General features: G+C 57.8%; 37 protein-coding genes and 1 pseudogene. 9 read left to right on the top strand and 29 right to left on the bottom strand.

Annotated features, from left to right (window positions below; all coding sequences use genetic code 11):
• From WFM46_RS11440 to phoB, 6 genes and pseudogenes are all read right to left on the bottom strand, one after another.
• Positions 1-287 (bottom strand): annotated as a pseudogene (locus WFM46_RS11440) (DUF2339 domain-containing protein); the annotation flags it as partial.
• 91 nt (positions 288-378) lie between these two features.
• Positions 379-2,196, bottom strand: a complete 1,818-nt coding sequence (gene malZ / locus WFM46_RS11435; RefSeq protein WP_336997653.1) for a maltodextrin glucosidase — start codon at positions 2,194-2,196, stop codon at positions 379-381.
• 131 nt (positions 2,197-2,327) lie between these two features.
• A complete protein-coding gene (gene proY / locus WFM46_RS11430; protein WP_103178448.1) occupies positions 2,328-3,701 on the bottom strand; it encodes a proline-specific permease ProY in 1,374 nt (457 codons plus the stop codon).
• A gap of 78 nt (positions 3,702-3,779) precedes the next feature.
• Positions 3,780-5,099 (bottom strand): branched-chain amino acid transporter carrier protein BrnQ, encoded by a 1,320-nt coding sequence (gene brnQ / locus WFM46_RS11425; protein WP_103178447.1) that lies wholly within the window; start codon positions 5,097-5,099, stop codon positions 3,780-3,782.
• Between the two features lie 409 nt (positions 5,100-5,508).
• A complete protein-coding gene (gene phoR / locus WFM46_RS11420) occupies positions 5,509-6,804 on the bottom strand; it encodes a phosphate regulon sensor histidine kinase PhoR (RefSeq protein WP_103178446.1) in 1,296 nt (431 codons plus the stop codon).
• Positions 6,805-6,825: 21 nt separating this feature from the next.
• Positions 6,826-7,515, bottom strand: a complete 690-nt coding sequence (gene phoB / locus WFM46_RS11415; RefSeq protein ID WP_039031479.1) for a phosphate response regulator transcription factor PhoB — start codon at positions 7,513-7,515, stop codon at positions 6,826-6,828.
• 194 nt (positions 7,516-7,709) lie between these two features.
• Here phoB and sbcD point away from each other — a divergent pair, with 194 nt between their 5' ends.
• Together sbcD and sbcC are read left to right on the top strand one after the other, a co-directional pair.
• Positions 7,710-8,915, top strand: coding sequence for an exonuclease subunit SbcD (sbcD, locus tag WFM46_RS11410; protein ID WP_156653984.1), 1,206 nt, complete (start codon positions 7,710-7,712; stop codon positions 8,913-8,915).
• Positions 8,912-12,043, top strand: a complete 3,132-nt coding sequence (gene sbcC, locus WFM46_RS11405) for an exonuclease subunit SbcC (protein ID WP_336997652.1) — start codon at positions 8,912-8,914, stop codon at positions 12,041-12,043. The genes sbcD and sbcC overlap by 4 nt, the downstream gene beginning before the upstream one ends.
• A gap of 36 nt (positions 12,044-12,079) precedes the next feature.
• On the opposite strand, the gene mak is transcribed toward sbcC, so the two are convergent.
• Positions 12,080-12,985, bottom strand: a complete 906-nt coding sequence (gene mak, locus WFM46_RS11400; protein ID WP_168192002.1) for a fructokinase — start codon at positions 12,983-12,985, stop codon at positions 12,080-12,082.
• A gap of 124 nt (positions 12,986-13,109) precedes the next feature.
• On the opposite strand from mak, the gene rdgC reads away from it, so the two are divergent.
• Complete coding sequence (gene rdgC, locus WFM46_RS11395; protein ID WP_336997651.1) at positions 13,110-14,021, top strand: recombination-associated protein RdgC; 912 nt, start codon at positions 13,110-13,112, stop codon at positions 14,019-14,021.
• Positions 14,022-14,065: 44 nt separating this feature from the next.
• On the opposite strand, the gene ppnP is transcribed toward rdgC, so the two are convergent.
• The 5 genes from ppnP to WFM46_RS11370 all read right to left on the bottom strand — a co-directional run bounded on the left by ppnP (position 14,066) and on the right by WFM46_RS11370 (position 16,826).
• Entirely contained in the window at positions 14,066-14,350 is a 285-nt protein-coding gene (ppnP, locus tag WFM46_RS11390) for a pyrimidine/purine nucleoside phosphorylase (RefSeq protein WP_103178442.1), read from the bottom strand.
• 72 nt (positions 14,351-14,422) lie between these two features.
• Positions 14,423-15,100, bottom strand: a complete 678-nt coding sequence (locus WFM46_RS11385; RefSeq protein ID WP_336997650.1) for an AroM family protein — start codon at positions 15,098-15,100, stop codon at positions 14,423-14,425.
• A 226-nt stretch (positions 15,101-15,326) separates the two neighbouring features.
• A complete protein-coding gene (gene yaiA / locus WFM46_RS11380; RefSeq protein ID WP_103178440.1) occupies positions 15,327-15,518 on the bottom strand; it encodes a protein YaiA in 192 nt (63 codons plus the stop codon).
• A gap of 51 nt (positions 15,519-15,569) precedes the next feature.
• The gene (gene aroL, locus WFM46_RS11375) at positions 15,570-16,094 is read right to left on the bottom strand and encodes a shikimate kinase AroL (protein WP_336997649.1); all 525 of its coding nucleotides are present in this window, start codon (positions 16,092-16,094) and stop codon (positions 15,570-15,572) included.
• 273 nt (positions 16,095-16,367) lie between these two features.
• Positions 16,368-16,826, bottom strand: a complete 459-nt coding sequence (locus tag WFM46_RS11370) for a YaiI/YqxD family protein (RefSeq protein ID WP_336997648.1) — start codon at positions 16,824-16,826, stop codon at positions 16,368-16,370.
• A gap of 86 nt (positions 16,827-16,912) precedes the next feature.
• Here WFM46_RS11370 and proC point away from each other — a divergent pair, with 86 nt between their 5' ends.
• Positions 16,913-17,722, top strand: coding sequence for a pyrroline-5-carboxylate reductase (proC, locus tag WFM46_RS11365; RefSeq protein ID WP_103178437.1), 810 nt, complete (start codon positions 16,913-16,915; stop codon positions 17,720-17,722).
• Positions 17,723-17,736: 14 nt separating this feature from the next.
• Here the strand turns inward: proC and adrA are convergent, their stop codons facing one another.
• From adrA to WFM46_RS11335, 5 genes are all read right to left on the bottom strand, one after another.
• Positions 17,737-18,852: a diguanylate cyclase AdrA gene (adrA, locus tag WFM46_RS11360; protein ID WP_290554741.1), complete on the bottom strand. Its 1,116-nt coding sequence runs from the start codon at positions 18,850-18,852 to the stop codon at positions 17,737-17,739.
• Between the two features lie 90 nt (positions 18,853-18,942).
• Positions 18,943-19,263, bottom strand: coding sequence for a phosphate starvation-inducible protein PsiF (gene psiF, locus WFM46_RS11355; RefSeq protein ID WP_103178436.1), 321 nt, complete (start codon positions 19,261-19,263; stop codon positions 18,943-18,945).
• 347 nt (positions 19,264-19,610) lie between these two features.
• Positions 19,611-19,871 carry an anti-adapter protein IraP gene (iraP, locus tag WFM46_RS11345; RefSeq protein ID WP_103178435.1) on the bottom strand — a complete coding sequence of 87 codons (261 nt, stop codon included), beginning with the start codon at positions 19,869-19,871 and terminating at the stop codon, positions 19,611-19,613.
• A gap of 243 nt (positions 19,872-20,114) precedes the next feature.
• Positions 20,115-21,323: a multidrug efflux MFS transporter gene (locus WFM46_RS11340; protein ID WP_336997647.1), complete on the bottom strand. Its 1,209-nt coding sequence runs from the start codon at positions 21,321-21,323 to the stop codon at positions 20,115-20,117.
• A gap of 133 nt (positions 21,324-21,456) precedes the next feature.
• A complete protein-coding gene (locus WFM46_RS11335; RefSeq protein ID WP_336997646.1) occupies positions 21,457-22,176 on the bottom strand; it encodes an extensin-like domain-containing protein in 720 nt (239 codons plus the stop codon).
• A gap of 106 nt (positions 22,177-22,282) precedes the next feature.
• Here WFM46_RS11335 and ddlA point away from each other — a divergent pair, with 106 nt between their 5' ends.
• Positions 22,283-23,383, top strand: coding sequence for a D-alanine--D-alanine ligase (gene ddlA / locus WFM46_RS11330; RefSeq protein ID WP_156655435.1), 1,101 nt, complete (start codon positions 22,283-22,285; stop codon positions 23,381-23,383).
• Here the strand turns inward: ddlA and WFM46_RS11325 are convergent.
• Positions 23,380-23,598, bottom strand: coding sequence for a DUF2754 domain-containing protein (locus WFM46_RS11325; RefSeq protein WP_039031465.1), 219 nt, complete (start codon positions 23,596-23,598; stop codon positions 23,380-23,382). The genes ddlA and WFM46_RS11325 overlap by 4 nt on opposite strands.
• A 246-nt stretch (positions 23,599-23,844) precedes the next feature.
• Between WFM46_RS11325 and WFM46_RS11320 the strand changes: the two genes are divergently transcribed.
• Positions 23,845-24,147 (top strand): DUF2755 family protein, encoded by a 303-nt coding sequence (locus WFM46_RS11320; RefSeq protein ID WP_103824002.1) that lies wholly within the window; start codon positions 23,845-23,847, stop codon positions 24,145-24,147.
• On the opposite strand, the gene WFM46_RS11315 is transcribed toward WFM46_RS11320, so the two are convergent.
• A complete protein-coding gene (locus WFM46_RS11315) occupies positions 24,144-25,244 on the bottom strand; it encodes a DUF1615 domain-containing protein (RefSeq protein ID WP_103178430.1) in 1,101 nt (366 codons plus the stop codon). The genes WFM46_RS11320 and WFM46_RS11315 overlap by 4 nt on opposite strands.
• Before the next feature lie 14 nt (positions 25,245-25,258).
• Positions 25,259-26,479, bottom strand: coding sequence for a peptide antibiotic transporter SbmA (gene sbmA, locus WFM46_RS11310; RefSeq protein ID WP_103178429.1), 1,221 nt, complete (start codon positions 26,477-26,479; stop codon positions 25,259-25,261).
• Positions 26,480-26,765: 286 nt separating this feature from the next.
• Here sbmA and ampH point away from each other — a divergent pair, with 286 nt between their 5' ends.
• Positions 26,766-27,923 carry a D-alanyl-D-alanine-carboxypeptidase/endopeptidase AmpH gene (gene ampH, locus WFM46_RS11305; RefSeq protein WP_336997645.1) on the top strand — a complete coding sequence of 386 codons (1,158 nt, stop codon included), beginning with the start codon at positions 26,766-26,768 and terminating at the stop codon, positions 27,921-27,923.
• A gap of 2 nt (positions 27,924-27,925) precedes the next feature.
• Here ampH and WFM46_RS11300 read toward each other — a convergent pair whose 3' ends face one another.
• Both WFM46_RS11300 and WFM46_RS11295 read right to left on the bottom strand, forming a co-directional pair.
• The gene (locus WFM46_RS11300; RefSeq protein WP_336997644.1) at positions 27,926-28,552 is read right to left on the bottom strand and encodes a helix-turn-helix domain-containing protein; all 627 of its coding nucleotides are present in this window, start codon (positions 28,550-28,552) and stop codon (positions 27,926-27,928) included.
• Between the two features lie 67 nt (positions 28,553-28,619).
• A complete protein-coding gene (locus WFM46_RS11295; protein WP_336997643.1) occupies positions 28,620-31,394 on the bottom strand; it encodes an autotransporter outer membrane beta-barrel domain-containing protein in 2,775 nt (924 codons plus the stop codon).
• A gap of 525 nt (positions 31,395-31,919) precedes the next feature.
• On the opposite strand from WFM46_RS11295, the gene hemB reads away from it, so the two are divergent.
• The gene (hemB, locus tag WFM46_RS11290) at positions 31,920-32,894 is read left to right on the top strand and encodes a porphobilinogen synthase (protein WP_103178425.1); all 975 of its coding nucleotides are present in this window, start codon (positions 31,920-31,922) and stop codon (positions 32,892-32,894) included.
• Positions 32,895-33,022: 128 nt separating this feature from the next.
• Complete coding sequence (locus WFM46_RS11285) at positions 33,023-34,711, top strand: lysophospholipid acyltransferase family protein (protein WP_336997642.1); 1,689 nt, start codon at positions 33,023-33,025, stop codon at positions 34,709-34,711.
• Between the two features lie 44 nt (positions 34,712-34,755).
• Here the strand turns inward: WFM46_RS11285 and tauD are convergent, their stop codons facing one another.
• From tauD to WFM46_RS11250, 7 genes are all read right to left on the bottom strand, one after another.
• Positions 34,756-35,607, bottom strand: coding sequence for a taurine dioxygenase (tauD, locus tag WFM46_RS11280; protein ID WP_336997641.1), 852 nt, complete (start codon positions 35,605-35,607; stop codon positions 34,756-34,758).
• Positions 35,604-36,431, bottom strand: coding sequence for a taurine ABC transporter permease TauC (gene tauC / locus WFM46_RS11275; protein ID WP_103178422.1), 828 nt, complete (start codon positions 36,429-36,431; stop codon positions 35,604-35,606). Before tauC ends, tauD begins: the two co-directional genes overlap by 4 nt.
• Entirely contained in the window at positions 36,428-37,195 is a 768-nt protein-coding gene (gene tauB / locus WFM46_RS11270) for a taurine ABC transporter ATP-binding subunit (RefSeq protein WP_159339696.1), read from the bottom strand. The genes tauC and tauB overlap by 4 nt, the downstream gene beginning before the upstream one ends.
• A gap of 10 nt (positions 37,196-37,205) precedes the next feature.
• Entirely contained in the window at positions 37,206-38,168 is a 963-nt protein-coding gene (gene tauA / locus WFM46_RS11265; RefSeq protein WP_336997640.1) for a taurine ABC transporter substrate-binding protein, read from the bottom strand.
• Positions 38,169-38,299: 131 nt separating this feature from the next.
• Positions 38,300-39,019 (bottom strand): cytochrome c-type biogenesis protein CcmH, encoded by a 720-nt coding sequence (locus WFM46_RS11260; RefSeq protein ID WP_180210287.1) that lies wholly within the window; start codon positions 39,017-39,019, stop codon positions 38,300-38,302.
• Complete coding sequence (locus tag WFM46_RS11255; protein WP_180210303.1) at positions 39,016-39,573, bottom strand: DsbE family thiol:disulfide interchange protein; 558 nt, start codon at positions 39,571-39,573, stop codon at positions 39,016-39,018. Before WFM46_RS11255 ends, WFM46_RS11260 begins: the two co-directional genes overlap by 4 nt.
• Positions 39,570-41,271 (bottom strand): heme lyase CcmF/NrfE family subunit (locus WFM46_RS11250; protein WP_336997639.1); only part of this gene is annotated, 1,702 nt, incomplete at its 5' end. The genes WFM46_RS11255 and WFM46_RS11250, both read right to left, overlap by 4 nt.

Here is a 41,271-nt window from a genome sequence, read left to right as displayed (position 1 = left end):
GTTGCGGGTTCTGCCGCGGCAGCGGGAATATCCGGGCGCCAGGGGTCGACAGGCGCGGGCGCGTCATCAACCACCGGCTCAGCCACGACCACCGGCGCAGCGGCCTGTTCAGGCTCCGGCGCTTTCTCCGCCACGCCGCGCTGCTCAAGTGCCTCAATGCGCTGGCGAAGCCTGGCGATCTCCTGTTTCGCCGCCGTGCTTCGATTAAAGCCGATAACCGCAAGCACGGGCGCAACCACCAGCGCAAAAATCAGGAATATACAGCCAAAGATGTAAAGCTCGTCCATGTTTCCACCTTCACCGTTAACGATCCGTTAAGATTGACACAAATCGTTGCATTTACGCCATCTTAAAAGGTGGAAACCGTCCCGCCCGACATTAACTGCCGAACCAGACCGAGGCGGAGATCGCCGGTAGCGACAGTACGCCCTCCTGCGCCACCCCTTTCCCCTCTTTCAGCTGCCACTGTTTGACGTTGAGCAGCGGCGAGTCATCTATCACCACTTCGCAGGCATCGCCCCGGTTAATCGCCACCAGCACCCGCTGCTGGTTGTAGACGCGCATAAACACCACCACGTTGTCGTGGGCGTAGACCACCTGACAGCCGCCGTAGCGCAGGGCCTGGCTCTGCTTGCGCAGCTTAATCAGCCGCTGATAGAGCGCCAGTAGCGTCTGGTCCTGCTTTTCAGCCTCCCACGGGAAGGTCTTACGGCAGAAGGGGTCATTGTTGCCGTCGAGCCCCACCTCATCGCCGTAATAGATACAGGGCACTCCAGGCCAGGTAAACAGCCAGGTGACCGCCAGCGGCAGGCGGGCGACATCCTTACCGAGCAGCGACTTAAAGCGGGCGGTGTCATGGCTGTCGAGCTGGTTAAACATGCGTAGCTGCTGCTGATGCGACAGACTGGCGCGGTAGTTATCCATCCATTTTACGCAGGTTTCAGCGTCGATGTGCTGCGGATCGTAGGAGATGTCGGTGTTGGCAAGGAAGCCCCACAGCGGGAAGGTGAAGCCGCGGTAGTTCATCGCCGAATCTTCCGCGTCGGCCTGCAACCACTGGCGAGCGTCGCCAAAATGCTCGCCAAAGACGAAGGCCTCCGGATTGGCCAGCTTCGCCGAACGGGTGATCCCGGTGACATGCTGTAGATTATGGCGCGCCCCACCCTCTTCCCCGAGCATATGCACCACATCCAGCCGCCAGCCGTCCATACTCCACGGCGCTTTCAGCCAGTGACGAACAATACTCTCCTCGCCGCCGTAGATCTCGTTCACCACCCCTGACGACTGATAATCGAGCTTCGGCAGGCTGGCATAGCCCAGCCAGTCGAGGGCGCGGCCCTCGTCGTCAAAGCTGTACCAGTCGCGGTGGGGCGAGTCCGGGTTATGGCAGGCGCCGCCGGTTCCGCGGTTGTGGCGATCAAACCAGGCGTGGGAGTCCCCGCTGTGGTTAAACACCCCGTCCAGAATCAGGCGCATCCCCTCCCGTTGGGTATTTTCCCGCAGGCGTAACAGCGCCTCGTCGCCGCCAAACCGCTCATCCACGTGGCGGTAATCTTCGGTGTCGTATTTATGCACGCTGGGGGCGACAAACACCGGATTGAGATAGAGTGCCGTGATGCCGAGTTTTTTCAGCCAGGGCAGCTTTTCGCTAATGCCGTCGAGATCCCCGCCGTAAAAGGTGGAGCCCCCCGCCTGGGCGGTGACCGGTTCGTCCCACGCGCGGAAAATCGTCTCATGGCCTGCGGCATGGTGATAATACGTTTTGTCCAGCTCAGGGTTGCGCCGCTGGCTGCGGGCAAAGCGGTCCGGGAAGATCTGATAGAAGACCTGCTCCACCACCCACTGCGGCCCGGCATCCGGGTAATCAATGGCGAACTGCTCCAGCCGGGCGGGAGGAAAGCGGCTGAAGCCCTGCGGGGTGAACCACAGCTGGCGGTTATGCCAGAGCATTTTGAAGCTGTAGCGGTGCCGCGGCTGCCCTTTCGTCGTGTCAATGGTCGCCCGCCAGGCCGTCACGCCGGGCTGCGGCTGGCTGCGCTGCTTATGCATCGGCAGCGAGGTCTCTTCGTTATCGAATTCAGCGCGTAGCGTCACCCGCTCAGGCAGGTTTTCCCCTGTCAGCCACAGGGTAATGACAAGTTTGTCGTTGTTTTGTTTAACAAATGGGGCAACCGGCAGGTGCCATGCATTCAACATCTTTTATCCCCTTTCCCAGAAATGAGGCCACCTTGCCACAGGGTAGTTGATGTTCCCTCCTCATGGAGAGATTTATTGGGGGAGGAGAAAGGGGGAGGAGAAAAATGCCCGGCGTTTGCCGGGCATTTCGGTTACTGAGCTTCTGCTAACTGGCGCTCGCGGCGGCGTTTAAAGACCCACCCCACCAGCAACAGCGCAATCCACGCAAAGCCGACATACAACGAGATGCGGGTTTCCGGGTGGTAACCAATCAGGCCGATAATAAAGACCAGGAAGATCAGGCCAGCAACGGTAGTTGCCACGCCGCCCGGCACTTTAAACTTCAGCGCTTTTACCTCTTCAGGCGACAGACGGCGACGGAAGCCAATCTGCGACATCAGAATCATCATCCAGACCCAGACGGTGGCAAAGGTCGCCAGCGACGCGATCACCAGGAAGACATTCTCCGGCATGATGTAGTTGAGATAGACCGACAGCAGCAGCGCCACGGTCATCACCAGCACCGTCACCCACGGCGTGCCGCGGCTGGAGGTTTTGGCGAAGGCCTTCGGCGCACTGCCCTGCTCGGCCATACCATGCAGCATACGCCCCACGCCGAACACGTCGGCATTGATAGCGGAGAGCGATGCGGTGAGCACCACGAAGTTCAGAATACTGGCGGCGAAGGTGATCCCCAGATGCTGGAAGGTCAGCACAAACGGGCTACCGTTCGTGCCCACCTGGTTCCACGGATAGATGGACATGATCACAAACAGCGTGCCCACGTAGAAGACCAGGATACGCATCGGTACCGAATTAATGGCGCGCGGAATAGACTTCTCCGGATCTTTCGCTTCCCCGGCGGTGATACCGATAATTTCGATCCCGCCGTAGGCAAACATCACCATCTGCAGCGACATCACCATGCCTATCCAGCCGTTACTGAAGAAGCCGCCGTTACTCCACAGGTTATGGATGCCGGTTGGTTCGCCGCCGTTGCCGATACCCCAGATAATGATGCCAATACCGGCGGCAATCATGATGATGATGGTGGCCACTTTAAAGAAGGAGAACCAGAACTCCAGTTCGCCAAACACCTTCACGCTCATCAGGTTGATGGCGCAGATGATCAGCACCACGCTGAGCACCCAGATCCAGTGCGGGACCGCCGGGAACCAGACGCCCATATAGATGCCGAAGGCCGTTACGTCGGCAATGGCGACAATCAGGATTTCGAAGCAGTAGGTCCAGCCGGTGATATAGCCCGCCAGTGGGCCTAAGTTGTCTTGCGCATAGCGGGAGAAGGAGCTGGCTGAGGGGTTATGAACGGACATCTCCCCCAGCGCGCGCATGATGATGTAAGCGGCAACACCGCCGATAAGATACGCCAGCAAAACGCTGGGACCGGCCATTTTGATGGCATCTGCCGAGCCATAAAAAAGACCAGTACCGATCGCAGAACCCAGCGCCATAAAGCGGATGTGGCGGGCGGTAAGGCCCCGCTTCAGTTTGTTAGAGCTTTCCATTTACGTCTTGCCATTCAACACAAAAAAAACAAAAAACCACGGGGCCATAAGCCCCGTGGTTGAACATTTATCCGTTGATTAGTGCGCGTTCGACGTTACCCGACGCCCCGCAGCACGATCCCAGATTACGGCCAGAACCAGTGCAACAACGGTAGGCATCAACCAGGCCAGGCCCTGTTCGGACAGCGGCAGACGCTGTGTCCAGGCAGGGAGCGTATCGCCAATAGCCGATGCTTTGATGCCGTCAAGGATACCAAAAAGCAGGCTAATAAACATGGCCGGGGCAATAATTCGGGAAGAATTATTCCACCAACCGCGGGTGAAGCTCAGCACCACCAGCACGATACACGGCGGGTAGATGGCCGTCAGCACCGGAATGGAGACCTGGATCAGGTGGCTCAGACCGAGGTTAGAGACCGCCATGGAGAAGATACCGAGGATGAACACCAGCGTACGGTAAGAGAGCGGCAGATACTGGGCAAAGAACTCGGCGCAGGCGCAGGTCAGGCCCACCGCCGTCACCAGACAGGCCAGGAAGATCAGGATCGCCAGCAGGAAGCTCCCCGAACCGCCGAAGGTGTTCTGAACATAGGCATGCAGGATAGCCGCGCCGTTTGCGCTCTGGTCTACCAGGGCCGCGCTGTCAGAACCCAGACGGAACAACGCCAGATAGAGCAATGTCAGGCCTACGCCCGCAATCAGACCCGCCCAGATGGTGTAGCGGGTCAGCAGACGCGCTTCGGTCACGCCGCGGGAACGGGCGGCGTTCACAATGACGATACCAAACACCATCGCGCCCAGGGTATCCATGGTCAGGTAGCCGTTCACAAAGCCGTTAGAGAACGCGGCATTTTTGTAGGCGTCCATTGCATCGCTGATCGGGCCGGCAGGCCAGATAACGGCAGCCACGGCCAGCACAATCAGGGCCACGATTTTCAGCGGCGCGAGGAAGTTACCCACGGTATCCAGCAGCTTGCCCGGATAGAGGGAGACCAGAATCACCAGAGCAAAGTAGATGAGGCTATAGATCAACAGCGGCATAGCGCCGTCGCCGGTCAGCGGAGCGATACCCACTTCAAAGGAGACGGTCGCGGTACGCGGGGTGGCAAACAGCGGGCCGACGGCCAGATAGCAGACGGTTGCCAGCAGAATACCTGCGACTTTCCCGATAGGGGTGCTCAGGCTATCCACGCCGCCGCCAACTTTCGCCAGCGCAACGACGGTCAGCACCGGCAGGCCAACCGCGGTAATTAAAAAGCCAATCGCAGCGGTCCAGACGTGTTCACCCGCCTGTAAGCCAACCATTGGAGGAAAGATGATGTTGCCAGCGCCAACGAACAGCGCAAATGTCATAAAGCCCAGCGCGATGATGTCGCGCGATTTCAATTGATGGGTCATAAAACCTTACTGCCTGTGGATGTGGTGTTGAAAACGTTGAATTTTTCGCTATCCGTTGCGGAACAAAACAGCGGAAAAAATGTGCAACCTCAGCGGGAAATGCTTCCCTACCGGCGTGGAGAAGAATAGTTTTTCGATTTACCACGCAAATACAGTCTGTCCGACGATATCAGGGTGGCAATTTAAACGCTTATAACGTTTAAAGGCAATATGGGATCTCAAAACCAGAACAATATGCCAACTCGAAAGTTAGAAGTGGGATAATAAACCATTTATAAGAAAAACTCATGGCTAATCATGCGAACAAAAAAGCAACAGGCGTATAATATTTATTCGCGCTTCGCTGAACTGCAAAGCAAACAGGCCAGCATTGGCTGGCCTGTGGCAATTTCTGATTACAGTGACGCCGTCAGGCGCTGTTACTGGCAATCAAACGTTCCGGGATCACAAAGCTAAAACGCGTACTTTTCCCCGGCGTACTGACGATATCCAGGCGGCTGTCGTGGTGATTAATGGCGTGTTTAACAATCGCCAGCCCCAGGCCACTGCCCCCCGTCTGCCGGGAGCGCGCCTTATCCACCCGGTAAAAACGCTCGGTAAGACGCGGAATATGCTCCGGGCCGATACCGGGACCATCGTCTTCCACGCTGAACTCCGCTCCCGTTGGCGCATGCTGCCAGCGCACGGTGATGTGGGTGCCGGGCGGGGTATGATTCACCGCGTTATAGACCAGGTTAGAGATGGCGCTTCGCAGCTCGTCGGTACTGCCGCGTACTTTGAGGCTGTTATCCACCTCGAAGGTAAGCTGGTGCTGCTGCTGGCTTAAGGTCTGCGCTTCGCGCTCCAGCATCCGCAGCATCATCGGCACGTCGATGGTTTCATTCAGCGCCAGGGTTGGCGCCGCCTCAATGCGGGAGAGGGTCAGCAGCTGCTTCACCAGCCCTTCCATGCGCTGCGTCTGCTCGCGCATGGTGTGCAGCGCTTTTTCCCGCGGCGCGCCTTCCAGCGTCTGCTCCTGCATCATCTCCAGATAGCCCTGCAATACCGTCAGCGGGGTGCGCAGCTCGTGGCTGACGTTGGCGAAGAAATTGCGCCGCGCCCCTTCAAGCTGGTGCATTTGCGTCACATCCCGCGCCACCATCAGCCACTGCTGGTCGCTGTAGGGCATCACGCGGATCTCCAGATGGCGGCCGTTGTTCATGACCAGATTGTGCGGGCGAGTAAAATCGCGTTTTTTCAGATACTGGGCGAACTCCGGATAACGCAGGAGGTTGAGGATATTCTGCCCGTTATCATCCGGCCAGCGCAGGCCCAGCAACTGCTGCGCCAGTCCGTTACACCAGAACATCGCGCCCTCTTCGGTGGTCAATACCACCGCATCCGGCAGCGATTCGGCGCCGCTGCGAAAGCGTTTGATCAGGCTGCCCAGCTCGCGTCGGCGTTTTTTATTACGCATCTGCATCTGGTGCAGGCCATACAGGAGGGGTTCCCAGCTGCCGCTTCCTGGCGGCGGGGTCATACTTCTGTCAACCCATAGCCACCATGAGAGGCGGAGCAGATTCCAGAAGTGCCAGATCAGCAATCCCGTGACTGCCGCCAGCAAAAACCAGGGTAAATAACCGATTACGGCCCCGAGGATCAGGGCCGGAATACAGCAGAGTATCAGTTCAAAACAGAGCCTTTTCCATGACAGCCGTTCCAGCACGCGTCACACTCCTGTCATTGTTCAGAAACGGGTTGAGAAACGATAACCCGTGCCGCGGACGGTCTGCACCATGCGATCGTGACCGCTGGTTTCAAGTGCCTTGCGCAAACGGCGGATATGAACATCAACCGTGCGATCTTCCACATAGACGTTAGTGCCCCAGACATTGTTGAGCAACTGCTCGCGGCTATAGACGCGTTCCGGGTGGGTCATGAAAAAGTGCAACAGTTTGAATTCCGTTGGTCCCATATCGAGGGGATTTTCACCGGTCATCACGCGGTGCGAGGTAGGGTCCAGACTCAGCCCCTGCATCTCAATCACCTCTTCCACCGCCATCGGTGAAATACGGCGCATTACGGCTTTAATGCGCGCCACCAGCTCTTTCGGGGAAAACGGTTTGGTAATGTAGTCATCCGCGCCGGTCTCCAGACCGCGAACGCGATCTTCCTCTTCGCCGCGGGCCGTTAACATCATCACCGGAATATCGCGGGTTAACGCTTCACGTTTAATATGTTTGATGAATTGCAGGCCAGAGCCGCCAGGCAGCATCCAGTCGAGCAGGATCAGATCGGGCCAGGGTTCGTTGAGCTGGTTCACCGCGCTGTCGTAATCTTCGGCCTCTATCGGTTGAAAGCCATTTTGTTCGAGCACGAAACAGACCATTTCGCGAATGGGTGCTTCATCTTCTACGACCAGAATACGTCTCGCCATACTTAGCCCTGTCTTATTAAGGTTACATGTTTGTAATACGGCGTCATTATGCGTCAGATTTATGACAGATTTATGAAAAACGCGCCCGCTCATAAAGGCAAGCCGTTGTTTTATGGCAGCCCCGATTGTAGCGGTTATCTTCCTCCCCCTGAAAGTTTATAATCCCGCTAACCATTTTTTGCCACGGATCTGTTATGCGCATACTTCACACCTCGGACTGGCACCTGGGACAAAATTTTTACAGTAAAAGCCGCGCCGCCGAACATGAAGCGTTTCTCAACTGGCTGCTTGAGATGGCGCAATCGCATGACGTGGATGCCATCCTCGTGGCCGGGGATATTTTTGATACCGGCTCGCCGCCCAGCTACGCGCGCGAGCTCTATAACCGTTTCGTGGTCAATCTGCAAAAAACCGGCTGCCATCTGGTGATTGTGGCCGGCAACCATGATTCCGTCGCCACGCTGAACGAATCCCGTGAGATTCTGGCGTTTCTCAACACCACAGTGGTCGCCAGCGCCGGACATGGGCCGCAAATTCTGACCCGACGCGACGGCACCCCCGGCGCGGTACTCTGCCCGATCCCGTTTTTACGCCCCCGGGACGTGGTGCGAAGCCAGGCGGGCCTCTCCGGGCTTGAGAAACAGCAGCAGCTGTTGCAGGCCATTACCCACTATTATGCCGAGCAATATACCCAGGCCTGCGCGCTTCGCGGCGACAGCGTACTGCCGATTATCGCCACCGGGCATCTCACCACCGTCGGCGCCAGTAAAAGTGACGCGGTACGTGACATCTATATCGGTACGCTGGATGCGTTTCCCGCCCAGCATTTCCCGGCCGCTGACTATATAGCGCTGGGTCATATCCACCGGGCGCAGATGATTGGCGGTTGCGAACATATCCGCTACTGCGGCTCCCCTATCCCCCTCAGCTTTGATGAAACCGGCAAAAGCAAATGCGTTCATCTGGTGAGTTTCGACCAGGGCAAGCTCAGCAGCGTCGAATCGCTTGAGGTACCCATTACCCAGCCGCTGGCGGTGCTGAAGGGCGATCTGGCGGCGATCACCGCCCAGCTTGAGCAGTGGCGCGGCGTGGAGCAGACGCCTCCCGTCTGGCTGGATATCGAGCTCACCACCGAGGAGTACCTGCACGATATGCAGCGTAAGATCCAGCAGCTGACGGACGATCTGCCGGTAGAGGTCCTGCTGGTGCGGCGCAGTCGCGAGCAGCGCGAGAGAAGCCTTGCCAGCAACCTGCGTGAAACCCTCAGCGAGCTGCGGGTTGAGGAGGTTTTTGAGCGCCGACTCGCCCAGGAAACCCTGGATGATACCCAGCGGGCCCGGCTAAACGAGCTGTTCAGCCACACGATCCACGCCCTCAGCAATGAAGAGGATGAGGCATGAAAATTCTCAGCCTGCGCCTGAAAAACCTTAACTCGCTCAAGGGCGAATGGAAAATCGACTTTACCGCCGAACCCTTCCTCAGCAATGGCCTGTTTGCTATCACCGGCCCAACCGGCGCCGGGAAAACCACCCTGCTGGATGCCATCTGCCTGGCGCTTTACCACGAGACGCCGCGCCTGAATACGGTCTCGCAATCGCAAAACGATCTGATGACCCGCGACACCGCCGAGTGCCTCGCCGAGGTCGAGTTTGAAGTCAAAGGGGTAGCTTATCGTGCATTCTGGAGCCAGAACCGGGCGCGCAACCAGCCGGACGGCAACCTGCAGGTGCCCCGCGTGGAGCTCGCCCAGTGCAAGGACGGTAAGATCCTCGCAGATAAAGTGAAGGACAAGCTGGAGCTGGTTGCCTCTCTGACCGGGCTGGACTATGACCGCTTTACCCGCTCGATGCTCTTATCCCAGGGGCAATTCGCCGCCTTTCTGAACGCCAAACCGAAAGAGCGCGCCGAACTGCTCGAGGAGCTGACCGGCACGGAAATCTACGGCCAGATCTCCGCCATGGTGTTTGAAAAACATAAGGCGGCACGCAGCGAGCTGGAGAAGCGCCAGGCCCAGGCGGCCGGCGTGGTGTTGCTCAGCGAAGAGCAGCTACAGCAGCTTCAGCAAGGTTTGCAGGTACTTACTGACGAAGAAGCGCAACTGCTGGCGCAGCAGCAGGGAATCCAGAAGGATTATCAATGGCTTACCCGCCACGATGAGCTGGTGCGGGAGCAACAGCGATCGAAGGCCGCGCAGCAGCAGGCGCAGCAGGCCCTGACGGACGCCACGCCGGAGCTGGAAAAACTGCATCTCGCCCAGCCTGCGGCCCTGCTGCGCCCGCACTGGGAGCGGCAGCAGGAGCAGCTTGCCCAGCTTTCGCAGACGGAACAGCAGATGCTGGATGTGAATACTCGCTTACAGTCCAGTACGGCGCTGCGTTCAGGTATTCGTAACGGGGCGCTGCGCACGCACGACAGGCTGCAAACCGAGATGACTGCACTCACCCAGTGGCTTACCGACCACGACCGCTTCCGCCAGTGGGGCCAGGAGATTGCAGGCTGGCGCGCCCACTTCACCCAGCTTAATCGCGATAAAACCCAGATCGCGACGCTGACCGGCCGTATCACGGCGTTACGCCAGAAGCTGGCGGGATTACCGGAGAGCGCTCTCACCCTTACCGCAGAACAGACCGCCAGCGAGATGGCACTCCAGACGCAGTCCCGCGCGGAACGCCAGCGCCTGACTATCCTGCATGCCCGCTATCAGCCTCTGCAACAGCGATCGCGGCAAACTCGCGAAAGCGTGCAAAAGGCCCAGGCCGAGCTGGCAAAACTGAACGAAACCCTGACGCTACGCCGCCAGCAGTACAAAGAGAAAAACCAGCACTATCTCGATCTCAAAACCTTATGTGAGCAGGAAGAGAAGATTAAGAAGCTGGAGAGCTACCGGGCGGAACTGGAGGCCGGAAAGCCCTGCCTGCTCTGCGGCTCTACCGAACATCCGGCCATTGCCCAATACCAGGCCCTGGCGCTCACCGGAAACCAACGCCGCCGGGATGCGATGGAAAAGGAGGTCGCCGCACTCAAAGAGGAAGGCCTGCTGGTTCTGGGGCAGGTAAATGCGCTAAACAGCCAGCTTCAGCGCGAAACAAGCGAAGCGCAGACGCTCTCTCAGGATGAGCAAGCGCTCACTAAAGAGTGGAATGCGGTGTGTGAAACCCTCTCTGTGCAGTTGAACATTCAGGACGACATCGCCCCGTGGCTGGCTAAACAGGAGCAGTACGAACAGCAGCTTTACCAGTTGAGCCAGCGCCTGACCCTGCAAAGCCAGCTGAGCGAAGAGGAAGCCCAGCTTCAGCTTTACCAGCAGCAGCTTCTGGCAACGCGCACGGCCATGGCGCAAACGCTTCATGCCCTGTCGCTGGCGTCGCCAGAGGACGGTACCGAGTCGGCCTGGCTTGCGGAACGGGAAAAAGAGTCGCTGGCCTGGCAGGAGCGGCAGGCTCAGCACAGCGCCCTGCGGGAGCGCATCACCGCCCTGGCACCGCTGCTGGAGACCCTTCCGGCAACAGATTCCACCCAGGCGGAAAGTGCGATCCCGGATAACTGGCGCGAAATCCATACCGAGTGCGTCTCCCTGCAAAGCCAGCTCGCCACGCTGCAGCAGCAGTACACGCTGGAAAGCGAACGTTTACAACAATCGCAGGCGCAGTTTGCCGCCGCGCTGGCTGCCAGCATCTTTAGCGATCGGGAGACATTTCTGGCGGCCCTGCTGGATGGCGATACGGTTCGGCGTCTGGAGCAGTTGAAACAGACTCTGGAGAATCAGATCCAGCAGACCACGGCCCTGCTTCAGCAGGCCGGTCAACGACTGAACGAACATCTGGAACAACGTCCGGCGGGCCTGACGACGGACGCGCCGGCCCTGCAGGAACAGCTTCAGCAGCTCGGCCTGAAACTGCGGGAAAACACCACCCGCCAGGGGGAGATCCGCCAGCAGCTTAAACAGGACAGCGACAATCGCCAGCACCAGCAGGCACTGATGCAACAAATTGAGGAGGCGGCCCGCCTGGCGGATGACTGGGGTTATCTTAATGCGCTGATCGGTTCCAAAGAGGGGGATCGCTTCCGTAAGTTTGCCCAGGGCTTAACTCTCGACAACCTGGTATGGCTCGCCAACCAGCAGCTGATGCGTCTGCATGGCCGCTACCTGCTGCAACGCAAGGCCAGCGACGCGCTGGAGCTGGAGGTGATGGATACCTGGCAGGCGGATGCCGTGCGCGATACCCGCACCCTCTCCGGCGGCGAAAGTTTTCTGGTAAGCCTGGCGCTGGCGCTGGCGCTTTCCGACCTGGTGAGCCACAAAACGCAAATTGATTCGCTGTTCCTCGACGAGGGCTTCGGCACCCTGGACAGCGAAACGCTGGATACCGCCCTGGACGCGCTGGATGCGCTGAATGCCAGCGGCAAAACCATTGGGGTGATCAGCCACGTCGAGGCGATGAAGGAGCGCATCCCGGTGCAGATCAAAGTGAAGAAGATTAACGGGCTGGGGTACAGCAGGCTGGATAAAGAGTTTGCTGTTTTGTAAGCCGGGAGCGCTACGCGTCACCCGGCTTTTGCCCTGTCAGTTTGGCCACAGCCAGGCTGCGCCGCGTACGCCGCTGGAGTCGCCGTGCACCGCTTTACGGATCGGGGTTTCGCATTCGCCGCCAAACACCCACTGCTTCACCAGCTGGGGAACGGTGCTATAGAGACGGTCAACGTTGCTCATGCCGCCGCCCAGGACGATCACATCCGGGTCGAGAATGTTCACCACGTGCGCCAGCGACTTCGCCAGCCGCATTTCATAGCGGCTGAGCGCCAGCTCCGCGACGGCGTCCTGCTCTTCCACCAGGCGCATGATCTCGTTGCCTTTTAGCGGATGCCCGCTCAGACGACGGTAATCGGTGGCGAAGCCGGTGCCGGAGATAAAGGTCTCGATACAGCCCTGTTTACCGCAGTAGCACGGCACTTCAGCGCGGTACTTCAGTTCGTCTTCATCCATCCACGGCAGCGGATTGTGTCCCCACTCGCCAGCCGTGCCGTTGCCGCCAATATGGGCGCGGCCGCCAAAGGCCACGCCTGCGCCGCAGCCGGTACCGATGATCACCGCAAATACGGTCTGTGCCCCCGCCGCGGCGCCGTCGATGGCCTCTGACACCGCCAGGCAGTTGGCGTCGTTCGCCAGCCGGACTTCACGGTTCAGGCGCTGGCTTAAATCGCGGTCAAAAGGCTGGCCGTTAAGCCAGGTCGAGTTGGCGTTTTTCACCACCCCGGTATAGGGCGAAATCGACCCCGGGATCCCCATACCGACCGTGCCGGTCTGGCCGGTGGCCTTTTCGGCCATCTCCACCAGAGTAGCGATGGTTTCAATGGTCTGCCGGTAGTCGTCACGCGGGGTAGGGAGGCGATGGCGGAACAGCTGCTCCCCCTGCTCGCCAAGGGCAATGACTTCTGTTTTCGTGCCGCCGAGATCAATACCAATTCGCACAGAACGTTCCTCATTATTTTGATTATCAACAGAGTAGAAGCCTGCTACCCGATTAGCAATGCAAGCGATGCGACAATTCGCTATCATGCCTGCTGAATTAAACGACAAGACCGTGGAAATTATCATGCTGTGGTTCAAAAATTTGATGGTTTACCGTCTCAGCCGCGATATCGAACTGCGTGCAGACGAGATGGAAAAACAGTTAGACCTTTACGCATTTACCCCGTGTGGCAGCCAGGATATGGCCAAAACCGGATGGGTTCCGCCTATGGGATCACAGAGCGATGCGCTGACCCACACTACCAATGGTCAAATCATCATCTGCGCGCGTAAGGAAGAGAAGATCCTGCCGACGCCAGTGGTGAAGCAGGCGCTGGAAGCCAAAATTTTTAAGCTGGAAGCCGAACAGGGCCGTAAGCTGAAAAAAACTGAGAAAGATTCGCTGAAAGACGAAGTGCTGCACTCCCTGCTGCCGCGCGCCTTTAGCCGCTTCAGCCAGACAATGATGTGGATCGACACGGTTAACGGCCTGATTATGGTCGACTGCGCCAGCGCCAAAAAAGCAGAAGATACTCTGGCGTTACTGCGTAAAAGCCTCGGTTCGCTGCCGGTGGTGCCGCTGACGATGGAAAACCCGATCGAGCTGACCCTCACCGAGTGGGTACGGGGCAACAACGTCCCGCAGGGCTTCCAACTGCTGGACGAAGCCGAGCTGAAAGCGATCCTGGAAGATGGGGGCGTGATCCGCGCCAAAAAGCAGGAGCTGGTCAGCGATGAAATCGCCGTGCATATCGAAGCTGGCAAACTGGTGACCAAGCTGGCCCTCGACTGGCAGCAGCGCATTCAGTTCATGATGTGTGACGATGGCTCGATCAAGCGTCTGAAGTTTTCTGACGAGCTGCGCGATCAGAACGACGATATCGACCGGGACGACTATGCCCAGCGTTTTGATGCTGACTTAATTCTGATGACGGGTGAACTGGCGGCGTTGATTAAGAGCGTAGTAGAAGGATTGGGCGGCGAAGCACAGCGTTAATGCTTCATACAAGAGATCGGAGCCGGGTTAACCCGGCTCTTTTTTTACAGATAACGACACAGATAAGAGGCAGGTTCCGCAACCTGCAGATGGAATTCGCTGTGGCCTGGCACGTTGAAAACATCGCCCGGGTTATAGACTTTCCACTCCGTTTCCCCCGGCAGTAACACTTTGAGCGAACCGCTCACCACGGTCATCTCTTCTGGCTGCGCGGTACCGAAGGCGTACTCCCCCTCTTCCATTACGCCAACACTGGCGCGGCCAGTAATGCTACTGGTAAAACCGATGGACTTCACTTTACCGGAAAAGTATTCATTAGTCTGAAGCATGGACTGGTCCTTATTGTCGTTGGTTGTCAATCCAATATAGGGGTGACACTCCGTACCTGTCACGCAAAATCATCAGACAAGCAATTCCGAGGCCAGCCGGGCCACCAGCACGTTTGATAACAGCACCGGCACGTCCAGGTGTTTTTGCAGTAAATCACGGTGATGTTGATGAAAACCAAGACAATCGAGCATCAGGACATCTGCGCCGCGGGCCAGCAGATCGCGCCCGGCGTCGATCAGTTTCTCTTCGCTATCCCAGAAAGGATTGGCTACAGCAAGCAGCGGCGCCTTAACCAGGCACTGCCATTTGCGGGACTGGTTCTCCATCAGCTCAGGGATCGGCACGAGCACCCCCACCTGATGGCCATCGACAATCGATCCGACCAGCGGCGGGATGATCCGCGTCGGCTCAAGCAAAATCGCATTGCGGGCGACGAGGCCAGTGATGGGCGCGGTGCTCATCAGCAGGATCACCTCATAGCCCTGGTTATCGAGCACTTCGATCACGCCTTGCAGGGCGCACGCGATCTTCGGCAACGAGACGTTTCCCAGCTCGCCGTCGCTGAGCAGGGTAGGCAGCTGCGCCTCGCCCGGTTCAGGGGCGTAGTCTTCCATGACCTCTTCCCGGCTCAGCGTACCGAGCAAACTGTGATGCGTAATTTGTTGCGCAGAAATATGCTCCGTTAAGAGCGGTAGTACTTCGCTTACCGGGACTACCCCAATCGTGAGGATCGCCAATGTTGCCTTCATCGTTCTCGCCTTTCTATACAACCACTACCGTGACACAGATACAGGCACACTTCGCTGTTCAGGAAAAAGTGCTGAAAAGCGTAGCAGCAGATTCAACCGCTGGAATGTAAAGATCCACGTGCCTGACAGAATGTGTCTGTTAAACCTGAACATTACCCTCCGTTTAATGTTTACGCTTTTTGAATAGTGTGATTACGGTACGGTTTTGACCGTATTCAGATTTAATTCAGGCTTTATCGGGATCTTCGTAGCGCACTTTCGCATCCTTCGCTTCCTGCTCCGTTTCATGTTCACTGATCAGTGAATCCGGTTTCGGGTGGTCAGCACGCAGCTGATACCAGGTGACAGTCTTGCCCGTTGCGCCTTTCTCAACGGCAACAATACGGGCTTCACGCGGATAGGGAGGTCTGGTTGGCATAGTTCATCCTTTATTTTATTAGGTTGGCTGAACTATCAGTATAGACATCAGTTAGCTGGCGCATGCCAGATGAAGCGCAGCGACGATATTTTGCACCACTTGCGCAGGAGGAAGGGAGGCGTCCACCACGTGGTGAGCGGCTTCGCGATAGAGCGCATCAAGCTCCGCCAGCACTGCGCTCACCTCTTCGCTGATAGGTTTGCCGGTCAGGGTTGGGCGCTGTCCCTCTTCTGGCGAGGCTTCGAGACGCCCGACCAGCACCGGCACCGGGGCACAAAGATAGATCACCCGGCCCTTTTCACGCATAAACTGACGGTTGTAAGCGGACAAAATAATGCCGCCGCCGGTGGCGATAATGCCGGAGCCTGCGGTCACCGCCTCGAGGGTCGCCGTTTCGCGGGCGCGAAAACTCTCCCACCCTTCCTGCTCAACAATCTCAGCGATGCTTTGCCCGGCATGGGTCTGTAGCCAGTGATCGGTATCGACAAATTCACTCTGACACAGACGAGCCAGTTCAAGACCGACGGTGGTTTTGCCACAGCCGCGGGGGCCAATTAAAAAAATAGGCTGGGTCATGACCAGGTGTTCCCTTTGATGCCGCGCGCATGCGGTGCGTGAAGTCGAAAAGAGTGCAATGATACCATTAAGCTAGTACACGCGTTAACCGTAAAATAATTATTACATCAGGCGTGATGTTAAACTGACAGTTAAGTCAACCCAAGAGATAACGAGGGTTATCCTGTAAAGAAAAAATTGCACTGAACGGTGCGCTCACCTTACCTGAACCCACCCGCCGTTGACAACCCCGGATTGCGGTAATAATGACCAAAACCGCTCACGCAGCGATGATTACCCCTGGCGGCGCTTCACTTCCAGCAGCCATTTGTCCAGCTCGGCGGCGAACTGCTGCCTGTCGCGCTGGGAGATGCTGTCCGGCCCGCCGGTCTGCACGCCGCTGGCGCGCATCGTGTCCATAAAATCACGCATCGTCAGCTTTTCACGGATAGTAGCTGGCGAATAACGCTCGCCGCGCGGATTGAGCGCTGCGGCCCCTTTCTCCAGCACCTCCGCCGCCAGTGGAATATCGGCGGTGATCACCAGATCGTCCGCGCTGCACAGGCGTACAATTTCGTTATCGGCCACATCAAAGCCGGCCGGTACGCGCAAGGAACGGATAAATCGGGACGGCGGCACGCGCAGGTTCTGGTTCGCCACCAGCGTCAGCGGCATCTGTACGCGCTCGGCAGCACGAAACAGGATCTCTTTAATCACATTGGGACACGCATCGGCATCCACCCAAATCGCCATCTTCTCTCTCCGGCATATAATACTGCGTAACAAAACCTGATAGGCTAAAGTGCCACAATCATAACAAAGTTTAAGAGGGAGACGTGATGGAGAAGAAAATCGGTTTTATCGGCTGCGGTAATATGGGCAAAGCCATTCTCGGCGGTCTGATTGCCAGCGGTCAGGTGCAGCCTGGCCAGATTTGGGTCTACACCCCATCACCGGACAAGGTCGCCGCCCTGCACGATCGGTACGGGATTAACGCCGCGCAAAGCGCCCAGGAAGTGGCCCAGGTGGCCGATATCGTCTTCGGCGCGGTGAAGCCGAACATGATGGTGAAAGTCCTGAGCGATATCACCTCCAGCCTCAATAAAGAGACGCTGGTGGTCTCTATCGCGGCAGGCATCACCCTCGATCAGCTGGCGCGCGCGCTGGGCCACGACCGTAAAATCGTCCGCGCCATGCCCAACACGCCGTCGCTGGTAAAAGCGGGCATGACCTCTATCACCCCTAACGCGCTGGTGACCCCCGAAGAGGTTGCCGATGTCGTCAATATTTTCCGCTGCTTCGGAGAGGCCGAAGTGATTGCCGAGGCGATGATCCACCCGGTGGTGGGCGTCAGCGGTTCAGCGCCCGCCTACGTGTTTATGTTTATCGAAGCGATGGCAGATGCCGCGGTGCTGGGCGGGATGCCGCGCGCGCAGGCCTATAAATTTGCGGCGCAGGCGGTAATGGGCTCCGCCAAAATGGTGCTGGAAACCGGCAAACATCCGGGCGAACTGAAAGATATGGTTTGCTCTCCGGGCGGCACAACCATTGAAGCGGTGCGGGTGCTGGAGGAGCGCGGTTTCCGGGCAGCGGTCATTGAAGCCATGAACAAGTGCATGGAAAAGTCAGAGCTGCTAAGCAAATCCTGACCGACAGCCGGACGTCAGGCGGCCACTTCGGTACGGTTACGTCCGGCATTTTTCGCCTTATAAAGTGCAATATCCGCCGCTTTTAACCATTCCTGATAATGCACCATCGACGTCGTGAGCGGCGCAACACCGACGCTGATGCAGAGCTTTACCTGCGGAGCGCCCGGCAGGCGCAGTTCCGCCAGCCGTTCATGGACCCGCGACATTGCCGCAATAGCGTTTTCCGCTGGCGTTCCGCTCATGATTACCGCGAACTCATCGCCGCCAAAGCGACCAATCATATCGCTGGCGCGTAACGTCAGTTGTAGCTGACGGGTCACGGCGAGAATCGCCTGATCGCCTACGTCATGGCCCCAGGTATCATTAATGCCTTTGAAGTGATCGATATCGATCAGCAGGATCGTGGCGCTCCGGTGATAGCGACGGCAGTTTTCAAATTCTGTACGCAGCAACACTTCCCAGTGACGACGGTTGTATACCCCTGTCATCCCATCCAGAGTACTCATCAACTCAAGACGGCGCTTATGTTCCACCAGACGGCTGGTTGTACGGAAGCTTACCCAGGCAAACAGCATCGGATAACCAACAATCCCCGGCAGGGCGAGCCAGACCTCAAGCGGGGTACTGATAAAGCCTGCCGGAATGTGCATCAGCTGCTGGGTAACCAGCGCCGCCAGCGCGGTCATCAATGATCCTGTACCACACAGCCTAATCCCCCCCACGCCCATCAGGTTCATGCTCATCATCATGACCAGCGCCGCGGTAGGCATGGCGTTAACGCCCATCAGTCCAATCCATACCCCGGCCATAATGGCATCGACTTTGAGGTTAAACATCTCATTGTGATGGGGATTGGCAGAGCGCATCGCCAGTTGCCAGGCCAGATGGGGCCAGACAAAGGCCCAGCCAACCAGCAAAAGCCACCAGACGCCGTTAACCGATTGCGCGGTCAGCACGCTGGCAACAGGGAAAAACAGAAAAGCCAGGCCCGCCGCACGCGGGAGCCGTAAACGACGGGCCAGACGAATTCCTGAGCGATGATGCTCATCCGCCGAAAGCGCCAGATTTATCCCTTCCCGGGCATAGACTTTGCTGTAAATGTTTTCATCATTCATGGTCATTGGGAACACTCAAAAGCATTTTCCCAAATTATAGAAAGGCTTATCTGGCGCTAAGTATGATATTTCGGGTGAGCCAAACGGAACGCTCACCCTTTTGAACTAGCCAGTTTTCTTCAGGCAGGCGCTCATGAACTTACTCCGGTCGTCCCCTTTGAGGGATTGTTGGGTCGCCTGGGAGTTACATTCACGCATCCTTTGTTGTTGCGGCGTCAGGCTTTTTTCGTTGGGTTTAGAGGAGGCGTTTTTCAGGCAATCGCTCATGTAGCTCTTACGGGAGTCGCCCTTCAGGTCCTGGGCGGTCGCCTGCTGATTGCAGGTGGTCATACGTTGCTGTTGCGGTGTGAGCGGCTGATCTTGCGCCCCCGCGGGAGTAAGAGAGAACAGGCCAAGGAGCAGGGTCGCCAGTAGTGTGATTTTCATAGCACTTTCCTTCTGTGAATGATCTCCTTAAGTCTGGTTCGTACTGCTAAAAAAACCACCCGCGCCATCGGGATAATTTCGCACAGCGGTTATTTCGGCGTGGCTCATGCCGTCGCTAATAAGCAAAATAATATGTTGAGCCGGCGGCAGCGTGATATACCCGGTACCAGGGTAGAGAGAACATTTACAGCGTAAATTGTGGGGATAATGTCGCGAGGTAAGCTATGGAATATCACGTGCGCTCTGTTTCACTTATTTTTCCCATTGAGGAAAGATAAAAATAAAACAGAGCGACGACAGGCAACCGGGGTGACGGTTTTTGACAACAACTCAGGTCAAATAACGGGTCAGCTGCGCGGGTGCCGTAGCAGCTTTTTTACGTATTGCTGCAGCATTTCGCTGTCCTGGGCCGGAACCTGTGCATCTGGCCTGGCCTCATCCAGCGCGCCTTCCACGCTTTCGATCAGCGCCTGTTGATCGCTTTGCGCCATCTGTCGTAGCAGGGCGGTAACCACTATTTCCAGCGCTTCAACCTGAACCACAAGCTCTTTTGACTCTTCTTCCTTTTCTGCCAGCTTAACTAACAACTCTGCAATTAGATTTTTCACAGCGCTATTTCCTTATCACGTTTTTTTGCGACGTTATCATTATGATTGAGACTTGCAAAGTGGGTAAAAGTACTATTTTTAAGGAAATCCCACATGGCGCATAAATGCGTTTCTGTACGGTCGGTAAAAATGCGACTTAAATTAAATTTTTCTTTTTTTCTGCGTAACCTGAATTAAAAACAAGAACCGCCATTTCACAGGAATGATAATGGCGGCCAGATATCAATATATTATATAGCTACATTAAGAACGGCGGACTTCCTGCAGGCGGCGCTGGCGCATCGCCCACGCCAGTTGCAGAATGTTTACCAGCACCACCACAGCGGTGGCGGCAAATACCCAGCGGAAAACGGCCATCGCCGAGACCGCGGCACCCATCAACGGACCGGCAACATTCCCAAGATACATAAACGACTGGTTATAACCGAAGATCCGTCCGGTGACCCGATCGCTGGAGTACTTAATCAGCAGGGTCTGTACGGCGGGCAGCATGGCGCCATCCGCAAAGCCGAGTAGAAAGCGCAGCACACCCAACTGCAAAGGGGTGGTGACAAAGGACATGGCGAAAAAGAGCACCACCGCCACAATAAGCGTCGCCATCAAAATACGCCCGGTGCCTATGCGGTCCCCGAGCTTGCCCAGACGTGGTGCGGACATCAACGCGGAGATCCCCGGCACCGCGGCAATCATCCCGCTGAGGAAGGCGATATTATTGCTCTCGGGTGCCATCGACTGAATAAACAGCGCGAGGATCGGCCCCACCGAGCCGTTGCAAAGCTGGATAACCATGGTGGTGATGAACAGGCTGATCATCAGGCCCGGATAAGGGAGCGAGGCAAAGACCGCCCTGCCGCTCAGCCGCTCCGCCTTGCTGACGGTGGGGCGAACCCCCTCTTTGATCAGAAACAGCGTTACCAGAAAACTTACCACCAGCAGGACCGCCGTGATCAGGAATACCGCGCGCAGACCCACATGGTCTGCCAGAAAGCCGCCCATCAGCGGGCCGCCGATCACGCCGCTGATTTGCGCCGTCGACAGAGTACTGATGGCCCAGCCGCTGCGCTCCCGGGGAACCTGCGACGCCACCAGCGCCATCGCGTTAGGAATATAACCGGAGGTCAGCCCCATCAGCGCGCGCAGCAGAAAAAGCTGCCAGACGTTGGTGGCAAAGGCCTGGAGCAGGATCGCAATCGCCATGCCGAGCGAGGCGCGCAGCAGCATCAGCTTGCGCCCTTTACGGTCCGCAAGGCTGCCCCACATGGGCGAGACGATGGCCGAAACCAGAAACGTGACGCTGAAGGTGAGCCCTGACCACATCGACAACGCTTCGTGCGACGAGACGCCAAGCTGGGAGACATACAGCGGCAAAAACGGCAAAATCTGGCTGATGGCAAGGCCGGTGAAAAAACAACCAAACCAGACCGAAATAAGGTTAACCTTCCACGATTCCATAGGCGAGCACTGTCTTCATATTACGTAAATTCGTTATCAGATTAGCAAGTTACCTTTCACCGGACGTTGTCAGAGATGCGCCCCGCGTCTCTTTGGGGTTTTATCTTCCCAGTCATCATATTTGTGAAATATGTCACATACTTTCCCCTTTTTGCTGGTGATTTATGCTTTGCGGGCAGTAGCCAACCCCCCGCATCCCAAGGTGAAAGTGGTTGGCGTGGGCGGCGTTATAGTCCGGGCCCAGCGCGTTACCGAAATAGCCGCAGCTGGCACTCAGTAGCGCACGCAGCCAGGGTTCGGTAGAGGCACTCTTCCAGCCGCGCAGAACCGAAATTCGCTGACCGTTTTCCAGGGTAAAGCCGCTGATATCCAGCGCCTCGGCGGTGGCATGCTCGCTGCGCCGGGCGTTGGCGCGGTGATAGATATTGCGGCAGGCAAAGCTGCCGAAATGGTCAATGCGCGACAGACCGCTGCCCATCATGGTTTCGGTGATGGGCCGGGCCTGCTGGTTGACGAACAACGCCGAGCTGAGCGCCAGCGGGCAGCTGGCAAGAAAACTGCTGCTAAGACTGACGGAGCCAAAACTACGCACGCGCACCACATCACTCAGCGGACACTCTCCCGTGCTGTCGGCCACCGCCTGGGTGCGGATCAGCTGACGCGCATTAGCCTGCGCCAGCAGCACATCACAATGCTCAGGCGTCAGGCGACGGAGCTTAAACTGGGTCAGGGTACCGGGGGGATCGTCAAGCGTGAGCGGTGCAAACGGATTGTAATAAGACGGCAGCCAGCGGTAGCCCGCAATAGCCGCAGCAATGAGGATTAGACAGATAATCAGGCTTTTTCCTTTCACTCACCCCCCTTCGCAATGTGTCAAAACATTATGGCAGAAGGCGGCGAATCCCGCCGGGCATCGTGATATGGTAGGGGTTTTGAGTCAGAGTGGATGAGTGTACGTGATGGCGAAGTTGCGGGTAGGTATTGTCTTTGGGGGAAAATCAGCAGAGCACGAAGTGTCGCTGCAATCGGCCAAAAATATCGTTAACGCGATTGATAAGAGCCGCTTTGAGGTCGTGCTGCTGGGCATTGATAAACAGGGTCAATGGCACATTAACGACGAGCAGGGCTATCTGCTTAACGCCGACGATCCGGCGCATATTGCGCTGAATCCGTCTGAGGTCAGCGTTGCTACCGTGCCGGGCGTGACGCAGGGCCAGCTTATCGATGCCGGTACCGGACAGACGCTTTCACAGCTCGACGTCATTTTCCCGATTGTCCACGGCACGCTGGGTGAAGATGGCTCCCTGCAGGGGATGCTGCGCATGGCGAACCTGCCGTTCGTCGGCTCCGATGTCCTCGGTTCTGCCGCCTGCATGGATAAAGATGTCACTAAACGCCTGCTGCGTGACGCTGGCCTGAACGTGGCGCCCTTTGTTACCCTGACCCGCGCCAACCGCGAGCAACACACCTTTGCCGATCTCAGCGCCCGCTTCGGCCTGCCGCTGTTCGTCAAACCGGCTAACCAGGGCTCCTCCGTGGGCGTCAGCAAAGTGAACAGCGAAGCGCAGTTCAGCGAAGCGGTACGTCTGGCGTTCACCTTCGATCATAAAGTGGTGGTTGAGCAGGGAATTAAAGGGCGTGAGATTGAATGCGCGGTGCTGGGCAATGATTTCCCGCAGGCCAGTACCTGTGGCGAAGTGGTGCTGAACAGCGACTTCTATTCCTACGACACCAAATACATTGATGATAAGGGCGCGCAGGTGGTGGTACCCGCGGCGCTGGAGGCTGACGTTAACGACGCGATCCGTGGAATTGCCATTGAAGCCTATCAGGCGCTGGGCTGTCGCGGTATGGCGCGCGTCGACGTCTTCTTAACGGCGGACAACCGCGTGGTGATCAATGAGATCAACACCCTGCCCGGCTTCACCAACATCAGCATGTACCCGAAACTGTGGCAGGCCAGCGGTCTCAGCTACCCGGATCTGATCACCCGCCTGATTGAGCTGGCGCTGGAGCGACATGCCGCTGACAGCGCCCTGCAGATTTCAGTAAACGGTTAATCCGCGTCGTTCGCCGTCGTCTCTTCCGGGCGACGGCGAATAATAAACCCCGCCAGCCAGAAGCTGACAACCCAGGTCACCAGCCCTACCGCATAGGTCTGCCAGCCTTTCGCTTCGAAGCCCAGCAGCCCCACCACCCCATTCAGAATAAAGATAAGCCCAATAGCAAAGGCGTAGAAATGCCAGTCACGGCGAATTTTGGCAGGCAGTTTCATGGTCGCTCCAGAAGAAAAAATCTATCCTCGCACAGATTTGTCTTCAGGTCTGCGGCCTGTGCGGAAAATCTGAAATGTGCGGGGATTTCACTTAAGTAAAAAATCTGTGATGTGCGGCAAAATTCGACAAACCAGGAGAATTCTCCAGGCCAATTTACCAACATTCCGATATTGACAACAGCCATGAGCTGTCAAACTTGACGTGTACAACAGGCACATAGCCAGTCAGAACACTCGGAGGTATGTATGGCAGATTTTACGATGTCAAAGCCCATCTTCAACACCAGGCAACCAAAAACCTCCACGGCAGGAAATATTGCATACGCGCTGTTTGTGCTTTTCTGCTTCTGGGCTGGCTCACAGCTGCTCAATATTCTGGTGCATGCTCCCGGCGTCTATGAGCACCTGATGCAGGTCGAAGAGAGCGGCCGTCCGCGCGTTGAGATTGGGCTCGGTGTCAGCACCGTCTTCGGGTTGATCCCCTTCCTTGTCGGACTCATGGTGTTGGGCGCCGTTGCCCTCTACGTGCGCTGGCGCCGTTATCGCTAGTTGAGCGCCATGCACTTCGCCCGGCGATCGTCAACGCGCTGGGCAAACCAGGCTGTCGTCAGATTGCGGGTGATTTTCGGGCTCTCAAGCTGGATCCCCGGCAGCATCGCTCTCGGTAACGCCTTGCCACTCTTCTGCTCCGCCAGTTTAAAGACCTGCTGATAGAGCTCGGTTTTCTCAAATGCAAAGCTGTCGCCCTTCTCCAGCTGCCGACGGATCTCACTGTCGCTCATGTCCAGCTTGCCTGAAAGCTTGCGCACCGCCAGCTCTGTCTTCCCTGCGTTACTGCTGCCATAGGCGATCAGATCGCCATCCAGAGCCAGCTTCACCCCGCTGGCGCGGCTGACGGCATTCTGGAACGCCGCATTGCGGCTCGCATACCAGCCCGCGTTAAAGTCAGCAAAGCGGTAGAGCGGCACCGTATAGCTGGCGGGGTAGTTCAGCAGATGGTAGGTGCCAAACCAGAGTCCGCCGCGCAGGGAGAAGACCTCCTGGCGAACCGTGTTTTCGATTTTCCACGGATAGCCATCGGTATGCTTTTCGGCAAAGGCGATACTGACCTGCATTGGACCACCGGTATGCACCGGATTGAGAGAGCCAAACAGCGTCTGTCCCATCGGCACCATATTGATAAAGTCATCGAAGATGGCGCTGAGCTGCTTCTCGGTTTTCACCGTATCCAGCCGCTCGCTGTAGCTCTTGCCGTTTGGCGATTTGATTTTCAGTGCCGTGTGGACCAGAAACACCGGGATGTGGAGTTTTTCGGCGCGACGGTCAATCTCCTTCCAGGCGATTTTATTCAGCCCCGGCACCGCCGGATCGGACTGATACAGCGACTCCTGCTGTGCCACCGCCAGCACCGAGCAGATATTCTCCTCGGTAGGGGCAATTTTCTGGCTCTCAAAGGTTTTCGCCAGCGCCGAGGCCCACTGGTCCCGGTCTTTTACCGTGGCGGGCATTTTTTGCCGCACCACGCTTGCCACGTCGACGGGCTTTTCGCCCTTTTTCAGCGGCGCAGCCCCTTGCTCAGCACACCCGGCCAACACCAGGGCGGCAAGCAGGGATAAGGGTAACGCGCGCGGTACGGTAAAAGACATAACAGCTCCCTGTATCAACTCAACGTATGGGTAACTTCCTGAAGATCCTGACCATCCAGCTCACGTTCAAAACTGCGCAAACGTTTATAGATGGACATCAGCTCCACCAGCGTGGTCCATGAACTGATCAGATACTGGAACGACCCGCGTACCTGACCGAAGACATTAGTAATTTGCGTCATCAGACCCAGCGTAATCGTACCGGCTACAATCGACGGGAACAGCAGGAACAAACCGAAAACGTTATCCACCTGCAGATAGAGAATGCGGGCAATGTTGAAATACATGTAGTGGAAATAGAGGCGGAAGTAGTTCCGGCGCACCGCGCCAAACAGCTCACGCACCGTTGGCGGCGAGGCGCGGCTGGCATCGTCTTCGCCGTAGACCAGCTCTTTACGGTAGGCGGCCTCAACGCGCTGGTTTTTGAACTCCAGCCCCGGCAGTTTGATCCCCACCACCGCCAGCAGGCCGGTGCCCATCAGCGACCAGACAATCGCGGCGATCACCAGGCCATAGGGCAGATGACCGACAATCGGCAGGTCCGGCACGTGCGCCGACAGCGTGACCAGCACCGGCAGGAAGGCGATCAGGGTCATAATGGCGTTGATAAAGCTGACCCCCATATCCTCAAGCGTGGAGGCAAAGCGCATGGTGTCTTCCTGCACACGCTGGGCGGCACCTTCAATATGGCGCAGCTGCTGCCAGTGGGCCATATAGTGTTCGTTCATCGCGGTACGCCAGCGGAAGACATAGTGGCTGACGAAGAAGTTATTCATTACGCCAATAACAACGGCGATGAGCGCGATACCGAGGAACACGCCCACTTCATGATAAAACTGATTGATAGAGACTTTGTGCGGCGCGCTGAGGGCGGTCTGGATCAGGTCATAGAACGGGGCATACCAGGCGTTGACCGCCACGCCCACCTCCACCAGAAACCAGGTGACGAAAATAATCAGCGCGGTGCCGAGAATCGACCAGTACTGCCAGCGGTGCGGCGACCAGACAAACCAGAACAGGGCAAACGCCCCGACGCAGAACGCATAATAGGCGTAGAAGATCAGATAGCTGCGTGACCAGAAACGTGCCGCGCTGATCGGCACATCACCCGTAGCGCCAACCAGACGCTCAAACCAGGCCCCGCCACCCGCCTGCCAGAAAATGACCGCGATCAGAGCCCAAATAAAGGCCGAGAGAAAAAAGGGTCCCGGTTTTGGGAAAAACGACTTAAACATAACGCTTCCTTCTTGTAGTTATCGCTACTGCTGTGGACGACGGATTATCAGACCTGTTGGGCCTGTATTAGTTCGCCGTCAACCGCCACCCGAGCGGAAAAGCCAATGAACCAGGCAGGTATCATAAGCGCAATGTCACAAAACATGAGATCGGTAATAACGAAATTGTTCGTATTTACCCGCGGTTACGTTTTTCACGCTATCGTTATGCTGTTCAGGCCTTTGCATTATGGTGTTTAGTAGTATAAATACGCATACTTTTTCATTCACTTCATGGATACTTTCGTTGAAACGTTGTCTGTTCCTCTCCGCCGCGCTGTATGCGGCCAGCCTCACCAGCGCGCAGGCTGTCGAGCCGATTACCGACCCGGCTTTTGCCTCCGATGTGGTTGATCGCTACGCGAATCATATTTTTTACGGCAGTGGCGCAACGGGGATGGCTCTGGTGGCGATTGACGGCAACCAGCGCGTATTCCGCAGCTTTGGCGAAACGCGCCCGGGCAATAATATCCATCCGCAGCTTGATTCTGTAGTGCGCATCGCCTCCCTGACCAAGTTAATGACCAGTGAGATGCTGGTGAAACTGCTCGATCAGGGCGTGGTTAAGCTCAACGATCCGTTAAGTAAATATGCGCCACCGGGCGCCCGGGTGCCGACATATCAGGGCGCGCCGATTACGCTCGTCAACCTGGCTACCCACACCAGCGCCCTGCCGCGCGAACAGCCTGGCGGCGCGGCCCACCGTCCGGTCTTCGTCTGGCCAACCCGCGATCAGCGCTGGAACTGGCTGTCGACAGCCACCCTGAAATCATCCCCGGGCTCCCAGGCCGCCTATTCGAACCTGGCGTTCGATCTGCTGGCCGATGCGCTGGGCAACGCCGCGGGCAAGCCCTACCCCCAGCTGTTCGAAGAGCAGATCACCCGTCCGCTGGGGATGAAAGATACTACCTTTACTCCGTCACCCGATCAGTGCAAACGCCTGATGGTGGCAGAGAAAGGGGCCAGCCCGTGTAATAACACCCTGGCGGCGGTCGGTAGCGGCGGGGTTTACTCCACTCCTGGCGACATGATGCGCTGGATGCAGCAGTTCCTCTCCTCTGATTTCTACGCGCGCAGCAACCAGGCCGACAGAATGCAGACTCTGATCTATCAACGCAGCCAGTTAAGCCGGGTGATCGGGATGGATGTACCAGGCCGTGCGGACGCGCTGGGCCTTGGCTGGGTCTATATGGCGCCTAAAAATGGACGGCCTGGCATTATTCAGAAAACCGGCGGTGGCGGCGGATTCATCACCTATATGGCGATGATCCCGCAATCTAACGTGGGCGTATTTGTGGTGGTAACGCGCTCGCCGCTCACGCGTTTCGTCAACATGAGCGACGGCGTTAACCAGCTGGTGGTGGAGCTGAGCGAGAACAAACCGCGGGTTATCCCGGCATCCTGACGCTAATATTCAGCGGGCAAGTGGTTGATTCTGAACAGCTTGCCCCTGTCCATAGTGATGTAGTTCCCCTGGCGTAGCGCCGCCAGCACTTCTGCCACCACGGAACGCGAAATACGTGTGCGGCGCTGAATGTAGTTCATGACCCCCACCCGCATACGCAGCGTCTCATCCCACTGGGCCATATCCAGCAACGTGGAACGGATTTGACTGTACGAATTGTTGCCCACCAGCTGTTTGTCGCGGATCTCCATTACCCGGTGGTGCCAGGAGAGCCAGCAGAAGGCATCGGACCATAAACCGGCCTGCTGGATCAGCTGGCGGGCCCCGGATGCAGGCAGCCAGAAACCGGTACAGGGGGATTGCGTCACCAGCAGGTATTCGGTGCTGCAGCCCATCATGCCGGCATTCAGCCCGAAGATATAAGGTGCGGTGACAATCTCTATCAGCAGATCGTCCTGCTGACGGTGGATACTGAGCGTGCCCGACTGCAGCACTACTGCGTTTTCATTTTCTTTATCGCAATCCCCGAAGACAGGATGCATTGCAGGAAGCGTAAATGGCGTGCTGTGCGCCGCCAGGCACTGTTCAAGTCGGGAGAACTCAGAAATGGGTTTTGCATAACGGTTCATGAGATCTCAGGTCATCCTTAACTGACGCTATAACAACGGGGAGGCTAGCCTCCCCGCATCAGACATATTACCAGGTGTATTTCACACCCAGATTAGCGCCCCAGTTTTGATCGACATCCCCCCCACCCAAATAGGTGGCATCAGTGTACGCACTGAAGTTTTTGGTGAAGCTGAACTGGGTCCCCAGGCCTACGCGCACCGCAGAGCCTTTCACACCGTTATCGATGTTGTCGCCGTTAACTTTGGCATCTTCACCGGCATCGTCATAAACGTAGGCCAGTTTGAAGAACGGCGTCAGCGCCTGGTCGTCGCCATAACCGAAGGTATAACCTGCATCAATACCGGCTTCATAACGCATGCTGTCGTAAGACTGGCTTCCCACACGCAGGTCGTTGCTCAGGCGGTAGTCGTCCCCGGACTGGAACAGACCGGAAATGGCTGCATAGGGGGTCAGGTAACCGGCAGTGTTCGGTTTCCAGTCGTAACCCAGTTTCAGCCCAAAGCCCCAGGCGTCAGTCGTGGTATTGCCATCGACATATTCACCATTGCTCATGTTCGCTGAGAGATCGTTATTGAAGCGCGAATAGCTCAGGGAGCTATCGATGAAGAGATCGTTAGCAAAGCGCGCCGCGGAATAGAGCATTGCGGTCTGGCTGTCCTGATCCACCTGGCCGCTGCGGTCATTCATATCGCCTTTCGCAAAGCCCGCTGCCGCACCGACGATCCAGTCAGCGCTATTACCATCAATATGGGTATCGAGGCCCACCATGATGCCGCTAACGTCCTGATCGTAATGGATAGTGCCATTATCGCCGTCAAAATTACCGCCGAATACGTTCACCCATGCGCCACCGTTGTCTGCCAGGCCATGACGGCTGTTGGTCAGACGGTTAGCGAGCGCATCCTGCTGCAGATGCCAGATGTTGGTGTTGGCAGATGGAATGCTCAGCGCCATGTTGGCGTAATCAGTCAGACGCTCCTGACGCAGCACCACGGTATCGCCCTGCTGCTGTGCCTGATAGGTGTAAGCACCAAGATCCGCTTTATTGGCTGCGGTGAAGCTGGCCTGCGTATCGGCGTTATTATCGTAGACGCGAATAATTTCCTTATTCTTGTAGTCAGCGACAGAACCCGCGCCGGTTGCGTCATCCAGACGCACTTTATAGTTACCGGACACTTCACCGTTCACCGCCAGATGACCGTCAGAGTTCAGGGCGATCACCCCGTAATCGTAATCAGCCTGGTGGATATCATTGGTGATATAGCGAGCATTGTTCAGATCGGAATTGAACACATAATCACGGCTGGCAACATTCAGCACGCCGCCATCGGTCAGCACCATTTTGTGGGTATCGACCTGGCCCAGACCCAGCGCCAGTTCAGCATGGTTATCCACGGTAATGGTGTTGGCATACAGCGCCGCCGTTTCCTGAGTCAGGGTGGTCCGGCTTGCGCTGTCGAGATAGAGGCTGTCGGTTGCCACATCACCGGAATCGCCAATGTTCATGGTCGACGCGTTGGTCAGAGTGATGCTGTCCGCCAGTAAGCCAGAGCTTTCTACGTTGACCTGCGAACGGTTATTGACGGTCAGCTTGTCAATGTTGGATTGCTTACGGGTATCCCATTCGGAACCGTTATCCAGCGCGACGTTGAACAGACCGCTCTGATAAACCTGGTTGCCCACCAGATGACCATTGCTGTTGAAGGTGGATTCAGGCCAGATGCTGTTTGGCTCCAGGCTACGCCAGTCGACGCTGCTGTAGCCCAGACCATACATCTGAGAAGGCCCAATCGCCTCGACGCTGGAGACGGCTGCGCCGACCCACTTACTGCCATTGGTAAGGGTCAGATCCAGTTTGTCAGTACCATCCCAGCCGTTGGTGGTCGGGTTGTAGACGCCGTCAGCGGTGGTATCGGTAGCCGGATCGCCATTTGGATAGAAGTTGTTGTCGAAGGTGCTGGTGAACAGTACATCGCCGCTCAGCGTGGAGTGATCGAAGTTAGCCGTGGTCTGCATGGCGTTATCCGCGCTGCTGGCACTGACGATCAGCGCTGCATCATCCGCAGCCGTGGCGTTGCTCTCGCCGTAATCGCTCGGTTTCGCCGACTGACCGTAAAAACCGTTGGTGCCCAGATCGCTGTAGGCGCCGGAGGTGACAACCGAATCGTTAACCTGCAGGGTATTGGTAAAGACATGGCTGTTGTCTTCAATGCCGGTCACAGCATCATACGGCGTGTTATCCAGCTGCTGATAGCCCTGAGTCAGAGTGATACCGGCCACGTGGGAGTTGTTTTGAATAACGATGTCCGATTCTACGTCGAGGGTAATGGCATTGCCCAGCGCGTAAGTATCCCAGTAACGGGTGGTCGTGCTGGTGCCGTCAACGACGTCATAAGCGTAGTGCTCGTAGGTATCGTTGATGGTGGAATTGTCGACATTCAGGCTAAAACGATCGTACTGGTTATGCGTTGTACCATCCGCATTCAAACCGCCAGCACATTCGGTGGTCATGCAACCGGAGGTGATCATACCGTTGACGGTGCTGTTGGAGATTGACAGCGAATTGGCATGCCCGCCCGCGCCATCATCAAGGTAATACGTTGAGATAACGCCGTTTACCGTCGACTTGTTAATGACAGGATAGATATCGTTGTCGTGGGTCGCGCTGGAGTAATTCCAGTCGGTGTAGCCGTTATACCAGGCAGAGGTAGACGTATTATCATATCCAAAAGTGTTATAAGTGCTACCAGAAATATCTTTTGCATTGGCCTGAGAAGCGATAGCCAGCGTACAGGCTAATGCAAGTTGAGATACAACAAATTTCTTTTTCCATGTTTGCATTGGGTCATCCCTCCTCAGGGACGTAAGCAAGTTTGTCCGTAAATACAGTGCAAATATATTGCGAGGAGAATTATGCAGTCGCTAAAGAAAATAGTTCAATGAATGTAGTAATTATGTCCGAAAACAGACAATATAATCCAGGCACTTTTTAAAATATAAAAAATAATAATAAAAAACCTAAATAACAAAGAGTTGCATTCAATAGAAACAAAAGAAACACAAGGCGAAAGATCATCAGAAATTATTAAATAAAAGCGAATGAGAAATATAACATATAAATAATAATAGCAATTTTAAAAAAACAATGAGAAGGATTAGGATATTACCAGGGCTAGCTATATCCAGATTCAGGTAATTTTCGCGCGATATTATAATGTAAACTTATTTCAAGAAGTAAAATATAAAACCATAAATAATACCGCTCCCACCGCCCTGCATTCTCAACCTAAACGACAACTTTAGTAAAACAGTCCGGCTGCATTTCAGGTACACTGTCCCTCTTCGATTCACTACCTCAGGCATATCATGACCGATTTAATTGCTCGTCCCCGTCGCCTGCGCAAAACCCCGGCGTTGCGCGCATTATTTGAAGAGACAACCCTGTCCCTGAACGATCTGGTGTTGCCGATTTTTGTTGAAGAAGAGATCGACGACTACAAAGCCATCGACGCCATGCCGGGCGTGATGCGCATTCCTGAGAAGCATCTGGCCCGCGAAATTGAACGCATTGCCAACGCAGGCATCCGCTCAATCATGACCTTCGGCATCTCCCACCATACCGACGCCACCGGCAGCGATGCCTGGAAAGAGGATGGTCTGGTGGCGCGTATGTCGCGCATCGCCAAACAGACGGTGCCAGAGATGGTCGTCATGTCCGACACCTGCTTCTGCGAATATACCTCCCACGGCCACTGCGGCGTGCTGTGCGATCACGGCGTGGATAACGATGCCACTCTGGAGAACCTGGGCAAACAGGCGGTGGTGGCTGCCGCCGCAGGCGCGGACTTTATCGCTCCGTCTGCTGCTATGGACGGCCAGGTGCAGGCCATTCGCCAGGCGCTGGATGCCGCTGGCTTCACTGATACTGCGATCATGTCCTACTCCACCAAGTTCGCCTCCTCCTTCTACGGTCCGTTCCGTGAAGCGGCCGGTACCGCCCTGAAGGGCGATCGCAAAACCTACCAGATGAACCCGCTCAACCGCCGCGAAGCGATCCGTGAGTCGCTGCTCGACGAAGCGCAGGGCGCTGACTGCCTGATGGTGAAACCGGCGGGCGCCTATCTGGATATCCTGCGCGACATCCGCGAGCGCACCGAACTGCCGCTGGGCGCCTATCAGGTGAGCGGCGAGTACGCGATGATCAAATTCGCCGCCCAGGCGGGGGCGATCGACGAAGAGAAAGTGATCCTCGAAAGCCTGGGGGCGATCAAGCGCGCCGGTGCGGATCTGATCTTCAGCTACTTCGCGCTGGATCTGGCCGAGAAGAAAATTCTGCGTTAATCCGTATTGCCGGGTGGCGGCTTCGCCTTACCCGGCAATACGGACCTGGAACACAAGCTTCACCCCCCTGCAATACAATCGACATCTGGCGCTTCTACTGTCTCAGCAGAACAGGAGGAGGAGCCACCATGTTTAGTCTCGACAGCGTTCTCGATGACCTTTGGCCGCAGGCAAAACCTGCACCCTGGCAAAAAAGCGTGTTAAAGAAGCTCTTATACGAAGCGGAATTTCAGCAATTTGCCGCCGACCACCGTCACCTGAAAGGGCTCGATATGGTGGAACAAGTTCTGGAGCATCTTGATATCCTCTGTACCCTTCCGGCTCACGACCTCGAACAGATCCCCGCCCACGGCCCGCTGATTGTTATCGCGAATCACCCCACCGGTACGCTGGACGGACTGGCGCTGCTGTATGCCCTCTCCCGCGTGCGCCGGGACGTGAAAGTGGTGACCAACCGCATGCTGACGCATCTGGCACCGTTGAGTGCGCTGTTTATTCCGGTGGATAACATGGGCGGACGGACAGGGAAATCGTCGTTCGCCCTGATGGAGCAGCAGCTGCAAAATGGTGGGGTGCTGATCTTCTTCCCGGCGGGGGAGGTCTCCCGCCCCACGCGCACCGGGATCCACGATAAAAAGTGGCACCCCGGCTTTATCAAACTGGCGGGCAAATTCCGCGCCCCGCTGCTGCCGATTAATATCCCCGCCCGCAACAGCCTGCTGTTTTATGCCACCACCCTGCTCTCGCCGCAGCTGTCGATGCTGCTGCTGATGCAGCAGATGTTTCGCCGTCGCCACAGCCGCCTGCCGGTGAAAATCGGCCAGCAGATCGGCTGGCACCACTGGTACAGCCCCACGCTCTCCGCCCGGGAGATGGCCGAGCAGTGCCGCCAGCACGTGCTGCGCCTCGGCAAGGGACTGCCGGGCGTGTTCAAAACCGAGTCCGCCATTGCCCGCCCGGAAGACCGTGCCACCCTGAAGCGCGCCCTGGCGCAGGCGGAGCGTCTGGGCATTACCGCCGATGGCAAAAGTATCTATCTGTGGCAGCGCAACGGCCAGGAAGAGGTGCCGATCCTGCGCGAGCTGGGCCGCCTGCGGGAGATTGCTTTTCGCGCCGTGGGCGAAGGCAGCGGTAAACGGCGCGATACCGATCGCTATGACGATGACTATCTGCACCTGATTTTATGGGATGACGACGATCTGGAGATTGTCGGCGCCTACCGCTTTATGCCGACCGCCTTCCAGGGACGGGATGCCCTCTACAGCCACAGCCTGTTTCACTACGGCGACGACATGGATGAGATCCTGGAGCACGGGATTGAACTGGGGCGCAGCTTTATTCAGCCGCGCTACTGGGGACGCCGCGGGCTCGACTACCTGTGGTCCGGCATTGGTGCTTATCTGGCGCGTTACCCGCACTATCGTTACCTGTTCGGACCGGTCTCCATCTCCGGGGGATTACCGCCCGCGGCGCGGGATCTGCTGGTGGCCTTTTACCGGCTCTGGTTCCCGGCCACTCATCCGCTGGCGACCTCGCGCCGCCCGTACCCCGCCTCATTGCCCGACGTGCTGGCGCAGTTTGGGGGCGAAGATTATGTGGAGGATCTGACCCGGCTGAAATCACTGCTTGGCAATCTGGGATGCGGCATCCCGCCGCTGTACAAGCAGTATTCCGAGCTGTGCGAGCCCGGCGGCGTGCAGTTTATCGATTTTGGCAGCGACCCGGCGTTCAACAACTGCGTGGACGGGCTGGTGCTGGTGGATTTGTGTTATCTGAAAGCCAGCCGTTATCAGCGGTATATCGAGGCACATTTGTAGCGCCCGGTGGCGGCTTCGCCTTACCGGGCCTACGGGTGCCTCTGTCATGGGGCACGATAAAATGGCTTATCCCCTAAAATCGTTGCCCGATGCATTATCCGCCGCTGCGGCAGGTAATCGGCATTGGCGTAATGCTGCGTCACCCGGTTATCCCAGATCGCCAGATCGTTCTCCTGCCAGCGCCAGCGCACCTGAAACTCCGGTTTGGTGATATGGGCGAAGAGGAAACCTAACAGCGCCTCGCTCTCTTTCTCGCTCAGGTCAACAATTCGCGTGGTGAAGCCTTCGTTGACGAACAGCGCCTGCTTGCCACTCACCGGATGGGTGCGCACCACCGGGTGCAGCAGCGGCGGATGCTTTGCCACCGCCTCCCGCCAGCGCTGGTGCTCCTCTTCCGTTTTACGGTACTTATACTCCGGGAACGATTTTTTGAAATCGTGCTCCGCCCGCAGGCCGCTCAGCAGCTGCTGGAACGGGGTGGATAACGCCTCAAAGGCGGCAATTCCACTGGCCCACAGCGTATCTCCCCCGCTCTGCGGCAGCTGTTTCGCCGCGAGGATCGCCCCGGCGGGCGGGGTCTCGATAAAGGTGACATCGGTGTGCCAGTTGTCGTTATCCGGTGGATTATCGTTATGGGTATCCAGCACGATGATCTCTTCTACCCCCTCGGCATGGGGATAGACCGGGTGGATATGCAGATCGCCGAACCGCAGCGCCAGGGCGCGCTGCTGCTGGGGCGTCACCGCCTGCTCGCGCAGGAATACCACCTGATGGCGCAACACCGCGTGATAGAGCTGCTCAAACTGGTTATCGCTTAATGGGCGGGTCACATCCAGCCCGGAAATTTGCGCGCCGATATACGGCCCCAGCGGGGTAATGGTCAGACGTTCACTCATTGTATCTCTCCATGCCAGGGCGTCAGGCGGCGCTGTAGCGCGCGCAGCCCCAGTTCTAATCCGAAGGCGATCACGGCGATCGCCGCGATCCCTGCCAGTACCACGTCCGTCGCCAGGAACTCCCCCGCCGACTGGACCATAAAGCCTAATCCGCGCGTGGCGGCGATGAGCTCAGCCGCCACCAGCGTTGACCAGCCGACGCCGAGGCCGATGCGCAGCCCGGTCAGGATCTCCGGCAGCGCGCCGGGCAAAATCACAAACCACAGCACCTGGGCACGGCTGGCGCCCAGCGACTGCGCCGCGCGGATCCGCACCTGCTGGGCGCTTTTGACCCCCGCCAGCGCAGACATTGCCACCGGGGCGAAAATCGCCAGGTAGATCAGCAGGATCTTCGAGGTCTCGCCGATGCCAAACCAGATCACCATCAGGGGCAGATACGCCAGCGGCGGCACCGGACGATAAAGTTCGATCAGCGGATCGAGAATGCCCCGCACCGTCGGGCTCAAGCCCATCGCAATGCCCACCGGGATCCCGACGATCGTCGCCGCCAGCAGCGCCACCAGAATGCGCCCCAGGCTGGCCGCCAGATGCTGCCACAGGGTGGCATCCATAAACCCTTGCGGACCGGCGATGGTAAAGAGTTTCACCAGCACCTGGCCCGGCGGCGGCAGGAAGAGCGGGCTTATCCACTGCGCCGCCGCCACTGCCCACCACACCGCAAGCAGCACCAACAGGGTGGTGACGCTGAGCGTCAACGAACGGGAAAAGGGCCAGCGCAGGGTCAGCCGTTTGCGCGCCGTTTTGTCATTGACCACAATGCTCATGAGAAGGCCTCCCGCTGTTCAAACACGCGGCTCAGCACATATTCGCGCCGGGCAATAAAATCGGGGTCGGACTTGATGCTGCGCACCGGCTCGCCCGCCACGAAGCGGCGGGCAAAGTTGAGCGGCAGACGCTCCAGCACCCGCCCCGGTCCCGGCGAGAGCAGCACCAGCTCGGTGGCCATAAACACCGCTTCTTCGATGTCGTGAGTGATGAGTAGCACCTGCTTGCCGGTCTCATGCCACAGGCGCAGCAGCAGGGTTTGCATCTGCTCGCGGGTAAAGGCGTCCAGCGCGCCGAAAGGTTCGTCCAGCAGCAACAGTTGCGGATTGGCCGCCAGCGCCCGGGCGATGCCGACACGCTGACGCTGGCCGCCGGAGAGCTGCCAGATAAAGCGTTTTTCCGCCCCTTCCAGCCCGACTTTTTTCAGCATCTCCCGTGCGGTTGCCAGCCGCTCATCACGCGACGTGCCCGCCAGTTGTAGCCCGAAGGCGACGTTCTCCTGCACGTTACGCCAGGGCAGCAACCCTTCGTTCTGAAAGACCACACCGCGCTCGGCACCGGGTCCCACTACCTTTTTCCCTGCCAGCTGGATAGCGCCATGCTGATAAGGTACAAACCCGGCGATCAGATTCAGCAGCGTGGTCTTCCCGCAGCCGGACGGACCGAGCACCACCAGCAGCTCGCCGCTGTCCAGCGTCAGGTTGATATCCTCCAGCGCAGGCTTGCCAGCGTAATCGGCGTAGAGATTTGTAATATTCAGCATCCGGCCCTCCTTACTTCACAAAGCGATCGGTCACGTACTGGCTGTAGTCCGCCGCCACCGCGGGCACTTTGCCCTGCTCTTTCAGGAACCCTGCGGTATCAACAATCGCTTTATTCACCGGGCCTGACAGCTGCTGCAACTGCTGGGCAGGCGTCAGGTAGGTATTGCCTTTCACCAGACCCGGCACGTCGGCTTCCGGCACCCCGCTCAGGCGGGCCAGTTTTTCGATATTGGCGGGCTGTTTCAGCCATTCATCCGGGTTGGCAATGTAGGGCTGCTGAGCGTCGATGGCGCTTCTGGCGAAGGCTTTCACCACCTCCGGGTGTTTCTCGGCAAAGTCTTTACGCACCACCCACACGTCGAGGGTTGGCGATCCCCACTGGCCCACCTGGGCGGAGTCGGTCAGCACGCTGCCGTCCTTTTGCAGTTCGTTTACCGCCGGGGACCAGACATAAGCCCCGTCGATATCGCCACGCTGCCAGGCGGCGATGATCGCCGGAGGTTGCAGGTTGATGATCTCCACCTGTCCCGGTTTGATCCCCCAGTGTTTCAGGGCGGCGAGCAGGCTGTAATGGGTGGTGGAGATAAAGGGCACCGCGATGCGTTTGCCGATCAGATCGTCTGGCTTCGTGATGTTTTTCTTCACCACCAGCGCTTCGGAATTACCGAGCTGCGAGGCGAGCAGGAAAACTTCAATCGGCACCTGCTGACTGGCGGCCACCGCCAGCGGGCTGGAGCCGAGATTGCCAATCTGCACGTCGCCGGAAGCCAGCGCCCGCACGATGGCCGCGCCGCTGTCGAACTTACGCCAGTCCACGTTGGCGCCGCTCGTTTTCTCAAAAATTTTATCCGCCTGGGCCACTTTCGCGGGCTCAGCGGAAGTTTGATACGCAACGGTGACATCTACCGCCTGCGCCTGGAATACCCACAGCGCCAGGGCGCCGAGTAAGGTGATACGCGATGAAATTGCCATGGTGTCTGCTCCCCTCTGTTGTTATGGAGGCAGTATTTCCGCGGCGAGTATTTTGATAAAGGAATTAAAAAGCATCGTTAATGCCGAATCGTTTTTAGAAAAAATTCGGCATTGCAAATACCAAATCTGGCTTAGTCAGACTCCTCTGTCGCCAGCAGGGCGGCAATCCGCGACAGCACAATCGACTGCTGACGGTCCCCTTCTCCCTGCAGCAACCGCGTGCGTAATCCCAGCTCCAGCTGGCGCAGCTCGGCCAGATCCAGCGGCGCGGCGCGCGGGTTTTCCAGCCGTGCCAGCAGGGCGGGCGTAGCGGCCGCCGCCGCCTGCATCTGCATCACCTGTCGGTAGCCGCCGGTATGCAGATAGCTGTACACGCCGATCCCCAGCGCCAGCGCTACGGCGGGCGTCAGCCACCAGAGATTGCGCGGCGCGGTGATCCTCTCCGGCTGCGGTGGCTGCGGTGCGGGCGACACGCGCTTGCGCGAGCGGGCGTAAATCGCCCCGCATCCGGCCACCACCACTGCCGCTGGCAGCAGCCACAGCAGCGCGGTGAAGGGGGTGAGCGGCGGATCGTAAGTCACAAAGTTGCCATACCGCGCCACCATATAATCGACCACCTGCTGCGGGCTTTTCCCCGCCTGTAGCAGGTCGTACACTTTCTGGCGCATGTCGACGGCAATCATCGCGCTGGAGTCGGCAATGCTGTTGTTCTGGCATTTCGGGCAGCGCAGCTGGGCCGTCAGCTGGCGATACGCCTGCTCCTGCTCCGCATCGCGAAAGGTCATCACTTCACGGCTGGCGCTGGCAAGCGCGGAGGCCGCCAGCAGCAGCATAAACAAAACGATTCTCATGGTGTCGTCTCCCGGACAGCCTGTAACCACAGGGGTTGCAGCTTCTCCTGCCATACATGCGCATCCAGCGCCCCGACGTGGCGATAGCGCACGATCCCCTGCCCATCAATCAGAAAGGTTTCCGGCGCGCCGTATACGCCAAGCTCCAGCCCGGCCATGCCGTCACCGTCAAACAGACTCTGGGCATAGGGATCGGCCAGATCGCGCAGCCAGTCGATCGCCTGCTGTCGATCGTCCTTGTAGCTCAGCCCGACAATCCGCACCCCCTGCCCGGCCAGCCGGTTAAGAAACTGGTGTTCAGCGCGACAGGTCGGGCACCAGGTGGCCCAGACGTTAAGCAGCAGCGGGCCGCGCTGCGCCAGGGTTGTCGATGAAACCCGTTCCTCGGGAGCCATCAACGCCGGCAGGCTGAAGGCGGGCAGCGGCTTCCCTACCCGCACCGACTCCAGCGCGGTGGGATCGTCTCCCCGGGCATTGCGCGCCAGCTGCCAGAACAGGGCGAGCGCGAATAACAGGAACAGCGCCAGCGGCAGAATATAGAGTTTGCGCATTATGCGTCCTCCCGCGAACGGCCACGCACCAGGCATAGCCCGCCACCAAGGGCCATCAGCAGGCCACCGGCCCAGATCCAGCGCACAAAGGGTTTGATATACAGACGCAGCGCCCACGCCCCGTCGTCAAGCTCTTCGCCCAGCGCGGCATAGAGATCCCGCGTAAGACCGCCATCGATCGCCGCCTCGGTCATCACCATCCGCTCGCCGTAATAGCGTTTTTCCGCCAGCAGGAGGGTGACCGGTTCTCCGTCACGGGAGACGGCAATCCCCCCCGCCGTACCGCGCCAGTTCGGCCCCACGGTGGCTTTCACCCCGTTGAAGGTAAAGCGGTAATCGCCGATGTGAACGCTCTCCCCAACCTGCATTCTGACATCACGCTGGACGCTGTAATTCTGGCTGAAGGCGATCCCGACCACCGTGACCGCCACGCCAAGGTGCGCCAGCACCATGCCCCCCTGACGGGGCGTCAGTGGGCGTCCCGCCGCCCGCCAACGCAGCACTACCGCCAGGGTCAGGCTGGCAATCAGAAAGGCGATAGCCACGCCCAGCGTTGCCAGCCACACCACCCGCCCCTGCAACATCCAGGGTAACAGCAGACTGACGCATAACGTTGCCGCCGCAATACCTGCCAGCAGGCGCGCCAGGTTCCCGGGGCGATCCCGACCCCAGCGCACCAGCGGGCCCAGCCCCATCAGCAGAGCAAAGGGGACCATTAACGCCACAAACAGAGTATTAAAAAACGGCTCCCCGACGGAGATCGAGCCCAGCCCGAGCTGTTTATGCACCAGCGGTAAAAGCGTGCCAAGCAGTACCACCAGCATGGCGGCCATCAGCAGCACGTTGTTGCCTGAAAGCAGGGATTCCCGCGACCAGAGCGCATTGTTGACCCGCGAGCGCAGCCGGTGCCCGCGCAGGGCGAACAGCAGCAGCGCGCCCCCCGTCACCAGGGCGATAAAGGCGAGGATAAAGAGCCCCCGCGCCGGATCGGAGGCAAAGGCATGCACCGACACCAGCACCCCGGAGCGCACCAGAAAGGTGCCCAGGAGACAGAGGGAAAAGGCGCAGATCGACAGCAGCAGCGACCAGGCCTTAAAACCGGCGCGTCTGTCGGTGACCAGCAGGGAATGCAGCAGCGCGGTGCCCACCAGCCAGGGCATCAGCGAGGCGTTTTCCACTGGATCCCAGAACCACCAGCCACCCCAGCCCAGTTCGTAATAGGCCCACGCCGACCCCAGCACAATGCCGAGGGTCAGAAAGATCCACGCCGCCAGCGTCCAGGGCCGGGCAAAACGGGCGCTGCCGCGCTCAAAGCGCCCGTCGATCAGCGCCGCGATAGCGAACGCAAAAGAGACCGAGAAGCCAACGTAGCCCATATACAGTAAGGGCGGGTGCAGAATCAGCCCCGGATCCTGCAACATCGGATTGAGTTCGCGCCCTTCCAGAGCAAAGTCCAGCGATCGGGCGAAAGGGTTGGAGGTAAAAAGGATAAACAGCAGAAAGCCCGCGCCGATCATCCCCATCACCGCCAGCACCCGCACCACGGTGCGCTCAGGTATCCGGCGGCTAGCGAGCGCAACGGCCAGCGTCCAGCCACTCATCAGCGTGACCCATAGCAGCAGGGAGCCCTCATGCGCTCCCCATGCCGCGGCCAGCCGGTACCAGACCGGCAGCTGGCTGCCTGAGTTCGCCGCCACGTAG

Origin of the sequence: Leclercia sp. M50, from assembly GCF_037150775.1 — a bacterium.
GTDB lineage: Bacteria > Pseudomonadota > Gammaproteobacteria > Enterobacterales > Enterobacteriaceae > Enterobacter.
The sequence above is the reverse complement of the archived record's forward strand: the minus strand, read 5'-3'. Positions and strand labels throughout refer to the sequence as shown.

Bases quoted from the DNA above. Each gene is read 5' to 3' on its own strand.
- malZ (WP_336997653.1), bottom strand. From the start codon at position 2,196: ATGTTGAATGCATGGCACCTGCCGGTTGCCCCATTTGTTAAACAAAAC.
- proY (WP_103178448.1), bottom strand. From the start codon at position 3,701: ATGGAAAGCTCTAACAAACTGAAGCGGGGCCTTACCGCCCGCCACATC.
- brnQ (WP_103178447.1), bottom strand. From the start codon at position 5,099: ATGACCCATCAATTGAAATCGCGCGACATCATCGCGCTGGGCTTTATG.
- phoB (WP_039031479.1), bottom strand. From the start codon at position 7,515: ATGGCGAGACGTATTCTGGTCGTAGAAGATGAAGCACCCATTCGCGAA.
- sbcD (WP_156653984.1), top strand. From the start codon at position 7,710: ATGCGCATACTTCACACCTCGGACTGGCACCTGGGACAAAATTTTTAC.
- sbcC (WP_336997652.1), top strand. From the start codon at position 8,912: ATGAAAATTCTCAGCCTGCGCCTGAAAAACCTTAACTCGCTCAAGGGC.
- rdgC (WP_336997651.1), top strand. From the start codon at position 13,110: ATGCTGTGGTTCAAAAATTTGATGGTTTACCGTCTCAGCCGCGATATC.
- ppnP (WP_103178442.1), bottom strand. From the start codon at position 14,350: ATGCTTCAGACTAATGAATACTTTTCCGGTAAAGTGAAGTCCATCGGT.
- WFM46_RS11385 (WP_336997650.1), bottom strand. From the start codon at position 15,100: ATGAAGGCAACATTGGCGATCCTCACGATTGGGGTAGTCCCGGTAAGC.
- yaiA (WP_103178440.1), bottom strand. From the start codon at position 15,518: ATGCCAACCAGACCTCCCTATCCGCGTGAAGCCCGTATTGTTGCCGTT.
- aroL (WP_336997649.1), bottom strand. From the start codon at position 16,094: ATGACCCAGCCTATTTTTTTAATTGGCCCCCGCGGCTGTGGCAAAACC.
- WFM46_RS11370 (WP_336997648.1), bottom strand. From the start codon at position 16,826: ATGGCGATTTGGGTGGATGCCGATGCGTGTCCCAATGTGATTAAAGAG.
- proC (WP_103178437.1), top strand. From the start codon at position 16,913: ATGGAGAAGAAAATCGGTTTTATCGGCTGCGGTAATATGGGCAAAGCC.
- psiF (WP_103178436.1), bottom strand. From the start codon at position 19,263: ATGAAAATCACACTACTGGCGACCCTGCTCCTTGGCCTGTTCTCTCTT.
- WFM46_RS11340 (WP_336997647.1), bottom strand. From the start codon at position 21,323: ATGGAATCGTGGAAGGTTAACCTTATTTCGGTCTGGTTTGGTTGTTTT.
- ddlA (WP_156655435.1), top strand. From the start codon at position 22,283: ATGGCGAAGTTGCGGGTAGGTATTGTCTTTGGGGGAAAATCAGCAGAG.
- WFM46_RS11325 (WP_039031465.1), bottom strand. From the start codon at position 23,598: ATGAAACTGCCTGCCAAAATTCGCCGTGACTGGCATTTCTACGCCTTT.
- WFM46_RS11320 (WP_103824002.1), top strand. From the start codon at position 23,845: ATGGCAGATTTTACGATGTCAAAGCCCATCTTCAACACCAGGCAACCA.
- WFM46_RS11315 (WP_103178430.1), bottom strand. From the start codon at position 25,244: ATGTCTTTTACCGTACCGCGCGCGTTACCCTTATCCCTGCTTGCCGCC.
- sbmA (WP_103178429.1), bottom strand. From the start codon at position 26,479: ATGTTTAAGTCGTTTTTCCCAAAACCGGGACCCTTTTTTCTCTCGGCC.
- WFM46_RS11300 (WP_336997644.1), bottom strand. From the start codon at position 28,552: ATGAACCGTTATGCAAAACCCATTTCTGAGTTCTCCCGACTTGAACAG.
- WFM46_RS11295 (WP_336997643.1), bottom strand. From the start codon at position 31,394: ATGCAAACATGGAAAAAGAAATTTGTTGTATCTCAACTTGCATTAGCC.
- hemB (WP_103178425.1), top strand. From the start codon at position 31,920: ATGACCGATTTAATTGCTCGTCCCCGTCGCCTGCGCAAAACCCCGGCG.
- WFM46_RS11285 (WP_336997642.1), top strand. From the start codon at position 33,023: ATGTTTAGTCTCGACAGCGTTCTCGATGACCTTTGGCCGCAGGCAAAA.
- tauD (WP_336997641.1), bottom strand. From the start codon at position 35,607: ATGAGTGAACGTCTGACCATTACCCCGCTGGGGCCGTATATCGGCGCG.
- tauC (WP_103178422.1), bottom strand. From the start codon at position 36,431: ATGAGCATTGTGGTCAATGACAAAACGGCGCGCAAACGGCTGACCCTG.
- tauB (WP_159339696.1), bottom strand. From the start codon at position 37,195: ATGCTGAATATTACAAATCTCTACGCCGATTACGCTGGCAAGCCTGCG.
- tauA (WP_336997640.1), bottom strand. From the start codon at position 38,168: ATGGCAATTTCATCGCGTATCACCTTACTCGGCGCCCTGGCGCTGTGG.
- WFM46_RS11260 (WP_180210287.1), bottom strand. From the start codon at position 39,019: ATGAGAATCGTTTTGTTTATGCTGCTGCTGGCGGCCTCCGCGCTTGCC.